Consider the following 57,671-nt stretch of genomic DNA (forward strand, 5'->3'; position numbering starts at 1 on the left):
AGACGATCTAAACTGATTTTGAATCATATTTTTTCAGCCTTGATGGCCTACGTCGAGATACAAAAGAACCAGTTTGATCAGATCTTTGAAAATGTATATCGTTGGCAGAAGAAATTATTTAGACCAATCATCAAAGACTTCATTGATGACTTTATTCTCGATAAAAACCATCTGCTACCACAGAGAATCTATAAATGATAGTGCGTAAGTCCTACTTTAAATAATTTATCAATATCTTTAACTCTAAACTTATTTCGAATCGCCTTGACTCGCGACCACATATTTTCTATTGGATTTAAATCTGGACTATATCTAGGAAGCCACACAATGTAATGGCCCGCACAACGTACCAACTCCTGAGGTCTTTTCCCTTTGTGAAAGGTCGCATTGTCCATCTTCAATATTTGCTCTCTGCTAATTTTAGCTGGACGGCCAGGAATAGGTTTGTTTGTAGTGGACTTTTTCCAGTTCTGAATTGTCTGTATACAGATGTTAAAATGCTGTGCTGCTTTTCGCACAGACATTTCATCTCGAATCATAATTTCTATGACTTTGTCTTTAAAATCTTTTGAATATCCCATATCTCTATTGTTCTATAGTTTTTAGGATTTGGCTATAGTGGTGAAGATGATAGTGTTCTGATTTACTATGCAGGACATGGTACAGTTCAAAGCTAGTCTTTGGTGGGATATTGGTTTGCTGTTGATGCCAGTTTAAAGAGACAAAATGGTAAACGCCCTGAAACAACATGGATGTCAAGTATTGATGTCGCCAATTTTATCAGTGGAATTAAAGCTAAACAAATTTTACTGGTATCTTATAGCTGTTTTTCAGGCAGTTTAAGCTATGAAACAGCCTTACAACGTGAACCTGAATTACCGAGCAATGCAGTATTGAAACGCCGTTCAGTCATGGTGATGACCTCCGGTAGTGAAGAAAAGGTACAAGATTGGGATAAATATGCGAATAATGGTTTATCACCATTTGCAAACGCTTTTATTGCTCAGCTTAATAAAATGGACATAGAGAAAGAGTTACGTGGGCAAAATGCCTATAAATTTATTTATCAAGGTATTACCAGTCGTTATCAACAATATCCAACTTATGGGGCATTGCCATCGGCTAGACATAATGCAGGCGGAGAATATTTATTCTTGAAATAATGTAGGCATCAAAAAATGGGCAGTGTTACAGATACTGCCCATTTTCTTTTAGTGGTGAGAATGATCTTCTGCTGTAGATGTTACAGTTGTTGGCTCTATTGCAGAGAGTGCTGTTGTAGGCGTTTTTATTGGTGTTGTTTCTTCTTTCACAGCTGTTTTTACTGCTTCCAGTTGACGGACAACACCTGAAAATAACACTTGTTTTTGATCACGTACCAAGAAAACAAAAGGACGATTAAAGCTGATTTGGGGAATATTGGCAGCCAAAGAACGTTTACCAATGACCGCAGAGGCTGCTGCGGCTTCTGCCCCTTGTTCATCCCATTCAATTGTGGCTTGATGTAAACCTTTAAGCTGTTTGACCTGGTCATCAATCAGTAACTGATCAAGCTGCCAAGTGGAAATGTTAGGGAACAGTTGGGTTAGATTAATTTTATCGCCAGTGAGTTTAATTTTGGGTAAGGCGAGATCAATTTTTTGAGTTTGTTGAGCCTGATCAAGTTGATATAACACTTGTGTTGTTGGCAAGGCAAGTGGGGTTTTTTCAGGGGGTAATAATAATGACAATAGGGTTTGCCCATCATGGAAGGGCAAATTTACCATTGTCCAATTTTGTGCCTGTGCGGATGATACAGAGAGGGTATTGTTCATGGTTGCTACAGAGACGGTTTTTTGATCGCCATTTTTAAAAGTTTGTAGTGCCGTTTTATAGTCCTCAAAAGGCATTTGCCATTGAGCTTTAAAATAAGCTGCATTAGTTAAAACCACTTGCGCATTTTGAACATCGGTCGCATCCAGTAATTGGGTAATATGTTGTCTAGTTTTTTTCGCAATATCCTGATTAATGAGAGCAGCAGCTTGTTGGGCATTGTTAAAATCAATGGTTTGTATTGAACCGTGTAAGATTCTTTGATATTGCTCAACAAATTTTGTTTGAACTTTAGCTTGTTGATTATACCAAGTCTGATTCCATGATTGATAACTTGGGCTATATGTTGCTAAATGCAGTTGCTCAAATTGTGATGTATTTTGGAATTGCGGTAAAAACCAAGTTGGACGTACTAATTGAGTTGGTTTAGAACTTGCCAATAATAAAGCTAAACCACTTTCCGCTAGACTTTGAGGGGAAAATATCAAATTTTGTTTTTTATTGTGTTTGGATAAGCTGTCGAGGATTGCGAGGCTCATGGCTGTCTGACTAATGACTTCACCAGATGCATCCAGTTGTGTCTGAACACATTTCTCAGTTGGATTGAGATTCTGTTTTGCACATAAGTTTACAGGTGCTGGTATAGATTCTTGAGCTGTTGTAGGTTGCTTTTCCAATGTGGTGGGCTGAGTAATTCCGGTTTGATTGGTGACGACTGGAACAGCTAGTTGAGCTTGTAAATCAGCACTTTTTAACGCACGATGCCGGGATAAAGTGGAATTCATCAATTGTTGTGGTGTTAATTTAACAAAAATATATTCAGTTGTTTGGGACTGGATTTTAACCTTGTTTTTATTTAACCATGCCAAGAGTTGTTTTTGTTGTTTAGGTTGGCTATATAGCATAATGTCTAAATGTGTTCGATCTTTCTGGTTTAAAGCCTGTTGTAATGCTGTGCTATATCGTGGGAATTGGGCATTATTTTTTGCTATTGGCGTGCTTTGCGCTAACGTCGTGATGGCAGCTTGACTCATGCTTAGATGAGAAGCTGAATCAGGAGGAGCTTGTTCCACTATGGTATTGATTTGAGGATTTTCTGTCGTTGGTGTTGTAGATGTTGCAGTTCCTTCTGCTTCAATCATTGGCGCACATAAACTGATGGATGCAATCAACAAAGATTTTTTAATTAAAGATAGATTGAAATGGTGCATGATCATAGTCTCGACTGAGGTTTTTAATTATAAGTTTAAACGAGTCAAAAAAGCTTTCGGGTTATATGAGAAAATAATAAAATTTTAAAGCGACTTTAAAAAAATGGCTCGTCTTAGTGATAGCGTGAAATTAGGAAGCTTTGATCATTGAGAAAAAGCTGAAAATATAGATAAATGTAGCAGGGCAGTTGTAAGTAGCAACATTCACTGCTGCAATCACGTCAAACTCTGTTCAATGAACAAAAAATAGCGTTACAATGCAGTGTTATTGTATGACTACAAACAACTCCTCAATTTATATAAATCAAGGAAAGCATAATCCTATGTCACGTCTTGCCACTCGTTTTGAACAGCTTAAATCTCAGCACCGTAAAGCGCTTGTTTCTTATGTTATGGCAGGAGATCCGCATCCACAAGTCACGGTTCCATTGCTTCATCAAATGGTTGAAGCAGGCGTTGATGTCATTGAGCTAGGACTGCCGTTCTCAGATCCAATGGCGGATGGTCCAGTGATTGCCTTAGCTGCTGAACGTGCTTTAGCAGGTGGATCGAGCACACTCGATGCTTTGAATATGGTGAAAGAATTTCGCGAAAAAGATCAAACGACACCCGTTGTTTTAATGGGGTATTTAAATCCTGTTGAAGTGATTGGTTATGAAAAGTTTGTGGCTTATGCGAAAGATTGTGGTGTTGATGGTGTACTTTTGGTGGACTTACCGCCTGAAGAATCAAAGCAATTTGGCGATGTCTTAAAACAAAATGAGATGGATCAAATTTTCTTACTCGCACCAACATCAACTGATAAACGTATTCAGCATGTTGTAAATCAAGCCAGTGGCTTTGTTTACTATGTGTCGTTAAAAGGTGTGACAGGTGCAGCAACACTAGATACCTCTGAAGCAGCAGCTCGTATTGCGAAAATTAAGAGCATGACTAACGTTCCTGTTGGAGTTGGTTTTGGGATTAGTGATGCAGCTTCTGCAAAAGCAATGGGTCAAGTTGCTGATGCCGTAATCGTAGGAAGTGCTTTCGTTAAATCTTTTGCAACATTGCCAGCAGACGAAGCTGTGCAACAGACGGTGAATAAAGTGAAGGAGCTTCGAGCCGCGCTCGATGAGTTAGTATGAGTCAAGAATTAACAGCAGGGAAGGTTCTGAGCCCATCAACGCCTTGGACAGAGCGTCAAGTGCCTGGTATTCAAGTTGCGAATGAACAACAAACATTCAAAGCAACATTTACGGAACCAACCATTGAATGTCCTGAATGTCATGCCTTAGTAACACGTACGGCAATGTCATTTAATGCCTACGTATGCCCACAATGCGATGAGCATTTGCGTATGCGCGCACGTGATCGTTTGAATTGGTTCTTTGATCAAGTCAATGCAGAGTTAGGTCAAGAATTTACTGCGAAAGATCCATTGAAGTTTGTGGATAGCAGACCTTATCCAGAGCGTATGCGTGACGCACAAGATAAAACTGGTGAAACAGAAGCGTTAGTTGTAATGCAAGGTTCATTAAAAGGTTTGGACTTGGTGGCTTGTGCATTTGAGTTCGATTTTATGGGTGGTTCAATGGGGACCGTTGTTGGTGATCGTTTTATCCAAGCGGCAGAACGAGCAATTCAACTACATCAACCGTTAATTTGTTTTGCTGCTTCAGGCGGTGCTCGTATGCAAGAAGGCATGTTGTCTTTGATGCAAATGGCACGTACTTCGGCTGCGATTCAAAAAATGAAAGAAGCTCGTGTTCCATACCTCGTTGTATTGACTCATCCCGTCTATGGGGGTGTAACAGCTTCATTAGCGATGTTAGGTGATGTACATATTGCTGAACCGAAAGCGATGATTGGTTTTGCAGGTAAACGCGTCATTGAACAAACAGTTCGCGAGAAGTTAGAAGAACCATTCCAACGTGCAGAATATTTGCTTGATCATGGTGTGGTCGATCAAATTGTTCATCGTCATGCATTACGTGATACTGTATATAGACTCGTAGCTAAACTGATGAATTTACCTTGAAACTGGACGCACCACATTCTACAGATACATTAACAACATGGCTCGATTATTGGGGCCATGTTCATGTTACAGGCATTGATTTAGGTTTAGAGCGCGTAATTCCCGTTGCTGAAAAGTTGGGAGTTATGCAACCTCAAGCAAAAGTTTTTACTGTGGCAGGAACAAATGGTAAAGGCTCAACAACAACGACACTCGCTGCAATTTTAAATGCACAAGGTTATAAAGTTGGTCTGTATCAATCACCGCATATTTATCGTTTTAATGAGCGGGTAAAACTTGCTGGTATTGAAGTTGATGATCAAAGCTTAGTTGATGCCTTTGTGTTGGTTGACCAAGCTCGCCGAGAATGTGGTTTATCATTGTCCTTTTTTGAAGCAACCACTTTGGCTGCTTTTCTTATTTTTAAACTAAAACAATGTGATGTCTGGGTACTTGAGGTTGGCTTAGGCGGTCGTCTGGATGTCGTGAATGTGATTGATCCTGATATTGCCGTGATTACCAATATTGGTTTAGATCATGTCGATTGGTTAGGTGACACGATAGAAAAAATCGCCTTTGAGAAAGCAGGGATTATTCGTCCGAATATTCCAGTGGTATTTGCGGGTCAACAACAATTACCCCAAGCGATTCAAGATAAAGTAGCTGAAACTCAAGCAGATCTATATGCGCTGAATCGAGATTATTTTTATCAACTTAATGACGATGGTCAAACTTGGTCATTTGCATCCTCTGGCACAACGCTAAAACTGCCAATCGGTCAGCTTGCATTAGATAATATTTCGACTGCTGTTGCAGCGGTACTGGTGAGTGGTATTGAGGTCTCTCAGGCAGCGATCGCAACAGGTATTCAGCAAGCACGTTTGCAAGGTCGTTTTGAAATACGGCAAATTCAAGACAAAACAGTGATTTTTGATGCTGGACATAATCCACATGGCGTCGAATTTTTATTGAATCAGTTGCGAAAATTCTTAAAATACAATAAACAGTACACAGATGTTGTCGCGGTATTTTCAATGCTGGCAGATAAAGATATCTCGTCTGTCACCGATTTACTAAAAACAACAGTAAAAGATTGGTTTATTGCTAGTTTAAATGTACCTAGAGCAGCCCCATTGCATCAATTACATGATGCATTACAAGGTCAACAGGTATATGAGTACGGTAATATCCAGCAAGCCTTTGAAGATGTGCTGAAACAAAGTAATAACAATCAGCTGATTTTAGTCTGTGGATCGTTTCATACCTTAGAAGCGGTTTGGGAGTATTTAGAACAATGTCAATGAATAACAAACAACGCTGGATGGGAGGCGTTGTTCTATTGGGTGGAGGTGTTTTATTGGCAGCATTACTCCTTAAAGGTAATGACGAAATAGGGCATGACAAAACGCAAACCGCAATTACACATCCAATTCCTAAAACAGAACCTAAAACTCAAACAGCTCAATCGACCCAAGAAGGTGAAATGGTTTCATTACAACCATTAGCCGTAGATGTTGAGACAGAAAAAAGATTGCTTGAAGAACAACGCCGTTCTCGTGAGAAAGCCGTTGCTGAACAAGAAGCACGTGCAGCTGATTTTCTAAAAATGCAACAGGAAGCTGAAGCTGCTGCTGCGCGTAAAGCAGCCGAAGAATACGCTGCAATTAATGCACGCCGTACAGCCGAACAGGAAAGCTCTGATAACATTCCGCCAGAGCTTGGCGAAGATGATAAAGCTAAGACACAACGAGCGACCGAAGAAAAAAATAAATTAGATGAAAAGAAAAAAGTAGAACAGCAAAAAGCAGAGCAGCAGAAAAGTGATACTGATAAAAAATTAGCGGAAGACAAGCGCAAGGCTGAAGCCGAAAAAAAGTTGGCAGAAGAGAAGCGTAAGGCAGAAGCTGAAAAAAAGGCTGAGGAAGATAAGCGTAAAGCTGACGCTGATAAAAAAGCGTTAGAAGAAAAGCGTAAAGTTGAGGCAGACAAGAAAATTGCCGAAGATAAACGCAAAGCCGAAGCTGAGAAAAAAGCAGCTGAAGAGAAGCGTAAAGCTGAAGCTGAGAAAAAATCGGCTGACGAGAAAAAGCGTAAAGCTGATGCTGAGAAAAAAGCCGAAGCTGAAAAGGCTCGTGATCTCATGGAAAATGGAGATAAAAAGTGGATGGTACAAGTGGCATTGGCTGCTAACCAAGCCAATGCAGATGCAGTTGTATCTAAATTGCGTGCCAAAGGTTATAAGGTTACAACAAGCCCGACTTCAAAAGGAATTCGTATCATGGTTGGACCATCGAAGGACCGAGATGTTGCAGATGCAGCACGTAAAAAAATTACCTCTGATGAAAGTTTAAATATGAAATCAGCGTGGGTGATTGATTGGGTTCCACTTGATCAGCGATAACAAAAGATAAACGACTAGATCAAAGCTGGAAAGCGTCTGGTTTTGACCTTGTTACAAGTGTTCTATTTCTGCGGGCAGTGAGTACAAGATGAGTAGCAGCTTTAAGATATTAGAACACTTTATATTTTCAGAGGATTCGAGTGTTAGTGCACTTTCTGGCGCAGCTTGTGTGGGGGATGATCTCTACTTGGTTGGAGATGATGTGGGTTTCTTACTCAAAACCGATCGAAAAAATAACATCAATCGTGCGACTAATTTTGAAAAAATTCCATTATTTGAACAGCCTAAGCATACGACACTAACGGTATTTAGTAAAAAAACTAAACCAGACTTTGAAGCGCTTAGCTGTATTCGCTTTGACAGACAACCTCAGTTACTAGTGATGGGTTCAGGTTCTACAGAAAATCGAAAAAAAGCATTATTGTATAATCCAGCTGATCATCAGGTTCATGTTTTATTTGATACCTCGGATTATGATTTCTTAGAACATTGTTTGGCGTTGACTGGTGGCGCTGATCTCAATATAGAAGCAGTTTGTTCAGATCAAAACAATTTATACATTTTTCAACGTGGCAATATCAATCGTTTTCATGGTGTTTTAGTCTTTGATTTAATAAAGATTCAAAATGGAAAATCATTAGAATGTGCGCTCAAAAAATCATTCAATCTGACATTACCAGAGCTTGAAGGGGCAGCAAGTGGTATTTCTGATGCTTATTTTTTTGTGGAGAAAAATCTTATTGTTGCCACTGCTGCGGTTGAGCAAACATTAAACAATTATGATGATGGCGCGGTGCTAGGCAGTTTTATTTTGGTGTTATCGCCTGAGGGAAAAATTTTATATACACATCTGATTCAGGATTCGAAAGGACAAACTCTTGCTATTAAAGTAGAAGGAATTACATGGTTAGAGTCGACATCGGATGGTGAGGTATTTTTATTGGTCACGGATAGCGATGGTGGTGATTCTGAAGTTTTGAAAATATTACTTAGCAACTCTGTTTTTGCCAATTCTTCAGCTTAGTTCGTATTTGTTAGGTTACCATTCAGCTTATAAAATTAGGTTTTTTAAAAGCCCAATAAAAAGTGCATAAAACCCAAAAATTAAAGAAACAAATCTTACACGTCTAAGCTCTATCTCTCTAAAAATTGGATTTAATCTAAAACTCATCTCGCAATCTAAATAGATGCTGGATTCGAAAGTTGTTGTTGAATCCATTTTATATTTTCAGGGGTGAAAAGGTGGTCAATATTTTTCCAAATAATATGATAGCCGTATCCCCCTTGTTTCATTTCTTTAACCGCATCTTCAATTGCCCAATGCTCAAAAATAATTCGATACATCGCAATTGTGGCACCAGTTCGATCTGAGCCATGATAGCAATGCACTAGGATTTTCTGGTTTTGTTGTTTAGCAGTTTGAATAACACGCATTGCTTCTAACAAGTCTTTACGATTGATTGCCCAAGTATTGATTGGAATGTGTACCAGATTAAAAGGCTGATCTTTTAAAACTTTGGCATCTTCATTTCTAGCTCTCAAATTGATAATCGTATTAATTTGATAAGCTTCAAGGCTTGGGATCAAATCAATACTTGGCTGTTCGCTACGAAAAACATCTGAACTAATTTGATAAAAATTATAGCTATTAGAAATAAGAGTTCCCCAATTTTGAGGACGTTGGTCTTTTTCTAAACTCGAATGCTGCATACACCCAGAAACATTAAGCGTTGATAAAAGAACAACAGTGATAAGCGCTTTTTTCATATTATTGATAACGATCAAATTCAACAGGATCATGCGCACAAATTAACTCAATACTCGGTTCATGTTGAGCCAGATATTGTAACTGTTTAAGGTTATGTAACCTTTGTCGATTATCTTCTGCCAATAAACGTTCAGTAAGATCTAAGGCTCTCAATTTGTTTTTTGGATTGAGTTCTAAATGGGTGTAATACGCATCACCACAGAATAAAATCCAGCCTTCAGCTTTTTTAATTGCAATACCACAATGTCCAGCAGTATGACCAATCAATGGAATCATTAATATTTCATCTTGGAAAAAAGGAAGACCTTGAACCCTTTTTAAATTAAACCAAGCTTCACCATTTGTATGTTCAGCAAAATTCCAATGACGATGTTGTTTAAATTGTTCAGTTTTATAACGAAGTTTACCTTTGGCTGTTAATGTCTGTGTTGCATTAAACTCGGAAGCTAAAATATGCACGGTTGCATTAGGAAAATCTGAGATACCACCTGCATGATCAAAATCAAGATGTGTGACAAAGATATGTTGCACATCTTCAGGGCGTAAACCTAATTTTTGAATTTGTTCGATGGCACTTAATTTGAGATTGGGCACAATCGAACCAAATTGAGTCAGTAATGAACCTAGACGTTGTTCAGTGTGCAAATAGTCCTGTGTACCCAAGCCTGTATCAATTAAAACCAGACCTCGATCAGTTTCAATAAGTAGGCAATGACAAACTAGATGTGCTTTCCAGCCTTTCTGTCCAAATAGGGGAGCACAAACAGGGCAGAAGCTTCCGCAATGGAGATGATGGATGTTATAAATCATCGTGATTGTTATTCTATTTTGAAGAGAATTATTTTTATAACGTATCGATTAAAAAATACCAACAAGTTTTTATTTTGCGATTTAAAAAGCCTATCGGGTCGATAGGCAATAGAGTTTGTTATTCAGATTCAATATTTTTACTGTTCGACTTGCGTTCGTAACGAGTGTTATTCGTTTTGTGTACTGCGCACTTCGTTTGTCTTGCGCTGCGTTTGAAGCCTTTAGTCGGCTTCAATCTTGCTCAGGTTGTGGTGTTAAACGTAGGTAAGGTTTCACTGCCTTATAACCTTTTGGAAAGCGTTGTTTAATTTCTTCTTCATCTTTCAACGATGGTACAATGACGACATCTTCACCATGTTGCCAATTTGCAGGTGTTGCGACTTTATGTTTATCCGTTAGCTGTAGTGAATCTACCACTCGCAATACTTCATTAAAGTTACGACCTGTTGAGGCTGGATAAGTAATAATCAAGCGGACTTTTTTATTCGGATCAATAATGACCAGTGAGCGAACAGTTAAGGTCTCACTCGCATTTGGGTGGATAAAACCATATAGTTCAGAAACTTTACGATCTTTATCCGCAATAATTGGAAAGTTGACCGTAGTATTTTGTGTTTCATTAATATCTTGAATCCAGCTTTTATGCGATTCAACATCGTCGACTGAAAGTGCAATTGCTTTGACGCCACGCTTTGTAAATTCATCTTTCAGTTTAGCGGTGAAGCCAAGTTCAGTGGTACAAACTGGGGTGAAATCCGCTGGATGTGAGAATAAAATGCCCCAGCTGTCGTCTAAAAATTGATAAAAATCAATATGACCATCGCTAGAGTCTTGTTGGAAATTCGGGGCTATATCACCTAAACGTAATGTCATTTAATTAGTCCTCAATACATTATTGATGTTTTATGTGTGTATTTAATATGCAGGAATCACTTTATAAATAAAATTATTGTTTTTTCATTTTGTTATGAGAATTTAAGATAATTGAATGTAGCGAAGCTAAAAAATTGATCATAAATTCACACGCAAAGCGATGTAAGTTAAATCCAAATTTGCTACATTAACGCTCTTTAGTTGTGTGATGTCAGAATCGCCTCGCAGTTTTTTTACCTGTTTGGATGCAAAGCCCTTGTAGTTCTTATTTCTGACTCCATAATAACAGCTAAGAAAAAATTACTTATTTAAACAAACAGGATTAGAGAGTTTATTCATGTTGGCAAGTCTGATCGGAGGTATCTTCGGTACAAAAAATGAGCGTGAGCTCAAACGCATGCGTAAAATTGTTGAACAAATTAATGCGCTTGAACCGACGATATCTGCTCTTAGCGATGCAGACCTCTCTGCAAAAACTCCAGAATTCAGACAGCGTTTTAGCAACGGTGAAAGTTTAGATAAATTGATGCCTGAAGCCTTTGCAGTCTGCCGTGAAGCAGCAAAACGGGTTATGGGTATGCGTCACTATGATGTGCAGTTGATTGGTGGTATTACCTTACATGAAGGTAAAATTGCTGAGATGCGTACAGGTGAAGGTAAAACCCTCATGGGTACTTTGGCCTGCTATCTCAATGCATTGAGTGGTCAAGGTGTTCATGTGATTACGGTGAATGATTACTTGGCACAACGTGATGCTGAGTTGAATCGCCCATTATTTGAATTTTTAGGTCTCAGCATTGGCGTGATTTATTCAATGCAAATGCCAGCCGAAAAAGCTGAAGCTTATTTCGCCGATATTACTTACGGTACCAACAACGAATTTGGTTTCGATTATCTACGTGACAACATGGTATTTTCTCTACAAGAGAAAAAACAACGTGGCTTAAGCTATGCGATCATCGATGAAGTTGACTCAATCTTGATTGATGAAGCACGTACACCACTCATTATTTCTGGACAAAGTGAAGATTCATCTCATTTGTATCAGTTGATTAATAGTATTCCACCAACACTACGTCCACAGAAAGAAGAAAAAGTGGCTGATGGTGGACATTTCTGGGTAGATGAGAAACAACGTACAGTTGAAATGACTGAAGTGGGTTACGAGACTGTTGAACAAGAATTAATTCGTATGGGATTGTTGGCTGAGGGTGAGAGTCTTTACTCAGCGACCAATTTGAATTTGGTTCACCATGTGACTGCTGCAATTCGCGCGCATTACTTATATCAAAAGAACGTACATTATATTATTGGCGTAAATCCACAGACTCAAAAAGAAGAAGTCATTATTGTGGATGAAAGTACTGGTCGTACTATGCCCGGTCGTCGTTGGTCTGAAGGTTTGCACCAAGCAGTTGAAGCCAAAGAAAATATGGAAATCCAGCCTGAAAACCAAACTTTGGCAACCACAACGTTCCAGAACTATTTCCGTTTATATAAAAAGCTTTCAGGCATGACAGGTACAGCTGATACTGAAGCTGCTGAAATGAAAGAAATCTATGGTTTAGATGTTGTTATTATCCCAACTCACCGTCCGATGGTGCGTAAGGATCACAACGACTTAATTTATTTAAATCGTAACGGTAAATACAACGCAATTATCGAAGAAATTACCAATATTCGTAAGCATGGTGTTGCGCCTATTTTGATTGGTACGGCAACGATTGAAGCAAGTGAAATATTATCTTCAAAACTGCTGCAAGCAGGGATTCATCATGAAGTTTTGAACGCAAAACAACATGAGCGTGAAGCAGATATTATTGCGCAAGCAGGTAGTCCAAACGCCGTCACGATTGCAACCAACATGGCAGGTCGTGGTACGGATATTTTGCTGGGTGGTAACTGGAAAGCAAAACTTGCCAAAATTGAAAATCCCACCCCTGAAGACGAAGCTCGTTTACAAGCACAATGGGAAAAAGATCACGAAGATGTATTAAATTCTGGTGGTTTACATATCATCGGTTCGGAACGTCACGAATCACGTCGTATTGATAACCAGCTTCGTGGTCGTGCAGGTCGTCAAGGTGACCCAGGTGTATCACGCTTCTATTTATCACTTGAAGATGATTTGATGCGTATCTTTGCGGGTGATCGTGTCGTTGCGATGATGCGTGCAATGGGCTTGCAAGAAAATGAAGCCATTGAGCACAAAATGGTGAGTCGTTCGATTGAAAATGCGCAGCGCAAAGTTGAAGCACGTAACTTTGATATTCGTAAAAATCTATTGAAGTACGACGATGTAAATAATGAACAACGTAAAATTATTTACTCACAACGTGATGAGATTTTGGCAGAAAGTACATTACAAGATTATATCGAAGAGATGCATAAAGAGGTGATGAAAGGGGTAATTGCGAACTTCATTCCACCTGAATCAATCCATGATCAATGGGATATTCCTGGTCTAGAAACTGCTTTACGCACGGATCTAGGTATCGAGCTTCCTGTACAGCAGTGGTTAGATCAAGATCGCCGCTTGGATGAGGAAGGCTTGGTCGCACGTATTTCTGATGAAGTAATTGCACGTTATCGTCAACGCCGTCAGCAAATGGGTGATGAGTCAGCCGCAATGCTTGAACGTCACTTTATGTTGAATTCACTTGATCGTCATTGGAAAGATCATTTAGCAGCGATGGATTATTTACGTCAAGGGATCCATTTACGTGGCTATGCTCAGAAAAATCCTGAGCAAGAGTATAAGAAAGAAGCGTTTAATTTGTTCGTGAATATGCTGGGTATTATTAAATCAGATGTTGTAACTGATCTATCTCGCGTTCACGTACCAACAGCAGAAGAGTTGGCTGAATTAGAAGCTCAGCAACAACGTCAAGCTGAATCTATGCGTCTTTCTTTTGAACATGATGATGTTGATGGTTTAACAGGTGAAGTGACGATTTCTGAAGAGAGTGGTAGCTTATCTGGAAATGCAGTATTTCCAGTGCCAGAAAGCCGTAATGCGCCATGCCCATGTGGTTCAGGTTTAAAATATAAACAATGTCACGGTAAAATTTAAAATTTTGACTTAGTTTGTATTCAAATGAAAAGCAGAGCATTTGCTCTGCTTTTTTACGAGAAGTAACTTGTGTCTAGAGCAACTTTGTAGTTTTATTATGAGAATTATCCTCCTTAATTGGATTCGCATTAAAAGCGGGAAGACAATGAAAAAACCATTACAACTTTTAATTTTAGCGAGTGTTGCGGTATCAAGTGTAGGCTTTGCTAATGAAGCACCACAAGCAACGACCACAACCACAGTCGACAAAGTACTTGCAGCAAAAGGCGCGACGACAGCTGAAGCTCAAGTTAAACGTGAAGTGACCACAGTAATCAGCCCTCGTACAGGGATTCGATATACACTTGGAGATACAGGGAATCGCCCAATTGTTTTGCAAACAGCGGCTATCGCACCTGCTAACTCTGCCAATATCAATCGTATCGTAGCTGCTAATCCGGCATTATCTGCAAAGAGTCAGGAAAAGGCGAAGATCGCACTCATCGGTGAAGCCGCAGTACAAGCTGCTGATGCAGCCGCTGCTCAAACAGCAAGTGCTCAAGCACCACAAGCTACCAATCAATAAAAGTTTCAACAAAAAAAGGAGATGCAGATGCATCTCCTTTTTTTACAGCTAATTAAAGAAAGCTAGGTAATAAAATCAGACCAATAATGATTGCAAACATCAGCCATTTTGCAAGATAGTAAACTTTGCGATTACGTTGCTTTAAACCACGACCATAATGATGTACGGCATAGCCATACTTGAAAATTCGATTGATAAAACCTGTTTTGTCTTGATCATCATTCGGTGAACTTGCCGCTGACATAACATTGCGACCAAACCAATGATTTACTTTCTGTGCCCAACCCCATTTCATTGGACGTTCAATATCGCAGAATAAAATAATACGTGTTTCATCTGTTTGATTATGTGCCCAATGTACATAAGTTTCATCAAAAACAGTGGCTTCACCATCTCTCCAAGAATAACGCTCCTGATCGACTTCAATGAAACAGTCATCGCTATTCGGTGTGACTAAACCTAAGTGGTAGCGAACAGAGCCCGCATAAGGATCACGATGTTTCCCAAGATAACTACCAGATGGTAATTCAGTAAACATGGCTGCTTTTACTGAAGGAATACTTTCCAACAGAGCGACTGTTTTAGGGCAGAGTTGTTGTGCTGATGGGTGGCTATCTTGATACCATTTCAGATAAAAGCGTTTCCAACCGCGTTTAAAAAAAGTATTAAAACCAGCATCATTATTTTTTTCTGAAGCTTTAATTTGATTTTGAAGTTGGATCGCTTCTTCTCGAATCACTTGCCAGTTATCTTGTAATGGTTTCAGTTCTGGGAACTGCGCCACATCAAAGAACGGTTGGTTTGGCAGTTTAGAGAAACCAGTCATAAACATGTTAACTGGGGCTAGGAATGTAGAATGGTCGAATAATTGTCGAGATGCTTTTAATCGTTCCTTGCCACGATAATAAGTGTATAGGAAGCTGACTAAAAATACGGCAACGATAATCACTGCGTACATATATACAGTCGTCTAAAAAATAGGAGGGAAGTATTTTAGCACAAAAAATATTTTGCAGAATGTTGTTGTTAGACCAAGTGTAAAAGGCTTGAAATTGCCCGATAAATGGTTATCGGATGATTAAATAAATCATCCGAGAATAAGAGATGCGATTAAATTTGGTTATTTACATCATCATTTTTGGTTTCACGAATCAGTAAAAATGCAATTAAAGATAATACAGAAGCTAAGCTTAGATATAAACCGACAGCCCCTAAACCATAATTTTCTGCAAGTTGAGTCGCGATATAAGGTGCAAATGAAGCACCAAAAATTCCAGCTAAATTAAAGGTTAATGCTGAACCTGTATAACGTACTGATGTTGGAAAAATCTCTGAAAGCACAGTTCCAATGGGTCCATAGGTCAACCCCATGATTGAAAGTCCAATACACAAGAATAAAAACACCAATATCGGGCTACCAGAACCAAGCAATGGAGCGAAGCATAAGCCAAATAGTGCTGATAATACACAAACAGCGATTGATGTGGTTTTGCGTCCAAATTTTTCAGCTAAAATGGCTGAAACTGGAATAAATGCAGCAAAACACAAAGTTGCGGCTAGTTGAAGTTGTAAAAACTCACCTCGTGTATAGCCTAATTGAGTTGTTCCCCATGTTAGAGCAAATACTGTCGTGAGATAAAACACCACAAAAGTACAGATTGCCGCAATCGTACCGAGAATTAACATCGGTAGATGCTTGGTCATGACTTCTTTAAATGGCACATTGACTTCTTTTTGCTTATTTAGCACCTTTTGAAAGGCTGGTGTTTCATGCAGTTTCAAACGAATGTAGAGACCAACAAGAACCAATACAGCACTGGAAATAAATGGAATACGCCATCCCCAAGTCATAAAATCTTGCTCGGACATAAAGGCATTCAATAATAGAAATGAGCCTGTGGCAAGGATAAAGCCAATTGGTGCACCGAGTTGAGGAAACATACCATACCAAGCGCGTTTACCTTCTGGTGCATTCTCAGTAGCGAGTAGAACAGCACCACTCCATTCACCGCCTAAGCCTAAACCTTGTCCTAAACGGCATAAGGCAAGAAGTAAAGGAGCTGCAAGACCGATTTGTGCATAGGTCGGCAAAAGACCAATACAAACGGTTGAGATTCCCATAGTAAGCAATGCCGCAACGAGCGTTGCTTTACGTCCAATTCGATCCCCTAAATGTCCAAAAATGGCTGCACCAATTGGACGAGCAATAAAAGCAATTGCAAAGGTTGCGAGTGATTTAAGTACTGCGGCACCATCACTACTTTCAGGGAAGAAGAGATGTGGAAAAATCAATACAGCTGCGGTTGCATAGATATAAAAGTCGAAAAACTCAATCGTAGTGCCAACGAGGCTGGCAAATAACACTCGTACTTTTGAGTTGCTAGCCACTGCTGTAGTGACTGTCGTAGTACTTGACGACATACATAACCTTAATTTTATTTATTCAAGATGCAGAGCGATCATGACCTTGAAAAGCCCTTTTGAATGCTGGGTTTACTTAACAAATTGGATGTAATGTAGAGCTTTATAGTACATAACAATAGATCGCCAAAAAGTGTAAACCTGCCCCTAATAGCACAAAAACATGCCAAATTGCGTGGGTATATCTTACCTTTTTTAACGCATAAAACAATGTGCCAACGGTATAGGCAAGTCCACCTGCAATTAATAGTTGAATTGCTTCTTTTGAAAGGTAGCGTTGCATATCATCCATGACCAAAACTGCCAACCATCCCATCACAAGATAAGCGGCTAATGAAACTTTTTGAAAGCGATGAATAAAAACTAACTTAAATAGCGTGCCAATCAGTGCAATTACCCATAAAGCAATCAGTAAATAGTGGGCTTTAGCTGTCGGAATCGCGATGCTCAGAAAGGGGGTATATGTACCTGCGATGAGATAATAAATTGCAGTATGGTCCAGTTTTTTATACCAATAGCGTTTACGCTCATCTTGAGCAAAATGATAAATCATTGAGCTACTCAGTAATAAGACTAAGCTAAAACCATATACCCATAAACTGCACCATTGTCCTAAAGGCAGGTGTTGACCTTTAATAATGAGTAAGATAGAAGCAATCAGTGCTAATACAGCTCCAATACCATGACTATAAGCATTAATTCGTTCTTCTTTCGGGTCATAGCTCAACAGGGTATTTACGGTCATCAGATTTATTGTTTGCATAAAAATACAACTGTATCGTAATGCAATTTCCCTTTTAAAGTAAGACGCTTTAAAATTTAGTTTCTATTTGTCAGGTTTTCATTATGTTTGCGCCGAAATTTTCTTTTGAACAAGAGCAGCAGTTTTTCTTGGATATCCAGCAATCTATTGAAAATAAAAGCTTTGATCGGCTGATACTTAGTCAATACAAAGGTGAATTGACAGAATTAGAGAAAATAACTTTTCGTATGATTGAATTACAAGGACAGGCAACACTGTCTTGTTTATATCATCACACCACTCAGGATGTGACTAAAAATTACACTCTAACTGATGGTGTAAAAAAGATTGCTGAGTTACTGAATCTATCTAAACAAGCTAATTTATTCACTTTGAATCAAGATATCCAATTAAAGAAAAATAAAAAGAAAGCGATGTTAAATTATCAAAAAAAGCAAACATCAGTACTTAAAGTTGAACAACAACAGCACAATCGTGAAAAACAACGTTATGTACAACAGCAAAGCACGTTTTTAAAGCATCTCGGTATTACCGATGAAAAAGGACAGATCATTCCAAGCATGGCGCGTAAATGGAAACAGATTAATAAATTTATTGAAATCTTTTCCAATGCCTATGAACAGATTGATGCCTCACAGCAAGAGTTGAATATTGTCGATTTTGGTTCAGGCAAAGGCTATTTAACTTTTGCATTGTATGATTATTTACAGTCGCAACAAAAAACACCATTGATCACAGGAGTGGAATTGCGCTCCAACTTAGTCGAGTTTTGTCAGAATGTTGCCGATCAGGTTGGATTTAACCATCTTGATTTTTTTGAGGGGGATGTACGTAGTTATCAACCTGAGAAATTGGACGTGATGATTGCTTTACATGCCTGTGATATTGCCACTGACTTTGCGATTCATACGGGTATTCGTCTGAACGCTTCAATGATTATGTGTGCGCCATGTTGTCATAAAGAACTTCGCCCACAATTACATAGCCCAGAAGTATTACAGCCAATGCTGCAATTCGGTATTCATGCGGGGCAACAGGCTGAAATGTTGACGGATACCCTACGTGCCTTATTACTGAAAGCATATGGTTATGAAACCAAAGTATTCGAGTTTGTTGCCTTAGAACATACCAGTAAAAATAAAATGATTTTGGCGACGAAACGTAAAGCACTTCAACAGCCTGATCCAAAAATTATGCAACAAATCCAAGCCTTAAAAGCCATGTATGGCATTGAAAAACAAAGCCTAGAATTATTATTGCAAGATCAAATGCCGATCGAAAATATTGGCTGCAAATGTTAATCGAGTCTGGGGATTGTATGTATCAGGTCAAACACGGACGTTGGGATCAATTACAGCAAGATGCTAAATTGATCCGAACGCAGGTTTTTATTTGTGAACAAGGTATTACTGAAGCAGATGAGTGGGATGATCAAGATGTGATTTCTCAGCATTTTGTAATCTATGACCAAGATCAGCCGATTGCCACAGCGCGTTTGTTGCAGAACCACAGTGTAGGGCGAGTGGCTGTTGTTAAAGCCTATCGGGGGCAAGGTCTTGGACAAATGATTATGCTAGAAATTATTAGTTATGCTCAAAAGCAACGTCGATCAGTATTGACATTATCCTCTCAAGTCCATGCAATCTCATTCTATGAAAAGCTAGGCTTTACTGTACAAGGTAATTCATATGATGAGTGCGGAATTTCGCACATTGAAATGACGATGAATCTAAATACTTTATAAATGAAAATCGTGTTGAGAGGGCTTACTCAACGGATCGTAATCAAGATGATATAAGCTCATATTTTGATGCTACTTTTGTTGGTTATGCTCAATAACTTCTGATGCAGCAGAAGCATGTTCATATTGAGCAAGCTCTTTCTCTTGTTGGGCTTTACGTTGTGCACTAGGCATGTAATCAGGTTCTTGAGACATTGCTAAATAAAAAAAGCTGAGAAATATGGTACTTAATACGCCCACAATAATGACAAACTTCCATCCTAATACCGTTTCTTCATTTGAGTTTTTTTGTGATGATGGTTGATTGCTCATAATAAATTCCAAAAATTAAAATTTTAAGGTTGCAGCATTAATCAATAAAACTAATAAAACCTTAAATATTATATGGTTTGAAAATTACTTTGGGGAATTTATTTATATTTTGTATTGGATTCAATGCGTAAGAGTCTGCAAAAGTCAGTTAAAAAAATCGCATTGTAGATATTAAAAATAGAAAAAAGCATAAATGATTGAATAATTGGGGATAGAAATAACCAAATTATTCAATCATGATTCATTCAAGATTTGGTCGTGCAGAATCAGAGGCTCTTCCAATCCTCAATCGCTTTTAACCCCGTTTCTATACCCACATCGTAGCTATAGCGGATTTTTGTTTTATTTTTAGAAAGTCGACCTGCCATGTTTTTTAGATCAGGGGGGCAAACTTCAAGAATTTGTTGTTTTGACGCTGAGCGAACAAATTGCACCGAATCATTGTAACGTTGAGTTCTGTTGAGCAAGCTTTGTGCAAAACCACGTTTTTGTTTAAACACATATTTAGCAAGCAACTGATCACCTTTGCTGGTAGCTTTATAATAATTCTTTGGTCGTGTTCGCAATACCATAAGTTTCGAAACATCATGTTGCTGAGCAGCCAAGTAATTTGCGACATTGGTTGAACCAGAAGAAACACCAACACATAGGTCAAAAGGATTAAATTGTTGCTGTAAAAATGCATCTAAGACACCGCTGGTAAATGCACCACGCATTCCACCACCTTCAACAACCAGTGCCTGACGATTTTGGTGAAGCATTGAAAATCTCGAATAACATGATAAATCCCTGTTTAACATGGATTTATCATCTTCGACAAGAATACTTTAGTGATTGTGTTGCTGATGCTCACTATGTTGAACTTCGCCATTTGCTGGAGATTCTGACATTTCAGCTGCTGCCGCTGCTTTTTTTTGATTCATTGGCATATAGTCAGGCTCATTATTTATGGCTAAATAAAAAATCACCATAAAGATAAAGCTTAAAATGCAAGTGATGATCAGTGCTTTCCAACCCCACGGCGAGGTTTCAGGACATAATTTCTCAGACATAAGACAAATTTCCAAAGGACAAAAAGTAAAGCAGAATTGGTATATTTATAGCACAATTTGTGATGGATTAGACGTAATTCGGTTTTATATCAATAAATACAAAAAAGCTCATATCAGTTAAAGAAACTGATATGAGCGTAAAGTGAAGAGAGTGAAAAAATTATTGAATAATTTCTTTCTTCTGCGCTTTGTCTTTTAACGATTGTGGTGGATTGAAACGTTCACCATATTTAGCAGCCAATTCCTCTGAACGTTGTAGTGATTTTTCAATCCCATTTTGATTTAGGAATTGAATTGCACCACCAGTCCATGGAGCAAAACCGATTCCAAAAATCGAGCCGACATTGGCATCAATCACCGATTCCAGAACATTTTCTTCATAGCAGCGTAAAGTATCCAGCGCTTGAACAAACAAGAAACGATCAATCATATCTTGTTCAGAAACATCGTTGTCTTTTGACCAGCGGCTGAGCCCATCCCACAAATGTTTTTTGCCATTTTCAGGATATTCATAGAAGCCTGCACCCGCTGCCTTACCTTTACGATTCAGCTCGTGAATCATGGTGTGAACCACTTCATCTACAGGAGTTTTTGGTAATTCCTTACCCTCAGCCTGTAGGGCTTTACGGGTTTCACTCGCAACATGTTCAGTCAGAGTTAAAGACACTTCATCCTGAATCGCAAGTGGGCCGACTGGCATACCTGCCTTGAGCGCCGCCATTTCAATTTTGGCTGGATGAACACCTTCAGCAAGTAGGCGCATACCTTCCTGAATGAATGTACCAAAGACACGGCTGGTAAAGAAACCACGGCTATCATTCACCACAATTGGCGTTTTAGCAATTTGTTGTACAAAGTCATAAGCCTTCGCCAATGTTTCAGCAGAAGTTTCTTTGCCTTTGATGATTTCGACCAATTGCATTTTATCTACAGGGCTAAAGAAGTGTAAGCCAATAAAGTTTTTGGTATCTTTACTTGCTGTGGCTAGACCTGTGATTGGCAGGGTAGACGTATTCGATGCAAAGATTCCACCTTCAGCTAAATACTGTTCAGCTTCTTGAGTCACCTTAGCTTTGAGTTCTTGATTTTCAAATACTGCTTCAATAATTAAATCACAGCCTTGTAAATCAGCTGCATCAGCGGTTGCAGTAATCAGTGCTAACACTTGATCGCGTTTTTCAGCTGTCATACGACCCTGTGAAACACGTTTATCAAGTAGCTTTTGCGAGTAAGCTTTGCCTTTCTCAGCATTTTCTACAGATAGGTCTTTGAGTACGACAGGAATGCCTTTGATTGCGGTTGAGTAGGCAATCCCTGCACCCATCATACCTGCACCTAAAACACCGACTTTCTTCGCTTGCCATTTAGCAATTTCAGTAGGACGACTCGCACCTGATTTAATTGCATTCAGACCATGCCAAAACGTACCGATCATGTTCTTGGAAATCTGACCTACTGTCAGTTGTGTAAAGTAACGTGATTCAATACGAAGTGCGGTATCTACATCAACCTGAGCACCCTCAACCGCTGCTGCCATGATTGCTTCAGGGGCAGGGTAGCAACCTTTGGTTTTGTCACATAGCATTGCAGGAGCAATCGCAAGCACTTGTGCAACCGCAGGAGTGCTTGGACTGCCACCCGGGATTTGGTAGCCTTTCACATCAAATGGTTGCTGTGCTGCTTTTGTAGAAGGTGGATTAGCTTTGACCCAAGCAATGGCTTTGTCCAACAGCTCTTGTTCATTCTCGGCGGTGTCATGTACCAAACCAAGAGATTTTGCTTTATCGACACCAAACTGCTTACCCTCCATGAGGAACGGGAATGCATTTTGTAAGCCCAGCAAACGTACCATACGGACGATACCACCACCACCAGGAAGTAGTCCTAAAGTCACTTCAGGTAAACCAAATTTAGTTTTTGGATCATTAATGGCAATACGATAATGACAACCTAAAGCGATTTCCCAGCCACCACCAAGCGCAGTGCCGTTTAAAGCTGCAACAACAGGCACACCTAAAGTTTCGATTGTGCGTAAGTCACCTTTGAGTTTTTCAATCATCTTGAAAAATTCAGTGGCATGTTCAGGTTGTACCTGAATCAGCTCATCTAAGTCACCACCAGCAAAGAAGGTTTTCTTAGCTGAACGGAAAATAATACCTTTCAGATCAGTTTCAGCTTTAAGCTTTTGACTGACTTCATCTAAAGCATCACGGAACTCTGCATTCATGGTGTTTGCAGATTGACCAGATGAATCTAGTGTAAGAATTACAATATTGTCAGCGTTTTTTTCGTATTTAATAGCGCTCATGTTGTTCTCCTTACACCAACTCGATAATGGTAGCGATACCCATACCACCACCGACACATAATGTTGCTAGACCACGTTTTTTACCTTGACGCTCTAATTCATCTAACAAAGTTCCTAGAATCATGGCACCAGTTGCCCCTAATGGATGTCCCATCGCAATCGCACCACCATTGACGTTGACTTTCTCAGCAGGAACTTTCAGTTCTGTAATAAAACGCATTACCACAGCTGCAAAAGCTTCATTCACTTCAAATAAATCAATATCGTTGATGCTCAAGCCTGCTTTTTCTAATGCTTTACGTGCAGCAGGGGCAGGACCAGTCAACATAATGGTTGGATCTGTACCGACTAATGCAGTTGCAAGCACCTTGGCACGAGGTTTTAAACCTTGCTCTTTGACTGCTTTTTCAGAAGCCAATAACACCACCGCAGCACCATCTACGATCCCTGATGAGTTGCCTGCATGATGGACGTGATTGATTTTTTGAGCTTCAGGATACTTCTGTAAAGCAACAGCATCGAAGCCCATTTGACCCATCATCTCAAAGCTAGCATTCAGTTTTGCTAAACCTTCAACGGTGGTTGTCCCTTTGATAAATTCGTCTTTTTCTAAGATTGTTACACCTGCATGATCTTTCACAGGCACCACGGATTTATCGAAATAACCATTTGCTTGAGCCGCAGCGGCCTTTTGTTGTGAACCCACTGCAAAAGCATCTACATCTGCACGGCTATAACCATCCAAGGTTGCAATCAAGTCTGCACCCACACCTTGTGGTACAAAAGATGATTTTAAATTGGTTTCAGGATCAAGTGCCCATGGTCCACCATCTGAACCCATCGGGATACGTGACATTGATTCTACGCCACCCGCAACCACAATATCTTCCCAGCCTGAACGAACTTTTTGTGCTGCCAAGTTTACCGCTTCTAAACCAGAAGCACAGAAACGGTTGATTTGTACGCCAGCGACATCATCATTCCAACCTGCAGCAATCGCAGCAGTTTTGGCAATATCCCCACCTTGATCACCAATCGGTGTCACACAACCGAGAACGATATCATCTACTTTAGATGTGTCGAGTTGATGGCGTTGTTGTAATTCATTCAATAATGTTGTGAGTAAAGTAATTGGTTTTACTTCATGTAATGAGCCGTCTTTTTTTCCTTTTCCGCGTGGTGTGCGAATGGCATCAATAATATAGGCCTCGCTCATAGCTGTTCCTTGTATTGCCTTAAATTAAAATCATTGTGCTTCGAGTGTACTCAATTTAAATGTCAGTGCAATGATGATAAACATTGGTAAGTTTGATGTTTTTCGCCAATTCAGTTCATTATTGAATAGTTGAAATATTTAGTAAAATGCATGTCCATAATTCAACATAATTTGCTTGATGAAATTTATTAATATTATTGGTACTACGGGTTCTGGCAAATCTACGCTGGCTCGAAAGTTGGCGGAAAAATTAAAAATACAATATATCGAACTGGATGATTTGCTATGGCTAGATGATTGGCAAGAATCTTCAAATGATGCATTTTTTTGCAAACTTAAACTGAGTATGGATGCAGCATCAACGGGATGGGTGATCGATAATCTTTATTCACGCAGTATTGATATGATTTGGTCTGAGGTGGATACGGTCATTTGGCTAGATTATTCTTTTTCTGTTAACTTTTATCGTCTTACTAAACGGACTTTGTGGCGTATTTTAAGTCGTGAGCGATTATTGAAAAACTCGAATAATAGAGAGAACTTGAAAATGGTATTCTCCCAAAAATCGATTTTTTTATGGATGTTTCAGAAATATCCACAAAATAAGAAAAGGTATTTAGCGATGATGAATAACCCCAAATACCAGCACATACGATTTATTCACCTAACTTCGCCTCGGAAGACAGTTGCTTTCTTAAAACAAATGAGTGTTGATTGATAATTAGCATTAAAATCAGGATATTGGCTATGTTTTTTCAAGATAATGTTTTGGCTTTACGGCTGTAATACTTGTTATTAGATTGCTTATCAATGAGTTTTTTTCAAAACAATCTCTTTAAAAAAACAGATTAAAATCTGAGATTAAACTATTGATTAGACAAGTTTAAATGAAAGAATTGGCTATATTCAGATTCATTATATTCAGCAAAGGCTTCACCCTCTACGAAACCAAATTTCTTGTATAGATGAATTGCTGCATCAAAGTGGGAGTCTTTCCACGTTTCTAAACTCACTTTTTGATAATTGCTATGTTTGGCAATTTTCAAAAGATAATCGAGTAAGTGTGTCGCTACACCTTGACGTAGATGTTGGGGATGAGTCCGCATCGATTTAAGTTCAGCATGATAGGGGTTAAGCTCTTGAATCGCACCACAACCAAGAAGCTGATCATCACGCCAAAGTGTATAAAATCGAATGGAGTCTTTTTGTAGGCTGCTGAAATCGAGTCCAAAACTATGCTCAATCGGTGTGTTCTGAAGCATGCCGTGCAAATGAATGCGTATGAGGTCTTGAACTTGTGGGTCTGAAAAAATCGCCTTTTTTGATTATCATTATTTATCGTGATTGTTGAGGAATATAATGGATTAATACCATATTTTTCAACAAGTGTTCAACTTTTAAGGGTTGAACACTTTGTCTGATTTAAGTTAATTGTGATGCCCATGCAACTGGCGATATAAACCTGGGGTAACACCAGTCCATTTTTTAAAGGCACGGTGAAAGGTACTGGTTTCACTAAAGCCAACTTGTTGAGCAACATCTTCTAAAGTGAGGTTTGGAGTGAGTAATAAATGAATCGCAGCGTCACGACGTAAGGCATCTTTGACACCTTGATAGCTTTTACCTTCCGCAGCCAAACGACGACGTAATGTTTGAGGAGATAGATACAACATAGATGCCACATCATTTAAAGTTGGCATTTCTTCACCGATTTGGCTCTTCAATACATCACGGATACGCGAAGTGAGTGAGTTGGTATTTTTGAATTTCACTAGAAGTTGTGCTGGTGCGGCTTTTAAAAACTCTTCTAAAGTTTTTTCATCCTGACGAATAGGTAGATCTAAATAATCTGCAGCAAAGGTAATTTCTGTACGCGGTGCGTCAAACTGCATCACTGGTGCAAAAAATAGCGCATCATATTCATCAGCATGGTTAGGGCGTTCATAACCAAAATGGACGCGCTCCAAAGGCAAGCGACGTTCGATTAACCACGAAGCAAGACCATGCCAAATCATCAGCATACTTTCCGTAATAAAATGATCAGGGTCAAGCGCTTTAGGAATGAGAGGTACTAAACGAGCTTCGTGTTTATCACGCTCTAAACTTACAGACCATTCATCACCGAATAATTTGTAAAATTGTGAGGAAAGTTCGAGTGCTTGTCCAAGTGTTTTCGAATGTATGATCAATTGGCACATGATCGCAAATGTACCTAAACGACGTGGTTGAACATCGAAACCAACGTGTTCGTCTTGGGTGACCATCCATAACATTTTGACAAAGCGAGTGTATTGCTCTGGGGAGATTCGAGCTTTAGGTTGACGAAGCAATTCTGCTTCAATACCGACATGTGAAAGTAATGTTTCAACGTCCATGCCTAGGCGTTTTACACCTGTTAAAGCCGCATTCACGAAGTGGATGCTGATCGTATCACGGCTCATATTGAATCCTTCAGTTTCTTTACTATTCACGATAATTGACCTAAATAACCGTCTAAAATATCTAATTGAGCAATTGATAAGAAAAAATTGTTGCTCACTAAGTACATGTTAAATTGCCGAAACTATCAAGGTAAATGGCTGAACATGACATTGTTTTTGTGTTTATCCGAACCTAGTATAAAAGAAAATTTGAACAATATGAGTAAAAATTATTATGCCAACTGCTTTAAAGGGATTGAAAGTTCTAGATTTTTCTACTTTGTTGCCTGGTCCATTCGCAAGTATGTATCTTGCGGATATGGGTGCAGAAGTGATCCATGTGGAATCTCCAACGCGTCCAGATCTCGTGAGAATTATGCCACCCTATGCCAATGGTCAAGCCACTGCACATAGTTATCTGAATCGAAATAAACAGTCGATTGCGCTTGATCTAAAAGAGCCAAACAATATTGAACTGATCAAAAATAAAATTTCTGAGTTTGATATTGTCTTGGAACAGTTCCGTCCTGATGTCATGCGCCGTTTAGGTTTGGACTATGAGACTTTGGCAGAGATTAATCCACGTTTAATCTATTGCTCGATTACGGGATATGGCCAAACAGGAAGTTATAAAGATCGTGCTGGGCATGATATTAACTATCTCGCATTAGCGGGTGTTTCAGGTCATAGTGGCCGTCAAGATAGTGGCCCACCACCACTTGGAATTCAAATTGCGGATGTGGCAGGTGGTTCTTTACATGCCGTGATTGGAATTTTGGCAGCAGTTGTAGAGCGCCAACGTAGTGGTCTTGGACAATATATTGATATTTCCATGACAGATTGTGTGGCAAGTTTAAATAGCATGGCTGCTTCAGCGAGCTTGGCAGGTCAGACGCCACAAGCACCAGAACAAGGAATGTTAAATGGTGCGAGTTTTTATGATTATTATGAAACCAAAGATGGGCGTTATTTCTCAGTCGGAAGTTTAGAGCCACAATTTATGGCGGGTTTGGCAGCGGCTTTAGAATTGCCATTACTTCTTGCCAAAGGCACATCATTTGATCCTGAAGACCGCCAAGCGGTGAAACAAGCATTGCAGGAAAAGTTTAAGAGCCAAGATTTTGTAGTATGGCAGCAACTTTTTAAAACCTTAGATATTTGTGTGGAACCTGTCTTGAGCCTTGACGAAGCATTGGTTTCTCCAATTGCTGAACAACGTGGTTGGGTCGTGGATGTACCATTATCTGAAAATTCAGAACAGACAGAACCTCAGTTGGCATGTCCAATTAAGTTCTCACGATCACAAATTAAATATGCCTTTATTGGTCAGGGTCTAGGTGAGGGTAAGTGGTAGACAATATGTGGTGATTATGGCGGGTGGGCATGGTTTATTTGGGACGAAAAAAGGTGATTATTTAGTCGCTTATACATTGCCAGATAAGAACTAATTTCATTTAGAAAATCATTGTAAAAGCTCAGATTTGTCTGAGCTTTTTCTATTTGCGGTAATTAGATAGGCTTATCAATAAAATCGTTATTAAATATGCAAAAAAAGCATTTTGTTGATGAATAAAAGCTCGCTATGCTAGTCACCTTTATAATGAATGACTAGCCATACGCCATGTATTTATATACGGATTTCGATCAACAACTGATTAACCAACGTGTTGCTCAGTTTCGCGATCAAACAGAACGCTATTTAGCAGGAAAATTAACAGAAGACGAATATCGTCCATTACGTTTGCAAAATGGTCTGTACGTGCAACGTTATGCACCTATGCTCCGTATCGCTGTGCCGTATGGCTTGATGAATACTAAACAACTCAGAAAAATTGCTGAAATTGCGACTGAATATGATCGTGGTTATGCCCACGTTTCAACTCGTCAAAATATTCAGTTGAACTGGCCTGCTTTAGAAAATGTACCTGATATTCTTGCTGAGCTAGCAACAGTACAAATGCATGCAGTACAAACCTCAGGTAACTGTATTCGTAATACCACGACTGATCAGTTTGCAGGTGTGGTTGCTGGTGAGATTGCAGACCCACGTCCGACGTGTGAATTGATTCGTCAGTGGAGTACTTTCCATCCTGAATTTGCGTTCTTGCCACGTAAGTTCAAGATTGCAGTTTCTGCTTTAGAAGAAACAGATCGTGCTGCAACAGCTTTCCATGATATTGGTGTTTATATCGTTCGCAATGAAGCGGGCGAAATGGGCTATAAAATCATGGTTGGTGGTGGCTTGGGCCGTACCCCAATCATTGGTAGCGTAATCCGTGAGTTCTTGCCACGTGAAGATTTGATTGCTTATTTAGAAGCGACTTTACGTGTCTATAACTTGCATGGTCGTCGTGATAACAAATACAAAGCACGTATTAAGATTTTGGTGAAAGCACTTACGCCAGAAGTCTTTGCTCAAAAAGTTGAGGCTGAATTTGAGCACACACGTGAAGCATTGAAGATTCAACCAGAAATCTTAAAAAAATTGGATGAAGAATTCACTCCGTTTGATTATCAAGAGTTAGACGATCAAGATTTCACAGCATTGTTTGCTGAATATCCTAAATTCAAACAATGGTTCAACGTGAATACCAATGCACATAAAGTCAAAGGCTATCGTATTGTGACGATTTCTTTGAAACGTGCAGGCGTTGCCCCTGGTGATATGACTTCTGAAGAAATGAATTTAATTGCTGACTTAGCAGATAAATACACCTTTGGTGAATTCCGTACCACACATGAACAAAATATTTCACTTGTGGACGTACCACAAAAAGATTTATTTGAATTATGGCAAACCTTAGAACAGAACAATATGGCACGTGCACATATTGGTTTTATTACCGATATTATTTGCTGTCCAGGCGGTGATTTCTGTTCATTGGCAAATGCGAAATCAATTCCAATTTCAGAAGCGATTAGCCGTCGTTTTGATGATTTAGATACGATCTATAATCTTGGTGAACTTGATCTGAATATCTCAGGCTGTATGAATGCTTGTGGTCATCACCATGTGGGTAACATTGGTATCCTTGGTGTAGATAAAAAAGGTGCAGAATTTTATCAAATCACGCTAGGCGGTAACGCGAATCATGATGCGTCTATCGGTGATATCTTAGGACCATCTTTTGCTGCTGATGCAGTACCTGATGTCATTGAAGAAATCCTAAATACTTACCTTGATCTACGTACTGAAGGTGAGCGTTTTATTGATACGTATCGCCGTGTTGGCATCCAACCATTTAAGGAGCGTGCTTATGCTTAATACATCGCTACAAGTGCTGTTCAAAGATGGCACGATTGCTGATAATACTTATCAAGTGATTGCTGAAGATGGCGTAATTCCACAAGGTGATGTGGTTGTAACAACGGCTCAGTTAGATCAGTTGGCAAATGTACAAGCTAAAAAAGCGTTATACATTACTGTTAATGATTCACCTGAAACTCATCAATTTCCATTAAATGAATTAGATGCGATCTTCATTGAGTTCGTAGGTTTCAATGATGGACGTGGTTATTCATTTGCAGCATTATTACGCCGTCAAGGTTATCAAGGCGAGTTACGTGCTGTCGGTGATATCTTTAAAGATGTTTTAAACTATTTAAAACGTTCTGGCTTTGATAGCTTTGTGGTTAAAGAAGGTAAGGATATTCATGAAGCAGCTGCTGGACTTCAAGATTTCACCCATCCGTATCAAGCTTCAACTGCTGTGCCACAAGCGAGTTACCAAACAGGTGCTTAAGCTCATTTAAGTAAAAAAGCTGAACTCAGGTTCAGCTTTTTTTATTGCGTATTATTTAAGACTTATAGATTGAAGAATAACAATGCTGACCTTTATTGCAAAAATAAATCCTGGGGTGATTTGGCTGCTTTTCGCCATCGCAACTGATGTGCTCTCAACTTTTTATTCTGCCAAAGCAAATGGATTAGTGAATAAACTCGATCAAGGAATCGCCTTGGTTTTATATCTTGTTTCTTTTACTTGTGCTGCGATTGCATTGAAGTATATGCAAGCTGGGATTTTATATGTGCTTTGGTCTGGGCTAGGTGTTATTGCGACAGCTGCTTTAGCAAAAGTTTTTTTAGGGCAGCATATTGATTTAGCAGGGTGGGTTGGGATTGGATTTATCACTATCGGATTAATGATTATTGCTCAGTATTCTAATATTGATGTTTAATAAGGAATATAGAATGACAGTTATTTTTAAATTTGTTATAAAAAATTAAAGCATTTATTTAGAAAGAACATGTTTAAATTTTTAAAAAAGATATTTTGTTCATCTGAGCCATATATAAATACAGCTGAAATATTGGCAGAACGCCAAGCATTTGAGCAAACACATATATCGAATATTCCTCAGCCTGAACCAGAAATCGCAGATATTCCATTTATTAGAAAGAGTTTGGATGAGTTGATATGGTTACTGAGAGATTATGATGGCTATGCACGACAACGGACATTAGAACATTTAAAAGATTGCTACGAACAAGAATTATTTCCTGCATTATTATTTCGTTTAAGTGATTATATAGAAATAAATCGAGAGTTGGCAGCACAACATTTTCAACGTTGGAGTCAGCGTCCTGAATTTACTCAATTGTGTATAGACCATTTTTTACAAATTGCCGCAGTACAACAACGTGTACGCACTGTCCCTGAAATTGAAAATTTATTACTGAATACCGTAGCTAAAAATAAAGATTATTTGCAGCACACAGTCAGTTCTGAACAAGGTCAATTACCTCGTGTACTATTGACTTATATTGTAGAACATCAATGGATTGAGCAAGAGAAATTACTTGAATTATCTAAGGTTGCGAAAGATCAAATTGTGCGTAAATTTTGGTTAGATCATATTATTCAAAATGAATCAGCGCAAAAATTATTATTTGAATTGAAGTATAGCCAATTTAGAGATGTGCAATATCATTTATTCGATGTTCTGTATCAACGAAAAATTCTAAATACTGACGATATCATTGACTTATTGCATAGTCGTTTTTTATCTGTGATGGATTATGCTTATTTTGCATTAAGACAACAAAATTTTGATTTTGAAAATTATTTTAATCAGCATCCGATTACGTTGCTCAGTTCCCAACAGGCGAAAATTCGAGCATATCAATGGGTTTTGTTTAAAGGGGAGCAAGCGCAGTTTTTTGAGATCATTGAAAAAATTGAAATCATTTCGATTGCGAATGCTTTAGTTCTATTTGCTTTAAAACAAAACTTTATTCAACTTTATCAGTATTTAGATTATTTTACGTTAACACAGCAGAAGTTATTATCACATCAGTTTTTTAAAGCAAAAGCCTATAGCACAACTCAGCCAACATTGGATGAGTTAGAGCAGTATCTTCAATTAACTACAGCAGATATATCATTCGAGCACAGACTTAATTTAACCCAAAACTATGATTTATGGGATCAGGTCTATTGGTTTGTAACACAGCAAAAATATGTACAGACAGAAGAAGAGCAGCAGAATTTTGATGATCAAGTAAAATATCGTTTACAGTTTTTGCACTATAGAATTTATCCGCCAAGATGGACAGTTGTGCAAAAGGATGAGATGAAACAACATCTTCCAATATTTGCACAAAAGTATCCTGAAATTTTTAATGAGATGGATATTAAGAAGATGTTAGACAAGTATTTTAGTTAATTCATAATAAAAGCGATGCAATATGAGACATATTGCATCAAAACATTGAGGTGTTTTAAATAGTTGAGTCAAGCTGACAATTGACCATCCACTTGATTCCGAACTGATCTGTGAAAGCACCATACAGTGCGCCCCAAAAGGTTTTTTCTAATTGCATTTCAATATGGCCACGTACAGAAAGCTGGTTGAATAAACGTCGTGCCTCCATTTCATCGTGTTCAATATTGATTGAAATATAATGATTGTTGCCTTGGGTGAAAATACTATTCGGAGAGCAGAACTGATCATTAACGTCTGAACCCATGAGTACGGTATATTCATTAATAGGTAAGGAAACATGCAGAATTAAGCATTTATCTGCTTCTGATAACATAACCCCTTCTGTAGGTGGCATATCACCATAGCGACTGATCATTGCGAATTCACCGCCAAAAACAGATTGGTAAAAAATAAATGCTTGTTCAGCTTGTCCTTTAAAATTTAGGTAATGGTTGAGCTGCATGAGGGAACTCCTTGTTGTTTTTTTATACAGCCCATAACTTATCGGGATTTTAATAATTGGTGCATTATTTTTTGTAATTATGAAAATAAAAAATCCTGCACTTGGCAGGATTTTTAGTTAATCGAATTAATGATTAGATCAATTCAATTGCAACTGCTGTTGCTTCACCACCACCAATACAAAGCGCCGCAACACCTTTTTTACCACCAGTGCGTTTAAGTGCATGAATTAATGTAAGAATGATACGTGAACCCGTAGAACCAACTGGATGACCAAGTGCACAAGCACCGCCATTAATATTGACTTTTTCTGTATCTAATTTGAAGTCATCAATTGGGCACATTGTAACCATTGCAAATGCTTCATTGATTTCCCAAAGATCAACATCTTGTGCATCCCAACCAGTTTTTTTCAAAACTTTTTCAATCGCCCCTACAGGAGCAATCGTAAATTCAGAAGGATGTTGAGAGTTTGATGCGGTTGCAATAATTTTTGCTAAAGGTTGTAAACCACGTTGAGTAGCGACTTCACTAGAGGTTAACACTAAAGCAGAAGCGCCATCAGAAATAGAGCTCGCATTTGCAGCAGTAATTGTACCGTCTTTTGCAAAAGCAGGTTTCAAACTTGGGATTTTGTCAATTTTTGCATTTAATGGTTGTTCATCTTGATCAACAACAACATCACCTTTACGGCTAGACACAGTTACTGGAACGATTTCATCTTTGAAATAACCTTCAGTAATTGCTTTCTGTGCACGTTGTAGAGAACGTATAGCGAAATCATCCATTTGTTCACGTGTATAGCTACGTTTATTTGCCATATCTTGTGCAAATGATCCCATCAAACGACCAGTTTCTGCATCTTCTAGACCATCAAGGAACATATGATCCTTAATTTCACCATGACCCATGCGATAACCTGCACGTGCCTTAGGTAAAACATAAGGAGCATTGGTCATTGACTCCATACCACCCGCAACCACGATTTCAGCACTACCAGCTTTGATCATATCTGCAGCTTGCATCACAGCTTTCATGCCAGAACCACAAAGTTTGTTAATGGTTACTGCACCAGTAGAATCTGGCAAACCTGCTTTACGCATAGCTTGACGAGCTGGACCTTGTTTTAAACCTGCTGGTAACACACAGCCCATGATTACTTCTTCTACATCAGTAGGCTGTAATCCCGAACGAGCAATTGCTTCTTTAATGGTGATTGCACCTAATTCGGGTGCAGTTGCGCTTGATAATGCGCCTTGGAAGCCGCCCATTGCTGTACGAGCGCCATTGACAATTACGATGTCAGTCATTGTGTGTCTCCAGACTTATAATTTGCAGAGAATGTTCAAAACCTATGCAGTATATTAAAAAAAGCATGCGAATAAAGTATTTTACGTCGTTTAGGCTAGACTGAAGAGTTTTTAACACGTGGTAATTTCTTTACTACGTATGTGCCCCATATTGCTGAGAATTAATTGAGTATGATGATTAGAATCATTCATACAATAAAAGAAACTTCCATTTGAGCCTCTTGGTAGTCCTGTATCACCTTGGAAAGTAAGTGAATTTATTCTTAATGTACCCCTCCAATCTAATTTCCCATACTTATAATGAAATGCTGTGGAATACAATAAAGGATCATTTGAATCACGTTGCCGGTTAGCATTTAAATCAAGGAATCCGATTAGTCCACTGTTCCAATCTGAATCGCAGCTAGTTAAGTCTTTACTTGCGCATAAAGTCACATTTTTATGATGAATCTGTGCGTCAGATTTGGATTTTTGTATGTAAATTGTGAGTGTTCTTTTCATATGATTTACTTCATTTGAAATCAATAATTGATTCAAATAAGGTAAACTGAGGCATGCTAGAATCGCACAAATAGCAAGTGTGACCATTAATTCACTCAGAGTGAATCCTCTAACTTTTAACATTTTTTTACCTTTTGGTAATTTTGTAATTTTTTTATTAACAAAGTGTTAAGTAATTACTGTATTTATTAAATTAAGTTTAGTATTAGAAAACTAACCATTACTTCATCAAGCAAATACTGCTAAAATTGAAGAAGGTGAACAATAAGCTATTCCAGCTTTAAAGTTGAATTGAAAATTTACTGAACTACAACGGAAATTGTAAGAAATTTTGTCAATAATTTGCGGGGTTAAAGTTATCAAGCACTTGGAAAATTCATCAAGTGTTTGTATGATTCAAAGTGAAGTGAATAGCTTAAAAATAATACTGTAAACATTTTATGTTCGCAGGGCCAAAACTCATAGGCTAAGCTTGAACAACAAACAATTGTTATCTCTGGAGGATATCCATGAAATTGAGTCGTATTGCACTTGCTATGCTTGTTGCTGCTCCTTTAGCTGCTGCTAATGCGGGTGTAACAGTAACTCCATTAATGCTTGGTTACACATTCCAAGATTCTAAGCACAACAACAGCACTGAAAACTTAACAAATGCTGGTGAGTTACAGGACGATTTATTCGTTGGTGCAGCTCTTGGTGTTGAATTAACACCTTGGTTGGGTTTTGAAACTGAATACAACCAAGTTAAAGGTGACGTTACTAGTGCAGCGCCGAATGGTGAATACAAGCAACAACAAATCAACGGTAACTTCTATGTTACTTCTGATCTAATCACTAAAAACTACGATAGCAAAATCAAGCCATACGTATTATTAGGTGCTGGTCATTATAAATATTCTTTCACTGATGCTAACGAAGCTCAATTGGGTCGTGTTGGTCGTGGTTTGAAAGAAGAAGGTACTTTAGGTAATGCCGGTTTTGGTGCTTTCTGGCGCTTAAATGATGCTTTATCTCTACGTACAGAAGCTCGTGGTACTTATAATATCGATGAAGACTTCTGGAACTATACAGCTCTTGCTGGTTTAAACGTAGTTCTTGGCGGTCACTTGAAGCCAGCTGCTCCAGTAGTAGAAGTTGCTCCAGTTGAACCAGTACCAGTTCAACCACAGCCACAGCCACAGCCAAAAGAGTTGACTGAAGACCTTAACATGGAACTTCGTGTATTCTTTGATACGAACAAGTCTGACATCAAGCCACAATACAAGTCTGAAATCGCGAAAGTAGCTGAGAAATTAGCTGAATACCCGAATGCGACTGCACGTATTGAAGGTCACACTGATAACACTGGTCCACGTAAGTTAAACGAACGTTTATCTTTAGCTCGTGCTAACTCTGTTAAATCAGCGCTTGTTAACGAATATAACGTTAACGAATCTCGCTTGACGACTCAAGGCTTTGCTTGGGATCAACCGATTGCTGACAACAAGACTAAAGAAGGTCGTGCTATGAACCGTCGCGTATTCGCTGCGATCACTGGTAGCCGTACTGTTCTTGCACAGCCAGGTCAACAAGCTCAATAATTTGAGTTTTTGAACTGAATAAAAAAGCGACTCTGATGAGTCGCTTTTTTATATGGGTTTGTATACAAGTGATTTGAATATATAAACATTTTAATTACTCCTACAAAATAATTTGACTGATGTGTTTGATTAATATTTTCTAGAGTTTACCAAACTTCTTTTCTAAGCTGTTGTTTGGTGTTTTGTCTTTCTCGACGGTGCTGAGCTCTAGGTTTTTCTGTTTCATGGATCCCTCCTTTTTGTAGTAAAGAGGAGAGCGCAACAGGATTACGAACTTTGATTTTAGGCATTGCTTTAAGTTTCATCTATTTAACCTTTTATACATAGAACTTGTTTAAGGGTGTGCAGGATTTCGATTAAATCTGATTGGTTTGCCATGACTTGATCGATATCTTTATATGCACTTGGTATTTCGTCAATTACACCACTGTCTTTACGACATTCAATACCTTGGGTCTGTTGAATCAAATCCTCTTGACCAAAAAGTAATTTGGCTTTACTACGGCTCATTTTTCGTCCTGCGCCATGTGAACATGAGCAGAATGAATCAGGATTCGCTTTGCCTTTCACAATATAAGAGCGAGCCCCCATAGAACCAGGAATGATGCCTAATTCATCTTGGCCCGCTCGAATTGCCCCCTTACGTGTGATTAAGAGATGCTCACCAAAATGAGTTTCTTGACTGACGTAATTATGGTGGCAATTAATCGCTTCTTTGGTCAATTGAAAAGATGGTAGCAGTGGGCGGATTGCCTCTAAAATCAGACGCATCATTTCACGTCGATTTTCAAATGCATATTCTTGTGCCCATTCCACGGCTTCAACATAGTCATTAAAACTATTTGAGCCTTCTGCAAAATAACTCAAGTCCTTATCTGGGACATGCCCAAATCGATGTTGAGCTTCTTTCTTTGCTAGCTCGATAAAATAAGTTCCAATCACATTACCTAAACCACGGCTACCCGAATGGAGCATGACCCAAACGTCCTGATTTTCATCTAAACAGAGTTCGATAAAGTGATTGCCACCGCCTAAGGTACCGAGTTGTTTTTGCCATGTCGCATCAAACTTTCTGAGCATCCGAATTAAGCCAGGGTGCTTTTTAATGATCGGCTGCAAGCGTTTTTCCAGTGGAATAATGCTTGAGGCTTTCGCCTTAATTTGTTTGTGTAATTCAAAGCCTACAGGGACTTTACGTTCAATTGCATGGCGTAAAGGTGCGAGATTATCTGGCAACTGTGATGCTTTGAGATTGAGTCGGATAGCATTCATGCCACAACCGATGTCGACACCGACAGCAGCAGGAATAATTGCATGTTTGGTTGGAATGACGCTGCCAACAGTTGCGCCTTTACCGACATGCACATCAGGCATCACGGCAATATGTGAATACACAAATTGCAGTTGTGCCATTTTCTTTAGTTGTTCAATGCTTTCGCTATCAATATCATTGGTGAATATTTTTACTGGAACACCATATTCAGCATCAGCATTAAGTATTTTTTGTATGCCCATTTTGTTTGCTCGGTTATTTTAATATTGTGTCCGAATAGGCATAAAAAAACCTAGCGAATGCTAGGTTAAGTAGAGCATTCGGACAAGTGATGATTGGATTTGTACACTTGTCCGTGAGTCGACAGTGCCAAATCTTAGCGTGTTGTTCCTTGTAGTGCTGGCATGATGTCGTACTCCTATATAATAGTCTAGCTGAAAATATGAGCTAATAATTTTACTGATATTTAGTTAAGGGTCAAGTGAATTTTTGGCTTTTTATTCGCCTTCTTTCACGTTCATGTCTTTATATGCAATCAACTTAGTTTTGTGCTTCCATTTATAGCCCAACCAGATCGCCAAAAATAATGGGATACTGATATAGGTTGAAACTAAGCCTAACCAATCAATTTTGCCACCTAGCACAGCTTGATAGTTTTGTCCTAAAATAATGATTGAACACAGAATAAAGGCAAACCATGGTGCAAATGGGAAAAACTTGGCACGGTAAGCCAAATCTTCTAATTTATAACCTTGAGCAATATAACCTTTACGGAAACGATAATGTGAAATTGCAATTCCTAACCAAACGATAAAACCACACATCCCAGACATATTTAACAACCAGTTAAATACTTGTTTTTCCCCGATAAAGGTGGTCAAGAAGCACAGAGCAGCAACGGCAGTGGTTGCATAAAGTGCATTCATGGGTACGCCACGACCATCAAGTTTTGAGAACCATTTTGGCGCTCGTCCTTCTTTTGCCATATCGAACAGCATACGTGTAGATGAGTACATCCCAGAGTTACCTGCAGATAAAATCGCACTGAGAATAACCGCATTCATCAAGCTTGCAGCAAAGGCAAAGCCTGCTTTTTCGTACAATAAGGTAAATGGTGAGAGTGCAATATCTTCACTTTGTGCAGCTTTTAATAGAAGTGGGTCATCATAGCTTACCAATGTGCCAATGATAAAAATACATAAGATATAAAACAGTAAAATACGCCAGAAGATTTGTTTAATCGCCAAAGGAATCGTTTTCTTTGGATCTTTCGATTCACCTGCGGCAACACCAACCATTTCAGTTCCTTGGAAGGAGAATCCAGCGATCATGGCAACACCGATCAGGGCTTGTAAGCCACCAACAAACGGTGCATCTTTATAATGCCAGTGTTGAAAGGTTGATACATTCGGTGTCATCATAATTTTAGCAATCATCCAGATACCGATGACAATAAACACAATGATTGCAAGCACTTTAATCAAAGAAAATAAGAATTCACTTTCACCAAAGCCTTTTACCGTCAATGCATTAATCGCAAAAATAATGGTAAGGAAGATTGCACTCCAATAAAACCCAGGAATATCTGGGAACCAGAATTTCATGATGAACTGAACTGCGACCAATTCAAAAGCAACGGTAATTGCCCAGTTATACCAATAGTTCCAGCCTAAGGCGAAACCAAAACCATCTTCGACATAACGACTGCCATAGGTGAAGAATGCACCTGAAGTTGGATTGTGCGTGGCTAATTCACCGAGACTCGTCATCAAGAAATAAATCATGATCCCGATGAGAGCATAGGCCAATAACGAACCACCAGGGCCGGCTGTTGCGATTGTTGAACCTGAAGCAAGGAATAAGCCTGTACCAATTGATCCGCCAATGGCAATCATATTCAGGTGGCGTGCTCCGAGCTGACGCTGAAGGTGTTGAGGAGCAGATGTATCGCTCATAAAAATTCCTTAAACTGTTTATTTCGCACAGGCATATAACACTTTGAATCCCTGTTGATCTGCCTTCACAAGACATTGACCAAAGCTCTGCTCTATCAGAGGTGGATAGTTTAGAAAACGATTCGCCACTATCCAAAGTTCACCTGAATTTTTCAGATGCTTTTTCGCCAATTGGCAGAGCTCTTCACTTGCATCGTAATTGGTATGAATGCCTTGATGAAAAGGTGGATTACTTACGATGGCATCTAGATCTTTAGGCGCATCAACAAAACTTGTGACAGGCTGTAGATGTAGCTGTGCTAAGTTCAGATCATTTTTTTGAAAAGTGAACTCAGTAGACCGTAATGCAAATGCATCAACATCAAGTGCAAAAATGTGCTGGTTTGGATTTATTTTGGCTAAATAAGCACTAATAATTCCAGCACCGCAACCAAAGTCGGCAATCTTACCTGATTTTACTTGGCTCAGGTAAGGGAGTAATACGGCTGTTCCAACATCTAAATGGTCTTGACTAAATACACCCGGTAAAGCACAGATTTCGAGCTGTTCTTGATTGACTTGCACAATATAGTTTTTTAACCAATGGTCAAGTGGTTTGTGTATTTCTCTCTTTTCAATTTTCATGTGCCAAAATTGACAGTGGCGTGCACTATCAATTTTAAAGGCTTTACCATATTGCAGGAGTTGTTTTGCAGCACGTTCAACACCGCCTTTTTTTTCACCCACTAGAAATACGCTTTGACCGAGTGTTAACTGGCTAACCACGACATGAAGAATATAATTCAATAACTCTTTAGATTTTGGAACGAAAATAACAACCTGATCAAAACTTGCTTGTGGAAACTCAACTGAGAAATATGAATTTATACCAGTGCTTTGAAAACCTTGATGATCAGCATAATTCCAAGTCCAGACAGATGCTTGTACTTGGTGAGGTAAATTTTTGGCGAGTTGATCATTGGGCGCATTAATCAGTAAGATTTGCCCATTTAAATAATCTTGTTGTCGTATAACGACTTCACTACGTGGATCCATTTTAATCTCTCATCAAAAACAAAGCCCAGTGGTGAAACTGGACAATTACGATGGTTAAAAGACTATTTTTGAGTTTCAGGTAAAACAATATTTAAAATCAACGCTGCAATACCACCCGTTGCAACACCTGAGCTGAAAATGTTTTTGAATAATTCAGGAAGATGTTCAAGAATTTGTGGAACTTGTGCTACACCTAAACCTAATGCAAGAGAAATCGCAATAATCAGTAAAGCGCGGCGGTTAAGATGAATACTTGAAAGAATATTAATTCCAGATGCAGCCACCGCACCGAACATCACCATTACCGCACCACCTAGCACTGCTTGGGGAACAGCTTGAATCACGGCAGCTACAGCAGGGAAGAGACCTAAAATGATCAATAAGATCGCAATCCAGATCCCGACATAGCGACTTGCCACACCAGTGAGTTGAATCACGCCATTGTTTTGTGCAAACACTGAACTTGGGAAGGTGTTGAAGATACCTGCTAAAAATGAGTTGGCACCATTCACAAGTACACCACCTTTAATGCGTTGCATCCAAATGGGGCCGTCTACAGGTTGGTTTGAGATTTTGCTTGTCGCTGTCACATCGCCAATGGCTTCAAGTGAAGTAACGAGATAGATGAATGCCATTGGAATGAACAAGCTCCAAGAGAAGCTTAGACCAAAATGCATAGGGGTAGAAATCTGAATTAATGGTGCATCTTGCAATACGGAAAAGTTTAAATGACCCATAAAGCCTGCAAGAATGTAACCAATCACCAATGCGATTAAAATTGCTGAACTTTTTACCCAAATAATTTGAACACGATTCAATAAAATAATGACCGCCAGTACTGTACAGGACATGATCAGATTGTCCGTATTGGCAAAAGTATGATCTTGCATGGCCATATAACCGCCTCCCATGCTAATCAGACCTTCTTTAATCAGTGTCAAACCAATTAAGAGAACAACGATACCTGTAACTAAAGGGGTAATTAATTGTTTTACCCAAGGTAGAATCCGTGACACGCCCATTTCAATAAATGAACCTGCAATTACCACACCGAAAATAGCAGCCATCACTTGCTCAACAGGCGTACCTGCAGCAACCATGGCGCTACCAATACCAATAATTGGGCCAATAAAGTTAAAACTTGTCCCTTGAACAATCAATAGTCCTGCACCGAAAGGACCGACCTTTTTACACTGTAAAAAGGTTGCAATTCCTGAGATGATCAGAGACATTGAAAGGATCATATTGGTGTCTTCACGAGATACACCAAGTGCTAAGCAAATTAATAATCCTGGAGTGACAATCGGGACTAAAATTGCTAAAAGATGTTGTAAAGCCGCTAAAAATGCGATGAACGGTTTTGGACGATCATTCAGTCCGTAGACGAGATCAAGTGGCTGTTCGGGTTGAGAATTTGACATGGGAGTATAAGAAAAGCGATAAGCAATAGTGGAATATTCTAATAGAGTTAGGCTACTTTACCAACGATTCTGAAACAGTTCGTCCGAAAAAAAGTTTCATGTCAACAAACTGTCACTACTAAAGTTTAGGATTTTTCTATATAATCTGCCCTCAAATTTTAAGCGTATCGAATTCTATGTCTGATATTAAGAATCTCCGCAATATCGCAATTATTGCGCACGTCGACCACGGTAAAACCACGCTTGTCGATAAATTACTTCAACAATCTGGTGCTTTAGGTGACCGTGCAGGCGAGATTGAGCGTGTCATGGACTCGAATGCGCTTGAAAGTGAACGTGGTATTACTATTCTTGCAAAAAATACGTCAATTACGTGGTTAGATCAACGGACTGACACAACTTACCGCATCAATATCGTAGACACCCCAGGACACGCGGATTTCGGCGGTGAAGTTGAACGTGTAATGTCGATGGTTGACTGTGTATTGCTTCTTGTTGACTCTCAAGAAGGTCCAATGCCACAAACTCGCTTTGTAACGCAAAAAGCGTTCGCGCGTGGTTTGAAGCCAATCGTAATTATCAACAAAGTTGATAAGCCAAGTGCACGCTGCGACTGGGTAATCGATCAAGTATTTGACTTGTTTGATAACTTGGGTGCAACTGATGAACAGTTAGATTTCCCAATCGTTTATGCTTCTGGTTTACGTGGTGTAGCTGGTCCTTCTCCTGAAGAATTAGCGGAAGATATGACACCATTGTTCCAAACTATCGTTGATATCGTTGAACCACCAGCAGTTGATGTTGATGGTCCATTCCAAATGCAGATTTCTTCACTTGACTATAACAGCTTCGTTGGTGTTATCGGTGTTGGTCGTATTCAGCGTGGTGGTGTAAAAACGAATACTCCTGTGACTGTGATTGATAAAGAAGGCAATACACGTAACGGTCGTATCTTAAAAATCATGGGTTACCACGGTTTAGAGCGTATTGATGTTGAAGAAGCATCAGCAGGTGATATTGTTTGTATCACTGGTATTGATGCACTCAATATTTCTGACACAATTTGTGATCAAAAAAATGTAGAAGCTTTGCCACCATTGTCTGTAGATGAACCTACGGTTTCGATGACATTCCAAGTCAACAACTCACCGTTTGCTGGTAAAGAAGGTAAATTTGTAACTTCACGTAATATTCGTGAACGTCTTGATCGTGAATTGATTCACAACGTTGCATTACGCGTTGAAGATACTGATAGTCCAGACCGCTTTAAAGTTTCTGGTCGTGGTGAACTTCACCTTTCAGTATTGATTGAAAATATGCGCCGTGAAGGCTTTGAAATGGGCGTATCACGTCCACAAGTGATCATGAAAGAAGTCGATGGCGAAAGACAAGAGCCATACGAAAACGTAACGTTTGATGTTGAAGAGCAACATCAAGGTTCAGTAATGGAACAAATGGGTCACCGTAAAGGCGAAATGACCAATATGGAAGTTGACGGAAAAGGTCGTATCCGTATTGAAGCAACTGTACCTTCACGTGGTTTAATTGGATTCCGTTCTGAGTTCTTAACCATGACTTCTGGTACAGGGATCATGACATCAAGCTTCTCGCACTACGGTCCTGTTAAGCAAGGTACTGTTGCGAAGCGTCAAAACGGTGTATTGATTTCTATGGTTCAAGGTACTTGCTTGGGCTATGCATTATTCAGCTTACAAGACCGTGGTCGTTTATTCGCTAAACCTCAGTTAGAAGTTTATGAAGGTATGATCGTGGGTATTAACTCACGTTCGGACGATATGGTTGTTAACCCAACTAAAGCAAAACAATTAACCAACGTTCGTGCGTCTGGTACGGATGATGCTTTAACTTTAACGCCTGCAATTGAATATACGCTTGAACAAGCACTTGAATTCATTGAAGATGATGAGTTAGTTGAAGTAACACCAAAATCGATCCGTATTCGTAAACGTTACTTAACTGAAAACGAACGTAAGCGTAACCGTGATAAATAATTTTTCTTCACTGAAAAATGACAAAACCGCTAAATTTATTTAGCGGTTTTTTATTGCATAAATTTCAGGGTAGGGACATGCTTAAACATATATTTTTATTAAAATAAAAAAGTGTTGTTAAAATGTGAAATAGCTTTTTTTTTTGATAAAAATATTAAATTATGAGCATTATGTGGATAGCCGCACCTGTGTAATAAACAATGCAATATGGGTTGCGATTAAGTTCAACTCTGGAGAGTTATAAATGAGTATTATTCAAGAATTTAAAGAATTTGCCATCAAAGGCAATATGATGGATCTTGCCATTGGTGTCATCATTGGTGGTGCATTTGGTAAAATTATTGATTCATTGGTGAAAGATATCATCATGCCACTTATTTCAGTTATTACTGGTGGGGGGGTTGATTTTACACAGAAGTTTATTGTGCTCGGAGATAATCCAAATAATTTACAGTCTTTAGATCAATTAACGAAAGCAGGTGTCAATGTTTTAACCTATGGTAATTTCTTAACCATCTTTATTAATTTCATTATTTTGGCATGGGTTGTGTTTCTTATGGTGAAAGTAATGAATCGTATGCGTAAACAAAAAGAAGCAGCGCCAGCAGCACCAGCGCCTACACCTGAAGATATTCAATTATTACGTGAAATTAGAGACTCTTTGAAAAAATAAGTACTTATTATTTTCATAAAAAACGGCATTTAAAAATGCTGTTTTTTATTGGAAATAGATATTCCATATTTGGAACGCAAGCTTTTACATGGAAAATTGCAAGATTTGACTCTAAAATATTTGCATATTTGAATGGAATAGCAATCATGAACCAACTATTTGTTTATGGCACACTTTGCCCAAACCGAGAAAATGCGCATATTTTGGGTGGAATCGGTGGAGATTGGCAAAAAGCATCGGTACACGGCACAATTCATATTTTAGATTGGGGACCAGACAAAGGTTTACCTGCCTTAGTTTTAGCTGAACAAGATCCATTAATCATGGGATATTTATTCAGCACGGAAAAATTAGAACAAAACTGGCAAATGTTAGATGAGTTTGAAGGATTCCAATATGAGCGAGTTGTTGCTGAGGTTATCTTGGAATCTGGTGAAAAAATAGATGCATGGACTTATGTGATGAAACCGCAAGAATTAAAATAACTGAGAAGAGGAGAGAGCTTAAAATAATTAAGCTCAAACCATTATCTTAAGCCATCCATGCGAAATTTCACTTCAACTAAGTGAAAACCAAATTGGCTTTTGATCGGGCCGTGTAAGATTCGTTCTGCTGCTGTAAAAACTAATTTATCAATAACAGGGACCAATTGCCCCTTTTTCACTTCACCGAGTTCGCCTCCACGTTTAGCTGAGTTGCAAGTAGAGTATTGTTTGGCGATTTTGCTAAAATCGGCACCAGACTGAATTCGTTTTTTTAGCTGTTCGGCTAAGTCTTTATCTTTGACGAGAATATGTCGAACAATTGCGGTTTGCATAAGGTTGTTCTCCTTGATTGCATCTTAAATGGTCTATACTTTGCTTAGTTTCAAAGGTTGGCATTGTGGACAAAATACACTAGCACGTTGACCTAACTTTAAGTTTTCTAATGTAGTTTCACAATTAACACACATTTCACCTGCGCGACCATAAGCTAAAAGTGTCTGCTGAAAGTAACCATTTTCACCCATGGCATTACTATAGTCACGCAAAGTTGATCCACCTAAATCAATTGCTTGTTTTAAGATGCGTTTTACTTCGATGACTAACTTTTCCACTTGTGCTTTGCTCAGCGTCGAAGCAGGTTGCGCAGGATGAACCCCAATGTTGAATAAACTTTCAGTTGCATAAATATTGCCCACACCAACCACTATATGGTTATCCATTAAAGCAATTTTAATGCCGACATTTTTTTTAGCTAATTTTTCATGCAAATATGTTGGATTAAAATTTTCAGTTAATGGTTCTGGCCCTAGCGTATCAATCAATTTACTTTGATTAGTTTCATCTAACCATAGAATACACCCAAAGCGCCGTGGGTCATGGTAGCGGAGTTGCTGATCTTCAAATTCGATCACAAGATGGTCATGCTTTTTTAATTCATCACTGGATTGACATAGGCGAAAGCTTCCTGACATACCTAAGTGCCAAAGCATTTGATCTTGTTCAAATTCAGCCAAAATATATTTGGAACGACGTTTGAGTTGAATTAAACGTTGACCAATTAATTTTTCAAGATCATCAGGGATTGGCCAGCGCAAACTAGGATTGTGTACTCTTACAGCTTGTACACGTTGCTCTAAAAGCGGCAGTAAACTGGTTTTTGTGGTTTCAACTTCAGGAAGTTCGGGCATAGTGAGCTCAAGTTGTTTCAACAACAATACAATGAGGGTAAATGTTCAACTTACAATTATGACGATATTTAATTTGATTGGCTAATCATCATTAAAATTGATTTTTGGTTTTTTAGCTAAGGTTAAAGATCTAATCTAATTATAAAATAATGAAATACTTACTTTAAAAAGCTTGCCCTTAAATTCTGTGAAACAAGGAATTTTCATACCTTTAGTAAAATTTTTTTTTATATGGTTGTGTTGCAATAAGCATGGGTTTGAATGGTTCTTTTGCTTGGGCTGCTGAATCAGAAGTCGATCGGCCCATACAACTTCCGACAATAAAGGTCGGAGCAACTCGTACTGACACAGCTTATATTGAAACACCAGCATCAATCTTTAGGGTAGATATGCCTAAAAACGATCAGAGCTTAGAAGTTGATTTAACTGAGCTTGTGAAGGGGATACCGAGTGTTCAACTGCGCAATCGAGAGAATTATGCCCAAGATTTGCAACTTTCTATGCGTGGTTTTGGTGCACATCCCACATTTGAAGTTCGTGGAATTCTTTTATATAGCGATGCTATTCCTGCCACAATGCCAGATTGACAAAGGCAAACCTCAAATATTGATTTAAGGAATTTAAGTCATCTTGAAGTATTAACAGGTCCATTTTCTTCGTTATATGGAAATTCTTCAGGAGGTACGATTTTAGTAAAAACAAAGGAAGGACAGGGTAAAGATTCGATAGAAATGAGTTGTGCGGGCGGTAGTCATCACAAAAATCATGCTGGTTTAGTTTTCAATACGGTTTAAAAAATCAAAATGAACCAAGTTATATGATTAACTCATCCTATTGTGATACAGATGGTTATCGCGATTATAGCAGTACAGAAAGTATCAAACCAATTCTGAAAAGAATACATGTTTACTTTTTAATGACAACTTAAACAATTGCATCGGCTTATACAGGATACATATTTTGCTATACGGATTGGAGTTTAAATGGATTTACCCCTATAGATAATTTATTTAATAAACAATATATCGGTTCAGTGATTGTGAATGAAGGAAATAATCGTTTCTTTGAACCTGCAGATGGGCGCAATTGGAGTGCAGGGATTAAGTTAAGCAAACAATTTTAAATAAAAAGCAGCACTCTTTAGAGGGGGAGTGCTGCTGAATTGATTTTAGTTCTTTGTTTTTACTGAAGCTGCTTTTTTTGCAGCAATTGCTTCTTCAACTTTAGCCAATGATTCCTTCGCATTTGGATAGTTAGCTGCTGCTAAGCGAGTAAAAATATTTTTTGCCTGCTCTAAATCTTGGTCAACAATACCTCCATTTGCTAACATATTACCGAGAACCATTAAAGATGGTGCATAACCTTTTTTAGCTAAATCTTTAAGGCTATCAATCGCCTGTGCTTGCATAATAGGATTTTTATTTTTAACACCAACACTCAAATCGTAGATTGTTTTGAGATGTTTTGCTGGATAATAATCTTTCCGTAGCAATGGTAATAGTTTCTGAACAGCAATCTGATCGTATTCAGGTTTACCTTGCTCAAATAAAATTTTTGCAGTTTCAACAATGGCTTCATTAGAGCCTTGTTTAGAAGCTTTATCTAAATATTCTTTGTATTTTTGATTATTCTTAGTGATGCCCAAATCACCTTTATGATAAGCCTGTGCTAATGTATAACTGGCTTGAGCAAAGCCTTTATTTGAAGCATCTTGATAATACTGTGCAGCTTTCTTTTCATCCTTTACTGTGCCTTGACCAACTTGAGTCATATAACCTAGGTTATAAATTGCTTGGGCATTCCCTGTATCAGCGAGACGCTGCATTTCTTGAAACGCGGCAGGGTAGTTTTTTGCTTCGTATAGTTTAGTTGCTTGAGCAAATGTATCTGGTTTTGCAGTTACTTTACTATCAGCCGCAAATGTTGAATGACTTGTAGCAAGAATTAAGCTGGCAATCAGCAACTTTTTCATTTTATTTATTCCTTTCACAGATATCTGCTTTAATCCATTACATGGCAGTTTTGAATGCCTTCATCATAAAAGTTTGCTGTGAAATGTAAATATGGATTTTGTATAAATCTTGCTTAATTAATTTATTTTAATTTTTATATTATTTAATATAAATCAGAATCTTATATTGTAAGTGGTGGCTTGCCAGTCAACTGAAAAGCCACGCCTAATTAGATACTATTTTTTAGTTTGTGCTTCTAATAGAAGTTGTTCAATTTGTTGGGCATTTTGTGGTAAGCCCGCGACTCTAGTGCCATTTTCAAGGAAGATTGTAGGTGTCCCACTAATTTCTAGATTTTGTCCTAAAGCAATATTTTTCTGTACAGGTGTTTCACATGTACCTGAATTTTGGGCTAACTTACGATGTAGCATGTAATCTTCCCAAGCCTCATATTGGTTTTTGGCACACCAAATTTTATTTGCTGCAGTTTCAGCTTGTGGATGCAATTTCTTAAGTGGGAATAAAAAAATGTAGACCGTTACATTGTTGATTGAGGTCATATATTGTTCAAGTTTTTGACAATATGGGCAATCGGGATCGGTAAAGACATACAAAGTACGTTCGCCTTTACCTTTGATGTGCTTAATGGCTTGTTTGAGAGGAAGTTGTTTTACATCAATTTTACTCAGTTCAGAAATACGATCTTCTGTTAGGTTTTTCTGATTTTTTACATCGAGTAAATTGCCAAAAAAAAGATATTTAGCACTTTCATCTGTATAGATAATCTTACCAGACACATAGACTTCATAAATTCCACTTAGTGGAGATGGGGTGACTGAAGTAACGGGAATATCTGGATAATTTTGTTTAAAGTTTTGTTCTAAGGTTCTGCTATCAGCATGTACTATTTGTAAGCTTAATAGACTCAGTGATAAGGCTGATAGCCAAGTTTTGATGGTTATTTTCATTTGAGAGAGATATTGTTGAGAATAGGTGAACAATAACCTTCATTTCGATTCTCGACAAGAATGATCATTAAACTTTATTTCAAATAAGGCTGCATTGCCAATTGCATTAATTCAATCAGTTCGGGATCCATCTCTATATCGACCAGAAGCATCTATCCATATAGAGCCTCTGATGTTTGAAAGAGTATAAAGATCTGGAATAGGTGTTTTATCTATAAATTCTGGTTTTAATTCATTAGGAAGGCTTTGGATTCTTTGATTAACTTTTTCTGTGTTAGCAAAACTAGATTGCATATTAAATAAAGCGGTAGCCATCGTAATCATAAAAAGTAATGTAGACTTGAGTACAGCTAATTCCGATAAATTGAATAAAATAAAAAAGTATTTGTTTTAAATAAGAGTATATGCTTAATTTTAATTAAAGGATCTTATTTATAATTAAAAAGCCCTAGTAAAAGGGCTTTTGTTTAAAATGATTATTGTGGTCGTGCTACATCACCATTTAATACTTCTGGTAAATCCAAAACCTTTACACCAAGTTCTTCTAAAGCAACTGGTTTTGCAATTACAAGTGCGATATAGCCATCTTCACATGCAGCACTATTCACAACCTCAACATCTTTACTTAGCTGGCTAGCAGGAGAAGGCACAGTATCTTTGCCTTGGATTAAATGTAACCAATGTTTTGGTTTTGCTTTAAACCATAGACGTGCCACAATTTCCTGACCTAAATAACAACCTTTGTCAAAATGTACACCATCACGTTGATGCAAACGTAGTTCTTGTGGTTGAAACAAATGTTCTGTACTTTGACTAATCCATGCTTGACCTGACTGAATCGCTTGAATTTGCCAAGCATCGATGTCTGTCTCCACTGAAGAAAACTCAGTTTGGATGCCATTTAATGAAGGAAAAACAGATCCTATTTCTTCTAATTTCATTTTTGAAAAAGCACCAAACTTTTTAATATGTTTGGAAAACTCTTCGGCTTGATCTTGGGTGGTTACAAGTTCAAAACTTTCTGGATTTAATCTTTTAATCCATAACCCAAAATGAATACGTCCTTTTAAGTCACAAATAGCGGTATAGCGATTTTCATTTTCAGGGAGACGTTCTACATGAACAGTCACTTGACCCTGTAGAAATTTTTGCGCATCTACACCATTCAAGCTAAAAGCAGTAAAAGCAAGCTGACTCATAGATTAATCCCAAAACTGCGTTCTTATCACTAAATATGGAGTGCTATTTTGCGCCATTTTTTACAAAAAAGCAGCTTTAGATTCTAGATATTCGGGTTCAATTGAGCGATTGAAGGAATAGTATTTCATGACTAAATCGGTATGATAGAGGCACGAATTAAAAATAACTTAGCCTGAGAATAATAATGAGTGGAACAGTACAACTACATCGTGTATTTAATGCACCACCAGTTCGTGTTTTTAAAGCCTTTCTCGATCCAGATGCCTTGGTAAAGTGGATGCCACCTCATGGTTTTACTGCCAAAATCCATCACTTAGACCCACAAGAGGGTGGAACATACAAAATGTCATTTACTAACTTTTCAACTGGACAAATTCATTCATTTGGAGGAACGTATATTGAAATTATCCCGAATGAATTATTACGCTATACCGATAAGTTTGATGATCCTAATTTACTAGGTGAAATTCAGGTCACAATAAAATTAAGATCAGTGGTAGTAGGAACCGAAATGCATATTACTAAAGAGGGAATACCTGATGTTATTCCTGTTGAAGCGTGTTATTTAGGTTGGCAGGAATCTCTGTATTTATTGGGATTGCTGATTCAAGCTGAAATTCCAAATGAATAACAACTCCTTAGCTTAATTCAAACTAGCTAAATTTTTAATATTTAATCATATTGGGGAATATATGTCTGAACAAATTCTTGAACACAGAGAACAATTGGCTCGTGTTGCCATGCGCGAAGCTTTAGAAAATCAACAAGCAGAAGATAGTGTGGAGTTATTTATTCAACATCATCTTGAAGAAGTTGAACCTGAATATTGGGAAAAATATTTTGACACATCAAAACCTAATTTATTACAAATTTTAGAGTTACTGGTATTAGATTCACGTTGGGATGAGGGGGATCTGGAAAGTTATGAAATTTTAGATTTCACCTTACCAGATGAGATCACAAATTACGTTATCTGCGTTAGTTTTGATTCAAAAGGGCAAGTTGTTAATATTTCAATGGAAAGCTGAAAAATTTGTGAGATGTGGGGGGAGGCTGATGTGAGAATTGAAATTAAACGTATTTATTGATCCTGTTGAGCCGACGGATGGACAGCGTGTACTCGTAGATCGGTTATGGCCAAGGGGAATATCGAAATAGCAGGCACATTTAGATTTATGGCTTAAAGATATTGCACCCTCAACTGAATTGAGAAAAGCGTTTTGTCATAAGGTTGAACATTGGCTGAGTTTTCAGGAAGGGTATTATAAAGAGCTTAAAGAAAACCCTTATGTAAATCAGCTTAAAGACATGGTACAGTAACAGCAAGTAACGCTCATTTACGCAGCTAAAGATATTAAGCTTAATCATGCCCTAGTACTTAAAATTATTTAATTGGACAAGCGATTCAAGCTTAAATTTTGAAAAAATGCGTCTATCGATCATAATAGTGCTTTTGAGATGTTTTTATGTCTTTTCCACACTGCCCAAAATGCCAATCAGAATATACTTACCAAGATGGCGACTTATTGATTTGCCCTGAATGTTCACATGAATGGAAAGAAGGGGAGGTATCTGCTTCAGAACAACAAGAGATTATTAAAGATGCCAACGGTAATATTTTAGTTGATGGTGATAGCGTCACTGTCATAAAGGATTTAAAAATCAAAGGTTCATCATCTGTAGTTAAAGTCGGGACGAAAGTGAAAAGTATTCGTTTATTAATCGATGCGAATGATGGACATAATATTGATTGTAAAATCGATGGGATTGGTGCAATGAAATTGAAATCTGAATTTGTAAAAAAGATCTAATCCAAATCATTTAAGGGGGCATGTCAGTGCCCCTTTGCTATTCAAAAACTTACCAAAAGTGAACAATAAATCATTTTCTATTGGTATAAAAAATAATCTATAAATAAAGCTATAACAATCAAAACAACTCAAATAAAAGAGGTATTTATGGCAGGATGGTTTGAGGTAAATCAAGCAAGTGATGGTCAATATCGTTTTATACTTAAGGCTGGGAATGGTGAAGCTATTTTGAATAGTGAACTTTACAAAACCAAAGCATCTGCTTTAAATGGGATTGCATCCGTTCAAAAAAATAGTTCAGATGAAGCACGCTATGAAAGACTAACTTCAAAAAATGATAAAGCTTATTTTAATTTAAAGGCGGCTAATCATCAGGTGATTGGTACAAGTCAGCTTTATGCAACTGAGCAATCTCGTGATAAAGGAATAGAATCTGTTAAAAATAATGGTTCTTCAGAAACAATCAAAGATCTGACAGCTTAAGTTTCAATAAAAAAGCCGTTTATTATTAAACGGCTTTTTTATTGCTAGGATGAAGATTAGCCTATAAGTTTAGCTAAGAGTTCTTCTTTACCTAAATTGCTAGCTTCAAGATCGCGACGACCTTTGTACTCAAAAGTTCCTGCATCAAGACCTTTCTCACCAATAACAATACGATGAGGAATACCCATTAATTCAAGATCAGAGAATTTCACACCAGGGCGTTCATTACGATCATCAAGCAATACATCATAGCCTTGAGCTTGTAATTCAGCATAAAGCGCTTCAGCTGCTTCAAGGGTACGAGGTGATTTATGCGCATTCATTGGCACAATCGCAATGTCGAATGGAGCAATCGCTTGAGGCCAAATAATTCCTTTGTCATCAAAGTTTTGTTCAATTGCTGCTGCAACCACACGTGTTACACCTATTCCATAGCATCCCATTGTAACAGTGAATGGTTTGCCATCTTCACCGAGTACTTTACACCCTAAAGCTTCTGAGTATTTTGTACCGAGTTGGAAGATATGACCGACTTCAATGCCACGTTTGATTTGAAGTGTACCTTTACCATCTGGAGAAGGGTCGCCTTCAACAACATTACGTAAATCATAAACTTCGGTGAATTTTGCATCACGCTCCCAGTTCACACCTGTCGCATGTTTATCGACTTCATTTGCACCCGCAATAAAGTCAGATAATACGGATGCAGCACGATCCACAATCACGGTTAAGCCTTTTTCAACTAAACCTTGTGGACCGCAGAAACCTGCTGTTAAACCATGTTGTTCTAATTGTGCTTCAGTTGCAAATGCCAAAGGTGCAGCAATTAAAGGATGCTTTTCAGCTTTAATATCATTCAATTCGTGGTCGCCACGTAAAAATAGAGCAACAACGGGTGTATTGCCATTTTCATCTGTTTGACCTTGTACAAGTAAAGCTTTTACAGATTGTTTTGCATCACTGTTTAAAAATTGGCAAACATCGGCAATTGTTTTCTGATTTGGTGTATCGACTAAGGTCATTGTTTGAGCTGGCGCAGCACGCTCACCGACTAACAATGCTTCTGCCATTTCAACGTTAGCGGCGTAATCAGATTCAGTAGAAAATGCGATATCATCTTCGCCACTTGCAGCAAGTACATGGAATTCATGTGATGCAGAGCCACCGATAGAACCTGTGTCTGCCTGTACTGGACGGAAATCGAGACCTAGACGTGTAAAAATACGGTTATAGGTGTCATACATGACATCATAGGTTTCTTGTAGCGATGCTTGAGTTGCATGGAAAGAATAAGCATCTTTCATAATAAATTCACGAGATCGCATCACACCGAAACGTGGACGAATTTCATCACGGAATTTAGTTTGGATTTGATAGAAATTTACTGGTAATTGCTTATAACTTTTCAGCTCATTACGTGCCAAATCTGTAATGACCTCTTCATGAGTAGGACCAAGCACGAATGGATTATCATGACGATCTTTGAAACGAAGTAATTCTGGACCGTATTGTTCAAAACGACCAGATTCTTCCCAAAGCGCAGCAGGTTGAGTGACAGGCATAAATACTTCTAATGCGCCTGAACGGTTCATTTCTTCGCGAACAATCGCATCTACTTTCTTTAAAACACGTGTTCCCATGGGCAACCAAGAGTATAAACCAGAAGCTAATTTACGAATCATCCCCGCACGTAACATGAGCTGGTGCGAAATGACTTCAGCATCATTTGGGGTTTCTCTTAACGTTGCAAATAAAAAGCGGCTTGCGCGCATGGAAACTGTCCTAAAGTTAAGTGTTATTTAGAAATACTCAAACGAGCAAAATTATCTACTCGGTTTTAAGCAATTGGCATTATGACATGAATCATTGAATTTCGTGTAATCTAAAGCAAGCTGAATGAATTAAAACTATGAAAAGTTAGAATTAATATTTTTGAGAGACCATGCCAGAAAAATTCTAAGTCTATTGTGTTTCTTGTTCAATATTTTTTAAACGGTTAATAATATCAGCATAATCTGTTTCAGTTTTATGATATGCATTACGTAAACTTTCTACTGTTCTTTTTACATTTTCAATATTCTTGGCATTATTGTCTAAATTATTTTTGAGTTGAGCGGGGGGCGTTTCTCCCTTACGATGATATTCCATCTCTTGTCGCTTAAATCCAATTTTGTCTTGTTGAAGCTGTTGTAATTGTTGTTGTTGATAATTAAGTTGCTTTTTTAAACTAGCCAAAATTTGATCTCTTTTTGTTGCCGCTATTTTTGTATTTCCATAAGCACGCTTTAATCTCATATCTTGTTCGCGTTGACGTGCAATAGATTCGCGACGAGAAGATTGTTGTACATCTACGGTTGCGTTATAAGCACGGTTGCGTTTGATCACTTGCATATTACGATCAAGTGCTTCATAACCATAACGAATATGTTCGGGCGTAACTGATGTACTCACATTAGCAACACCATTTTTATCATAATAACGATACCATACAGCTCTGGGTTGCTCTGTGGCTGCAAAACTTGAACTGCAAAAAATCAATAAAAAAAACGCGCAAATGTAATTACGAGCAATCGTTGTAAAGTGGCTAATGCCGAAACCGCACTTTAACGAACTAGTCATTACATTCCCCGGAAAAAGTTAACTAAATCACTTATTTTTAAATAATAATCAGTTGTATATTAGTAGCTATTTAGATAATTAAAAATAGTGAGTATACAAAAAATTTAGGAATTTGATGAAAAGTGTGAGCAATTTGTTATTGTTGTTGAAAACTGATAGGTTGGTTCAAAAAACTTCATTGATAATGCAAGTAAAGATATGTTAAAAATATCAACTGATGTGTATAAAACAAATTAAACCAACCATAATTTGTATTGAGTGAATGGGGCAGGACAATTAAATGGAAGATAAATTTCAAAATTTGAAAGTAATGGTGATTGATGATTCAAAAACGATTCGTCGTACGGCTGAAACGCTTTTACAACGAGAAGGTTGTGAGGTGATCACCGCTGTTGATGGTTTTGAAGCATTATCAAAAATTGCAGAAGCAAATCCTGATATCGTTTTCGTTGATATCATGATGCCACGCCTGGACGGTTATCAGACCTGTGCATTGATTAAGAACTCTTTAAACTACCAAAATATTCCAGTGATTATGTTGTCAAGCAAAGACGGTTTGTTTGATCAGGCTAAAGGGCGTGTTGTGGGTTCGGATGAATATTTAACTAAGCCATTTAGTAAAGATGAGCTGTTAAATGCGATTCGTAATCACGTTAGCGCATAAAATTTAAATTGAGGAAAAAATGGCTCGTATACTTATTGTAGATGATTCACCTACTGAAACATTTCGCTTTAGAGAAATTTTGACTAAACACGGTTATGAAGTTTTAGAAGCAACCAATGGCGCTGACGGTGTCACAATGGCGCAAGCAGAACTACCAGATCTCGTATTAATGGATGTGGTAATGCCAGGAATGAATGGTTTCCAAGCGACACGCCAAATTAGCAAAGGTAAAGACACGCAGCATATTCCTGTTGTGATCGTAAGTACCAAAGATCAGGCAACAGATCGTGTTTGGGGTAAGCGTCAAGGTGCTTGTGATTATTTGACCAAGCCGATTGATGAGCAACAGCTCATTGATGTGATTAAACAATTATTAAGTTAATTCGTACGAGCCTTTTCATTACTCAATACGGGATAGGGTATGGCAGCAAATGGATTTATCGAATTGCTTCGCTTATCCAAGCGAGGCAACAAACAATATGCTTCAACTCAAAATGAAGTCAGCCGTTGGTCTGGTATCGCATTTGAGATGTTAGGGCAATATTTCGTTGCACCATTAGGGGAGATTTCGGAGGTGATTTATCCTCCAAAATATACTCCTGTTCCTAATACTCAGGCATGGGTACGTGGTTTGGCAAATATTCGTGGTCGATTGCTTTCAGTTTCTGATTTAACACATTTTATTTCAGGACAACGGAGTCAGTTTTCACCAACACAAAAAGTAATATGCATTAGCCATCAAGACCATTATGTGGGTTTGGTTGTCGACCAAGTTCTTGGGATTCAGCACTTTAATAAAAAGAGTTTCTTTTCACAAAGTGCTGATCTAGATAATAAATTGAAAGATTATTGTCAGGGATACTTCCATCAACATAATCAGCAATGGCATGTGTTTTTACTGAGTCGGTTGTTGCAAAATCCTCAATATATGAATGCATCAATAAAATTTATAAACTAATTTGATACGCTACGGAAAATAAACGCGTATTCAGGGGAGAAGCTGACATGGGCTTTAAACTTAAAAAGAAAAATGGTAGTAGTGGTGATAGTACTGGTCTTAAGAGTGGTGGTGCATTTTTAGAGAATGCTCGAACGCAAATTGATCAGTTTTCTCGCTTATTTGGTGAAACTGAAAAGTCGAAACCAATTCTATACCGTGCGATTGGTGCTTTAGCTCTTGCAGTTATCCTCTTAATTTATTTATTCGTGAGTGTTCCTCGTCATAACCAGTTAACTCGTAGTTTGGGTGAGTTACGCTTGTTATCTCAGATGATTTCTCGTCAGGCAACTGAGGCAACGGCATCTGGTACACCTGAAGCAATGAAAAGTTTAGTTGAATCTAAAAAGCGTTTTGCTGAGAATTTAGAGACGGTTGAAAGTGTATATGGTACTGGTTCAGAAGAGTATAAAAAAGCAAATGAACTTTGGACGAGTGTTTCTAAGAACATTGAGTTAATTGCTTCACAACAAAAAGTCATCAATCAATTATACGATACAAATATCTCGATCAGTGAAACGATTCCTGAAATTCAGGCTGAATATAACTTGATGGTTGATCAGATGGTTCGTGAAAATATGCCAAGTAGTCAGGTAATTATCACGAAAAACCAGGTGTTCATTGCAGAACGT

The 57,671-nt window shown here is 38.3% G+C and carries 58 protein-coding genes and 5 pseudogenes (1 of these 63 running past the window's edge); 32 read left to right on the plus strand and 31 right to left on the minus strand.

What is annotated here, in order from left to right; all coding sequences use genetic code 11:
* A pseudogene (locus tag CDG59_RS01445) lies at nt 1–198 on the plus strand (IS701 family transposase); the annotation flags it as partial.
* On the opposite strand, the gene CDG59_RS01450 reads toward CDG59_RS01445, so the two are convergent.
* Nucleotides 189–581: a transposase gene (locus CDG59_RS01450; protein WP_087543121.1), complete on the minus strand. Its 393-nt coding sequence runs from the start codon at nt 579–581 to the stop codon at nt 189–191. The pseudogene CDG59_RS01445 and the gene CDG59_RS01450 overlap by 10 nt on opposite strands.
* Before the next feature lie 102 nt (nt 582–683).
* Here CDG59_RS01450 and CDG59_RS01455 point away from each other — a divergent pair, with 102 nt between their 5' ends.
* Nucleotides 684–1,163, plus strand: coding sequence for a hypothetical protein (locus CDG59_RS01455; RefSeq protein WP_087543123.1), 480 nt, complete (start codon nt 684–686; stop codon nt 1,161–1,163).
* Nucleotides 1,164–1,211: 48 nt separating this feature from the next.
* Here the strand turns inward: CDG59_RS01455 and CDG59_RS01460 are convergent, their stop codons facing one another.
* Entirely contained in the window at nt 1,212–3,023 is a 1,812-nt protein-coding gene (locus CDG59_RS01460; RefSeq protein WP_171294962.1) for a serpin family protein, read from the minus strand.
* A gap of 323 nt (nt 3,024–3,346) precedes the next feature.
* Between CDG59_RS01460 and trpA the strand changes: the two genes are divergently transcribed.
* The 5 genes from trpA (at nt 3,347) to CDG59_RS01485 (ending at nt 8,447) form a co-directional block, all read left to right on the plus strand.
* The gene (gene trpA / locus CDG59_RS01465; protein WP_087543127.1) at nt 3,347–4,150 is read left to right on the plus strand and encodes a tryptophan synthase subunit alpha; all 804 of its coding nucleotides are present in this window, start codon (nt 3,347–3,349) and stop codon (nt 4,148–4,150) included.
* The gene (accD, locus tag CDG59_RS01470) at nt 4,147–5,043 is read left to right on the plus strand and encodes an acetyl-CoA carboxylase, carboxyltransferase subunit beta (RefSeq protein WP_087543129.1); all 897 of its coding nucleotides are present in this window, start codon (nt 4,147–4,149) and stop codon (nt 5,041–5,043) included. The genes trpA and accD overlap by 4 nt, the downstream gene beginning before the upstream one ends.
* Entirely contained in the window at nt 5,040–6,326 is a 1,287-nt protein-coding gene (gene folC / locus CDG59_RS01475) for a bifunctional tetrahydrofolate synthase/dihydrofolate synthase (RefSeq protein WP_087535691.1), read from the plus strand. The genes accD and folC overlap by 4 nt, the downstream gene beginning before the upstream one ends.
* A complete protein-coding gene (locus CDG59_RS01480) occupies nt 6,317–7,423 on the plus strand; it encodes an SPOR domain-containing protein (protein ID WP_087543131.1) in 1,107 nt (368 codons plus the stop codon). Before folC ends, CDG59_RS01480 begins: the two co-directional genes overlap by 10 nt.
* Nucleotides 7,424–7,511: 88 nt before the next feature.
* Nucleotides 7,512–8,447: a DUF6929 family protein gene (locus CDG59_RS01485; protein ID WP_087543133.1), complete on the plus strand. Its 936-nt coding sequence runs from the start codon at nt 7,512–7,514 to the stop codon at nt 8,445–8,447.
* 155 nt (nt 8,448–8,602) lie between these two features.
* Here the strand turns inward: CDG59_RS01485 and CDG59_RS01490 are convergent, their stop codons facing one another.
* The 3 genes from CDG59_RS01490 to CDG59_RS01500 all read right to left on the minus strand — a co-directional run bounded on the left by CDG59_RS01490 (nt 8,603) and on the right by CDG59_RS01500 (nt 10,874).
* Nucleotides 8,603–9,190, minus strand: coding sequence for a dual specificity protein phosphatase family protein (locus CDG59_RS01490; RefSeq protein WP_171294963.1), 588 nt, complete (start codon nt 9,188–9,190; stop codon nt 8,603–8,605).
* Between the two features lies 1 nt (nt 9,191).
* Nucleotides 9,192–10,001, minus strand: coding sequence for an MBL fold metallo-hydrolase (locus CDG59_RS01495; RefSeq protein WP_087543135.1), 810 nt, complete (start codon nt 9,999–10,001; stop codon nt 9,192–9,194).
* 231 nt (nt 10,002–10,232) lie between these two features.
* Nucleotides 10,233–10,874, minus strand: coding sequence for a peroxiredoxin (locus CDG59_RS01500; RefSeq protein WP_087543137.1), 642 nt, complete (start codon nt 10,872–10,874; stop codon nt 10,233–10,235).
* Between the two features lie 337 nt (nt 10,875–11,211).
* On the opposite strand from CDG59_RS01500, the gene secA reads away from it, so the two are divergent.
* Both secA and CDG59_RS01510 read left to right on the plus strand, forming a co-directional pair.
* Entirely contained in the window at nt 11,212–13,947 is a 2,736-nt protein-coding gene (gene secA, locus CDG59_RS01505; RefSeq protein WP_087543139.1) for a preprotein translocase subunit SecA, read from the plus strand.
* Between the two features lie 145 nt (nt 13,948–14,092).
* Nucleotides 14,093–14,512, plus strand: coding sequence for a hypothetical protein (locus CDG59_RS01510; RefSeq protein ID WP_004908851.1), 420 nt, complete (start codon nt 14,093–14,095; stop codon nt 14,510–14,512).
* Nucleotides 14,513–14,564: 52 nt separating this feature from the next.
* On the opposite strand, the gene lpxO is transcribed toward CDG59_RS01510, so the two are convergent.
* From lpxO to trhA, 3 genes are all read right to left on the minus strand, one after another.
* Nucleotides 14,565–15,470, minus strand: coding sequence for a lipid A hydroxylase LpxO (gene lpxO, locus CDG59_RS01515; RefSeq protein WP_087535698.1), 906 nt, complete (start codon nt 15,468–15,470; stop codon nt 14,565–14,567).
* A 152-nt stretch (nt 15,471–15,622) separates the two neighbouring features.
* Nucleotides 15,623–16,933 (minus strand): MFS transporter, encoded by a 1,311-nt coding sequence (locus tag CDG59_RS01520; RefSeq protein WP_087543141.1) that lies wholly within the window; start codon nt 16,931–16,933, stop codon nt 15,623–15,625.
* A gap of 103 nt (nt 16,934–17,036) precedes the next feature.
* On the minus strand, nt 17,037–17,678 hold the full coding sequence (trhA, locus tag CDG59_RS01525; RefSeq protein WP_087543432.1) for a PAQR family membrane homeostasis protein TrhA: 642 nt from the start codon (nt 17,676–17,678) through the stop codon (nt 17,037–17,039).
* Nucleotides 17,679–17,779: 101 nt separating this feature from the next.
* On the opposite strand from trhA, the gene CDG59_RS01530 reads away from it, so the two are divergent.
* Together CDG59_RS01530 and CDG59_RS01535 are read left to right on the plus strand one after the other, a co-directional pair.
* Nucleotides 17,780–18,997, plus strand: coding sequence for a class I SAM-dependent methyltransferase (locus CDG59_RS01530; RefSeq protein ID WP_087543143.1), 1,218 nt, complete (start codon nt 17,780–17,782; stop codon nt 18,995–18,997).
* Between the two features lie 17 nt (nt 18,998–19,014).
* Nucleotides 19,015–19,440: a GNAT family N-acetyltransferase gene (locus CDG59_RS01535; protein ID WP_087543145.1), complete on the plus strand. Its 426-nt coding sequence runs from the start codon at nt 19,015–19,017 to the stop codon at nt 19,438–19,440.
* Nucleotides 19,441–19,509: 69 nt separating this feature from the next.
* On the opposite strand, the gene CDG59_RS01540 is transcribed toward CDG59_RS01535, so the two are convergent.
* From CDG59_RS01540 to CDG59_RS01560, 5 genes are all read right to left on the minus strand, one after another.
* On the minus strand, nt 19,510–19,749 hold the full coding sequence (locus tag CDG59_RS01540; protein WP_087543147.1) for a hypothetical protein: 240 nt from the start codon (nt 19,747–19,749) through the stop codon (nt 19,510–19,512).
* Between the two features lie 266 nt (nt 19,750–20,015).
* Nucleotides 20,016–20,510, minus strand: coding sequence for a patatin-like phospholipase family protein (locus tag CDG59_RS01545; protein WP_087543149.1), 495 nt, complete (start codon nt 20,508–20,510; stop codon nt 20,016–20,018).
* A 66-nt stretch (nt 20,511–20,576) separates the two neighbouring features.
* On the minus strand, nt 20,577–20,801 hold the full coding sequence (locus CDG59_RS01550) for a hypothetical protein (RefSeq protein WP_087543151.1): 225 nt from the start codon (nt 20,799–20,801) through the stop codon (nt 20,577–20,579).
* Nucleotides 20,802–20,961: 160 nt separating this feature from the next.
* Nucleotides 20,962–23,109, minus strand: coding sequence for a 3-hydroxyacyl-CoA dehydrogenase NAD-binding domain-containing protein (locus CDG59_RS01555; RefSeq protein WP_087543153.1), 2,148 nt, complete (start codon nt 23,107–23,109; stop codon nt 20,962–20,964).
* A 10-nt stretch (nt 23,110–23,119) separates the two neighbouring features.
* Entirely contained in the window at nt 23,120–24,325 is a 1,206-nt protein-coding gene (locus tag CDG59_RS01560; RefSeq protein ID WP_087543154.1) for an acetyl-CoA C-acetyltransferase, read from the minus strand.
* Nucleotides 24,326–24,503: 178 nt separating this feature from the next.
* Here CDG59_RS01560 and CDG59_RS01565 point away from each other — a divergent pair, with 178 nt between their 5' ends.
* The gene (locus CDG59_RS01565; protein ID WP_087543156.1) at nt 24,504–25,043 is read left to right on the plus strand and encodes an AAA family ATPase; all 540 of its coding nucleotides are present in this window, start codon (nt 24,504–24,506) and stop codon (nt 25,041–25,043) included.
* Between the two features lie 148 nt (nt 25,044–25,191).
* Here the strand turns inward: CDG59_RS01565 and CDG59_RS01570 are convergent, their stop codons facing one another.
* Nucleotides 25,192–25,587, minus strand: coding sequence for a GNAT family N-acetyltransferase (locus CDG59_RS01570; protein ID WP_143225208.1), 396 nt, complete (start codon nt 25,585–25,587; stop codon nt 25,192–25,194).
* Nucleotides 25,588–25,752: 165 nt separating this feature from the next.
* Nucleotides 25,753–26,766, minus strand: coding sequence for an AraC family transcriptional regulator (locus CDG59_RS01575; RefSeq protein ID WP_087543158.1), 1,014 nt, complete (start codon nt 26,764–26,766; stop codon nt 25,753–25,755).
* 214 nt (nt 26,767–26,980) lie between these two features.
* Here CDG59_RS01575 and CDG59_RS01580 point away from each other — a divergent pair, with 214 nt between their 5' ends.
* From CDG59_RS01580 to CDG59_RS01605, 6 genes and pseudogenes are all read left to right on the plus strand, one after another.
* Complete coding sequence (locus CDG59_RS01580) at nt 26,981–28,099, plus strand: CaiB/BaiF CoA transferase family protein (RefSeq protein ID WP_087543160.1); 1,119 nt, start codon at nt 26,981–26,983, stop codon at nt 28,097–28,099.
* Nucleotides 28,089–28,193 (plus strand): annotated as a pseudogene (locus CDG59_RS15730) (hypothetical protein); the annotation flags it as partial. The gene CDG59_RS01580 and the pseudogene CDG59_RS15730, both read left to right, overlap by 11 nt.
* A gap of 173 nt (nt 28,194–28,366) precedes the next feature.
* Nucleotides 28,367–30,010, plus strand: a complete 1,644-nt coding sequence (locus CDG59_RS01590; protein ID WP_087543162.1) for a nitrite/sulfite reductase — start codon at nt 28,367–28,369, stop codon at nt 30,008–30,010.
* Nucleotides 30,003–30,488, plus strand: a complete 486-nt coding sequence (locus CDG59_RS01595) for a DUF934 domain-containing protein (protein WP_087543163.1) — start codon at nt 30,003–30,005, stop codon at nt 30,486–30,488. The genes CDG59_RS01590 and CDG59_RS01595 overlap by 8 nt, the downstream gene beginning before the upstream one ends.
* Nucleotides 30,489–30,570: 82 nt before the next feature.
* Nucleotides 30,571–30,924 (plus strand): DMT family transporter, encoded by a 354-nt coding sequence (locus CDG59_RS01600; RefSeq protein ID WP_087543165.1) that lies wholly within the window; start codon nt 30,571–30,573, stop codon nt 30,922–30,924.
* A 132-nt stretch (nt 30,925–31,056) separates the two neighbouring features.
* Nucleotides 31,057–32,412 (plus strand): hypothetical protein, encoded by a 1,356-nt coding sequence (locus CDG59_RS01605; RefSeq protein WP_227519097.1) that lies wholly within the window; start codon nt 31,057–31,059, stop codon nt 32,410–32,412.
* A 55-nt stretch (nt 32,413–32,467) separates the two neighbouring features.
* On the opposite strand, the gene CDG59_RS01610 is transcribed toward CDG59_RS01605, so the two are convergent.
* From CDG59_RS01610 to CDG59_RS01620, 3 genes are all read right to left on the minus strand, one after another.
* Nucleotides 32,468–32,914: a VOC family protein gene (locus CDG59_RS01610; protein WP_087543169.1), complete on the minus strand. Its 447-nt coding sequence runs from the start codon at nt 32,912–32,914 to the stop codon at nt 32,468–32,470.
* Nucleotides 32,915–33,047: 133 nt separating this feature from the next.
* Entirely contained in the window at nt 33,048–34,223 is a 1,176-nt protein-coding gene (locus tag CDG59_RS01615) for a thiolase family protein (protein WP_087543170.1), read from the minus strand.
* 111 nt (nt 34,224–34,334) lie between these two features.
* Entirely contained in the window at nt 34,335–34,847 is a 513-nt protein-coding gene (locus CDG59_RS01620) for a GspH/FimT family pseudopilin (protein ID WP_005162070.1), read from the minus strand.
* 386 nt (nt 34,848–35,233) lie between these two features.
* On the opposite strand from CDG59_RS01620, the gene omp38 reads away from it, so the two are divergent.
* On the plus strand, nt 35,234–36,304 hold the full coding sequence (gene omp38, locus CDG59_RS01625) for an outer membrane protein Omp38 (RefSeq protein ID WP_087543172.1): 1,071 nt from the start codon (nt 35,234–35,236) through the stop codon (nt 36,302–36,304).
* Between the two features lie 146 nt (nt 36,305–36,450).
* Here omp38 and CDG59_RS15260 read toward each other — a convergent pair whose 3' ends face one another.
* From CDG59_RS15260 to CDG59_RS01645, 5 genes are all read right to left on the minus strand, one after another.
* Entirely contained in the window at nt 36,451–36,609 is a 159-nt protein-coding gene (locus CDG59_RS15260; protein WP_171294964.1) for a hypothetical protein, read from the minus strand.
* Nucleotides 36,610–36,613: 4 nt separating this feature from the next.
* Complete coding sequence (locus tag CDG59_RS01630; RefSeq protein WP_087543174.1) at nt 36,614–37,819, minus strand: RtcB family protein; 1,206 nt, start codon at nt 37,817–37,819, stop codon at nt 36,614–36,616.
* A 255-nt stretch (nt 37,820–38,074) separates the two neighbouring features.
* On the minus strand, nt 38,075–39,532 hold the full coding sequence (locus CDG59_RS01635; protein ID WP_087543176.1) for an amino acid permease: 1,458 nt from the start codon (nt 39,530–39,532) through the stop codon (nt 38,075–38,077).
* A gap of 18 nt (nt 39,533–39,550) precedes the next feature.
* Nucleotides 39,551–40,567, minus strand: coding sequence for a methyltransferase (locus CDG59_RS01640; protein WP_087543178.1), 1,017 nt, complete (start codon nt 40,565–40,567; stop codon nt 39,551–39,553).
* A 62-nt stretch (nt 40,568–40,629) separates the two neighbouring features.
* Complete coding sequence (locus tag CDG59_RS01645; protein WP_087543180.1) at nt 40,630–41,988, minus strand: uracil-xanthine permease family protein; 1,359 nt, start codon at nt 41,986–41,988, stop codon at nt 40,630–40,632.
* A 176-nt stretch (nt 41,989–42,164) separates the two neighbouring features.
* Here CDG59_RS01645 and typA point away from each other — a divergent pair, with 176 nt between their 5' ends.
* From typA to CDG59_RS01660, 3 genes are all read left to right on the plus strand, one after another.
* Nucleotides 42,165–44,000 carry a translational GTPase TypA gene (gene typA, locus CDG59_RS01650; protein ID WP_004664688.1) on the plus strand — a complete coding sequence of 612 codons (1,836 nt, stop codon included), beginning with the start codon at nt 42,165–42,167 and terminating at the stop codon, nt 43,998–44,000.
* A 244-nt stretch (nt 44,001–44,244) separates the two neighbouring features.
* Nucleotides 44,245–44,673, plus strand: a complete 429-nt coding sequence (mscL, locus tag CDG59_RS01655; protein WP_005162040.1) for a large conductance mechanosensitive channel protein MscL — start codon at nt 44,245–44,247, stop codon at nt 44,671–44,673.
* Nucleotides 44,674–44,819: 146 nt separating this feature from the next.
* A complete protein-coding gene (locus CDG59_RS01660) occupies nt 44,820–45,158 on the plus strand; it encodes a gamma-glutamylcyclotransferase family protein (protein ID WP_087543182.1) in 339 nt (112 codons plus the stop codon).
* A gap of 41 nt (nt 45,159–45,199) precedes the next feature.
* On the opposite strand, the gene CDG59_RS01665 is transcribed toward CDG59_RS01660, so the two are convergent.
* Entirely contained in the window at nt 45,200–45,490 is a 291-nt protein-coding gene (locus tag CDG59_RS01665) for a peptidylprolyl isomerase (RefSeq protein WP_087543184.1), read from the minus strand.
* Nucleotides 45,491–45,523: 33 nt separating this feature from the next.
* A complete protein-coding gene (mutM, locus tag CDG59_RS01670) occupies nt 45,524–46,345 on the minus strand; it encodes a bifunctional DNA-formamidopyrimidine glycosylase/DNA-(apurinic or apyrimidinic site) lyase (RefSeq protein ID WP_087543185.1) in 822 nt (273 codons plus the stop codon).
* 251 nt (nt 46,346–46,596) lie between these two features.
* Here mutM and CDG59_RS15410 point away from each other — a divergent pair.
* Nucleotides 46,597–47,225, plus strand: a pseudogene (locus CDG59_RS15410) (TonB-dependent receptor plug domain-containing protein); the annotation flags it as partial.
* 288 nt (nt 47,226–47,513) lie between these two features.
* On the opposite strand, the gene CDG59_RS01680 reads toward CDG59_RS15410, so the two are convergent.
* The 4 genes and pseudogenes from CDG59_RS01680 to CDG59_RS01695 all read right to left on the minus strand — a co-directional run bounded on the left by CDG59_RS01680 (nt 47,514) and on the right by CDG59_RS01695 (nt 50,464).
* Nucleotides 47,514–48,317 carry a tetratricopeptide repeat protein gene (locus CDG59_RS01680; RefSeq protein WP_087543187.1) on the minus strand — a complete coding sequence of 268 codons (804 nt, stop codon included), beginning with the start codon at nt 48,315–48,317 and terminating at the stop codon, nt 47,514–47,516.
* 216 nt (nt 48,318–48,533) lie between these two features.
* Nucleotides 48,534–49,265, minus strand: coding sequence for a DsbC family protein (locus CDG59_RS01685; protein WP_087543189.1), 732 nt, complete (start codon nt 49,263–49,265; stop codon nt 48,534–48,536).
* Nucleotides 49,266–49,400: 135 nt separating this feature from the next.
* Nucleotides 49,401–49,589: pseudogene (locus CDG59_RS01690) on the minus strand (DsbC family protein); the annotation flags it as partial.
* Nucleotides 49,590–49,741: 152 nt separating this feature from the next.
* Entirely contained in the window at nt 49,742–50,464 is a 723-nt protein-coding gene (locus CDG59_RS01695; RefSeq protein ID WP_087535720.1) for a YgfZ/GcvT domain-containing protein, read from the minus strand.
* Between the two features lie 185 nt (nt 50,465–50,649).
* Between CDG59_RS01695 and CDG59_RS01700 the strand changes: the two genes are divergently transcribed.
* The 5 genes and pseudogenes from CDG59_RS01700 (at nt 50,650) to CDG59_RS01720 (ending at nt 52,759) form a co-directional block, all read left to right on the plus strand.
* Nucleotides 50,650–51,096: an SRPBCC family protein gene (locus tag CDG59_RS01700; RefSeq protein WP_087543191.1), complete on the plus strand. Its 447-nt coding sequence runs from the start codon at nt 50,650–50,652 to the stop codon at nt 51,094–51,096.
* Nucleotides 51,097–51,157: 61 nt separating this feature from the next.
* Entirely contained in the window at nt 51,158–51,493 is a 336-nt protein-coding gene (locus tag CDG59_RS01705) for a DUF2004 domain-containing protein (protein ID WP_087535721.1), read from the plus strand.
* 30 nt (nt 51,494–51,523) lie between these two features.
* Nucleotides 51,524–51,880 (plus strand): annotated as a pseudogene (locus tag CDG59_RS01710) (DUF488 domain-containing protein).
* Nucleotides 51,881–51,931: 51 nt separating this feature from the next.
* The gene (locus tag CDG59_RS01715) at nt 51,932–52,276 is read left to right on the plus strand and encodes a zinc ribbon domain-containing protein YjdM (RefSeq protein ID WP_087543193.1); all 345 of its coding nucleotides are present in this window, start codon (nt 51,932–51,934) and stop codon (nt 52,274–52,276) included.
* Nucleotides 52,277–52,423: 147 nt separating this feature from the next.
* Nucleotides 52,424–52,759 (plus strand): YegP family protein, encoded by a 336-nt coding sequence (locus CDG59_RS01720; protein ID WP_087543195.1) that lies wholly within the window; start codon nt 52,424–52,426, stop codon nt 52,757–52,759.
* Nucleotides 52,760–52,815: 56 nt separating this feature from the next.
* On the opposite strand, the gene CDG59_RS01725 is transcribed toward CDG59_RS01720, so the two are convergent.
* Entirely contained in the window at nt 52,816–54,531 is a 1,716-nt protein-coding gene (locus CDG59_RS01725; RefSeq protein WP_087543197.1) for a proline--tRNA ligase, read from the minus strand.
* 190 nt (nt 54,532–54,721) lie between these two features.
* Entirely contained in the window at nt 54,722–55,378 is a 657-nt protein-coding gene (locus CDG59_RS01730) for a hypothetical protein (RefSeq protein WP_087543199.1), read from the minus strand.
* A gap of 280 nt (nt 55,379–55,658) precedes the next feature.
* Between CDG59_RS01730 and pilG the strand changes: the two genes are divergently transcribed.
* The 4 genes in view from pilG to CDG59_RS01750 are tightly spaced (at most 47 nt apart) and all read left to right on the plus strand, a layout consistent with a single transcriptional unit that may run on beyond the window.
* On the plus strand, nt 55,659–56,042 hold the full coding sequence (gene pilG / locus CDG59_RS01735) for a twitching motility response regulator PilG (protein ID WP_004652356.1): 384 nt from the start codon (nt 55,659–55,661) through the stop codon (nt 56,040–56,042).
* A gap of 19 nt (nt 56,043–56,061) precedes the next feature.
* Nucleotides 56,062–56,424: a response regulator gene (locus CDG59_RS01740; RefSeq protein WP_004664659.1), complete on the plus strand. Its 363-nt coding sequence runs from the start codon at nt 56,062–56,064 to the stop codon at nt 56,422–56,424.
* Between the two features lie 39 nt (nt 56,425–56,463).
* Nucleotides 56,464–57,000 carry a chemotaxis protein CheW gene (locus CDG59_RS01745; RefSeq protein ID WP_004664657.1) on the plus strand — a complete coding sequence of 179 codons (537 nt, stop codon included), beginning with the start codon at nt 56,464–56,466 and terminating at the stop codon, nt 56,998–57,000.
* A gap of 47 nt (nt 57,001–57,047) precedes the next feature.
* On the plus strand, nt 57,048–57,671 hold the 5' portion of the coding sequence (locus CDG59_RS01750) for a methyl-accepting chemotaxis protein (protein ID WP_087543200.1). The gene runs 1,464 nt beyond the window's last position; 624 of the gene's 2,088 nt are visible here — the first part of the coding sequence; the start codon lies at nt 57,048–57,050; its stop codon lies off the right edge, out of view.

The organism is Acinetobacter sp. WCHA29 (assembly GCF_002165335.1).
In the GTDB taxonomy this organism is placed as follows: domain Bacteria; phylum Pseudomonadota; class Gammaproteobacteria; order Pseudomonadales; family Moraxellaceae; genus Acinetobacter.

Excerpts from the sequence above, each read along its gene's own strand:
- CDG59_RS01450 (WP_087543121.1), bottom strand. The coding sequence starts at position 581 with ATGGGATATTCAAAAGATTTTAAAGACAAAGTCATAGAAATTATGATT.
- CDG59_RS01460 (WP_171294962.1), bottom strand. The coding sequence starts at position 3,023 with ATGCACCATTTCAATCTATCTTTAATTAAAAAATCTTTGTTGATTGCA.
- trpA (WP_087543127.1), top strand. The coding sequence starts at position 3,347 with ATGTCACGTCTTGCCACTCGTTTTGAACAGCTTAAATCTCAGCACCGT.
- accD (WP_087543129.1), top strand. The coding sequence starts at position 4,147 with ATGAGTCAAGAATTAACAGCAGGGAAGGTTCTGAGCCCATCAACGCCT.
- CDG59_RS01480 (WP_087543131.1), top strand. The coding sequence starts at position 6,317 with ATGTCAATGAATAACAAACAACGCTGGATGGGAGGCGTTGTTCTATTG.
- CDG59_RS01485 (WP_087543133.1), top strand. The coding sequence starts at position 7,512 with ATGAGTAGCAGCTTTAAGATATTAGAACACTTTATATTTTCAGAGGAT.
- CDG59_RS01490 (WP_171294963.1), bottom strand. The coding sequence starts at position 9,190 with ATGAAAAAAGCGCTTATCACTGTTGTTCTTTTATCAACGCTTAATGTT.
- CDG59_RS01495 (WP_087543135.1), bottom strand. The coding sequence starts at position 10,001 with ATGATTTATAACATCCATCATCTCCATTGCGGAAGCTTCTGCCCTGTT.
- CDG59_RS01500 (WP_087543137.1), bottom strand. The coding sequence starts at position 10,874 with ATGACATTACGTTTAGGTGATATAGCCCCGAATTTCCAACAAGACTCT.
- secA (WP_087543139.1), top strand. The coding sequence starts at position 11,212 with ATGTTGGCAAGTCTGATCGGAGGTATCTTCGGTACAAAAAATGAGCGT.
- CDG59_RS01510 (WP_004908851.1), top strand. The coding sequence starts at position 14,093 with ATGAAAAAACCATTACAACTTTTAATTTTAGCGAGTGTTGCGGTATCA.
- lpxO (WP_087535698.1), bottom strand. The coding sequence starts at position 15,470 with ATGTACGCAGTGATTATCGTTGCCGTATTTTTAGTCAGCTTCCTATAC.
- CDG59_RS01520 (WP_087543141.1), bottom strand. The coding sequence starts at position 16,933 with ATGTCGTCAAGTACTACGACAGTCACTACAGCAGTGGCTAGCAACTCA.
- trhA (WP_087543432.1), bottom strand. The coding sequence starts at position 17,678 with ATGACCGTAAATACCCTGTTGAGCTATGACCCGAAAGAAGAACGAATT.
- CDG59_RS01530 (WP_087543143.1), top strand. The coding sequence starts at position 17,780 with ATGTTTGCGCCGAAATTTTCTTTTGAACAAGAGCAGCAGTTTTTCTTG.
- CDG59_RS01535 (WP_087543145.1), top strand. The coding sequence starts at position 19,015 with ATGTATCAGGTCAAACACGGACGTTGGGATCAATTACAGCAAGATGCT.
- CDG59_RS01540 (WP_087543147.1), bottom strand. The coding sequence starts at position 19,749 with ATGAGCAATCAACCATCATCACAAAAAAACTCAAATGAAGAAACGGTA.
- CDG59_RS01545 (WP_087543149.1), bottom strand. The coding sequence starts at position 20,510 with ATGCTTCACCAAAATCGTCAGGCACTGGTTGTTGAAGGTGGTGGAATG.
- CDG59_RS01550 (WP_087543151.1), bottom strand. The coding sequence starts at position 20,801 with ATGTCTGAGAAATTATGTCCTGAAACCTCGCCGTGGGGTTGGAAAGCA.
- CDG59_RS01555 (WP_087543153.1), bottom strand. The coding sequence starts at position 23,109 with ATGAGCGCTATTAAATACGAAAAAAACGCTGACAATATTGTAATTCTT.
- CDG59_RS01560 (WP_087543154.1), bottom strand. The coding sequence starts at position 24,325 with ATGAGCGAGGCCTATATTATTGATGCCATTCGCACACCACGCGGAAAA.
- CDG59_RS01565 (WP_087543156.1), top strand. The coding sequence starts at position 24,504 with ATGAAATTTATTAATATTATTGGTACTACGGGTTCTGGCAAATCTACG.
- CDG59_RS01570 (WP_143225208.1), bottom strand. The coding sequence starts at position 25,587 with ATGCTTCAGAACACACCGATTGAGCATAGTTTTGGACTCGATTTCAGC.
- CDG59_RS01575 (WP_087543158.1), bottom strand. The coding sequence starts at position 26,766 with ATGAGCCGTGATACGATCAGCATCCACTTCGTGAATGCGGCTTTAACA.
- CDG59_RS01580 (WP_087543160.1), top strand. The coding sequence starts at position 26,981 with ATGCCAACTGCTTTAAAGGGATTGAAAGTTCTAGATTTTTCTACTTTG.
- CDG59_RS01590 (WP_087543162.1), top strand. The coding sequence starts at position 28,367 with ATGTATTTATATACGGATTTCGATCAACAACTGATTAACCAACGTGTT.
- CDG59_RS01595 (WP_087543163.1), top strand. The coding sequence starts at position 30,003 with ATGCTTAATACATCGCTACAAGTGCTGTTCAAAGATGGCACGATTGCT.
- CDG59_RS01600 (WP_087543165.1), top strand. The coding sequence starts at position 30,571 with ATGCTGACCTTTATTGCAAAAATAAATCCTGGGGTGATTTGGCTGCTT.
- CDG59_RS01610 (WP_087543169.1), bottom strand. The coding sequence starts at position 32,914 with ATGCAGCTCAACCATTACCTAAATTTTAAAGGACAAGCTGAACAAGCA.
- CDG59_RS01615 (WP_087543170.1), bottom strand. The coding sequence starts at position 34,223 with ATGACTGACATCGTAATTGTCAATGGCGCTCGTACAGCAATGGGCGGC.
- CDG59_RS01620 (WP_005162070.1), bottom strand. The coding sequence starts at position 34,847 with ATGTTAAAAGTTAGAGGATTCACTCTGAGTGAATTAATGGTCACACTT.
- omp38 (WP_087543172.1), top strand. The coding sequence starts at position 35,234 with ATGAAATTGAGTCGTATTGCACTTGCTATGCTTGTTGCTGCTCCTTTA.
- CDG59_RS15260 (WP_171294964.1), bottom strand. The coding sequence starts at position 36,609 with ATGAAACTTAAAGCAATGCCTAAAATCAAAGTTCGTAATCCTGTTGCG.
- CDG59_RS01630 (WP_087543174.1), bottom strand. The coding sequence starts at position 37,819 with ATGGGCATACAAAAAATACTTAATGCTGATGCTGAATATGGTGTTCCA.
- CDG59_RS01635 (WP_087543176.1), bottom strand. The coding sequence starts at position 39,532 with ATGAGCGATACATCTGCTCCTCAACACCTTCAGCGTCAGCTCGGAGCA.
- CDG59_RS01640 (WP_087543178.1), bottom strand. The coding sequence starts at position 40,567 with ATGGATCCACGTAGTGAAGTCGTTATACGACAACAAGATTATTTAAAT.
- CDG59_RS01645 (WP_087543180.1), bottom strand. The coding sequence starts at position 41,988 with ATGTCAAATTCTCAACCCGAACAGCCACTTGATCTCGTCTACGGACTG.
- typA (WP_004664688.1), top strand. The coding sequence starts at position 42,165 with ATGTCTGATATTAAGAATCTCCGCAATATCGCAATTATTGCGCACGTC.
- mscL (WP_005162040.1), top strand. The coding sequence starts at position 44,245 with ATGAGTATTATTCAAGAATTTAAAGAATTTGCCATCAAAGGCAATATG.
- CDG59_RS01660 (WP_087543182.1), top strand. The coding sequence starts at position 44,820 with ATGAACCAACTATTTGTTTATGGCACACTTTGCCCAAACCGAGAAAAT.
- CDG59_RS01665 (WP_087543184.1), bottom strand. The coding sequence starts at position 45,490 with ATGCAAACCGCAATTGTTCGACATATTCTCGTCAAAGATAAAGACTTA.
- mutM (WP_087543185.1), bottom strand. The coding sequence starts at position 46,345 with ATGCCCGAACTTCCTGAAGTTGAAACCACAAAAACCAGTTTACTGCCG.
- CDG59_RS01680 (WP_087543187.1), bottom strand. The coding sequence starts at position 48,317 with ATGAAAAAGTTGCTGATTGCCAGCTTAATTCTTGCTACAAGTCATTCA.
- CDG59_RS01685 (WP_087543189.1), bottom strand. The coding sequence starts at position 49,265 with ATGAAAATAACCATCAAAACTTGGCTATCAGCCTTATCACTGAGTCTA.
- CDG59_RS01695 (WP_087535720.1), bottom strand. The coding sequence starts at position 50,464 with ATGAGTCAGCTTGCTTTTACTGCTTTTAGCTTGAATGGTGTAGATGCG.
- CDG59_RS01700 (WP_087543191.1), top strand. The coding sequence starts at position 50,650 with ATGAGTGGAACAGTACAACTACATCGTGTATTTAATGCACCACCAGTT.
- CDG59_RS01705 (WP_087535721.1), top strand. The coding sequence starts at position 51,158 with ATGTCTGAACAAATTCTTGAACACAGAGAACAATTGGCTCGTGTTGCC.
- CDG59_RS01715 (WP_087543193.1), top strand. The coding sequence starts at position 51,932 with ATGTCTTTTCCACACTGCCCAAAATGCCAATCAGAATATACTTACCAA.
- CDG59_RS01720 (WP_087543195.1), top strand. The coding sequence starts at position 52,424 with ATGGCAGGATGGTTTGAGGTAAATCAAGCAAGTGATGGTCAATATCGT.
- CDG59_RS01725 (WP_087543197.1), bottom strand. The coding sequence starts at position 54,531 with ATGCGCGCAAGCCGCTTTTTATTTGCAACGTTAAGAGAAACCCCAAAT.
- CDG59_RS01730 (WP_087543199.1), bottom strand. The coding sequence starts at position 55,378 with ATGACTAGTTCGTTAAAGTGCGGTTTCGGCATTAGCCACTTTACAACG.
- pilG (WP_004652356.1), top strand. The coding sequence starts at position 55,659 with ATGGAAGATAAATTTCAAAATTTGAAAGTAATGGTGATTGATGATTCA.
- CDG59_RS01740 (WP_004664659.1), top strand. The coding sequence starts at position 56,062 with ATGGCTCGTATACTTATTGTAGATGATTCACCTACTGAAACATTTCGC.
- CDG59_RS01745 (WP_004664657.1), top strand. The coding sequence starts at position 56,464 with ATGGCAGCAAATGGATTTATCGAATTGCTTCGCTTATCCAAGCGAGGC.